This is a genomic window from Pseudomonas sp. NPDC096925 (assembly GCF_044762545.1).
Taxonomy (GTDB): Bacteria; Pseudomonadota; Gammaproteobacteria; order Pseudomonadales; family Pseudomonadaceae; genus Aquipseudomonas.
On the sequence record NZ_JBIWEM010000003.1, the window covers coordinates 230,687 to 286,690 of the forward strand.

Below are 56,004 nucleotides of genomic sequence, written 5' to 3' on the forward strand. Positions count from 1 at the left end.
AAGCAATCAGCGCTCAACGACTTCGATTTCGACTCCGACGATGCCATCGAAGACGAGTTTGACTTCGATGACATGGATGAAGAGTACTTTGACTCCGCTGTCCAGGGCGATGATGAGGAGGACGAGCCGGGGACGGCCGCGCGGCCAGCTGGCACCCAAGACCTGTTTGCAGCCGACGACTCCGATCCGAACGTAGTCTGGTAGGCAGGCGAGTAGGGCGCAACTGGCGGTGGGCAGGCAGGCTCGCCCCGTCGACGATCCTGGGCCGCCTCCGGCGATTTTGGGTACACCGTAGCTACCGACTGCGCCTTGACCTCGACATCCCACTGCTGGATTTACTGGCGTTACCGGGCGCGAGCTGGTCTAGCTGCACGGCAGCCCCAACCGAGCAAACGTCGTGTGCTGGAGGGCTGCGCAGGAGTCGCGGGCTACCTGTCGTATTTGGAAGGAAATGGACAATCGTAATTGACGTCAATCATGTCCAAGTTCTTCAGCTCGAAATTGGCGTCGCTTGTCCCATTCGATGTACGTACTGTGGGCTGTCCGTACAGGAACACGAATGCGGTCGGTTTAGGCTCCTGAGAGATCTTTGAAAGCCTGGTTGCCATGAGGTTCTTGAGCCTGTAGCGGTCGACGAGCGCATCCGGGACGAAGCTTGAGGTTGTGAGGCTTTCGGTTCCCCGCATCAAGCATTTCTTGAACTTGATCCGGTACGCATCGTCTTTTCTGGTGCGGTCAATGTAGGCCCAGCCGTAGTAGATGACGGGGTGGTCGGGAAGGTCGTTCAGATCCTGCTCCCAAATGCATTTGAAAATGCTGTCGTACGCTACGTCGTGGCCCGCGATGTTGAGGCGGCGAAACTCCAGGGTGTTGTCAGATCGATAGCGAATGTACCGACTTACCACCGAACGGATGGAGTAGATGGGGCCAACGATCCCAGACTCACCCAGCTTGGTGGTGTATGGCCTGGTGCTCTTAGCGCGCTTTTTCGCTAAATGCACATCGTCAGAGGGATCCTGGGTGGGTTCGTCGTAGTACGAGTCGGGACGCACGAGCTTGAAGACGTCAACAATGGATTGATCGACAGTTCTGCGCTCCTGCCCGGCAGGGCCGTTCGGCTCAACCTCCAGATCGACCGCCTTCCCGTTGACGACCCCGCTCGTCTCACTATGGTCGCCGTAGACCTTGAAGTGCGGCACTACTCGCATGCTCTGCACGTCCTAGTCCAGATTCGCACAGGTCACCTGGGCTATGCAGCCCGCGCCCGGACAAACGAAGAGACGTTTGTTGGTGATGACTCCTGCCCAGTACAGGTCATAGGCTCGATCGGGGTCGACAAAATCTCCAGCCTCAAGGCTAAACGCCACATCCAATGCCATGTCTCTAGTACAACCTCCTGTAATCATCATGATGGCGTCCAGCGCCACAGCAAGGAAATCAACGGCTCGATATCCTGAGTACCGTCTAGCACGCCCTTGAGCCATCACTCTGACCGAATCCTCGCATATAATCCGGAGCATGGCGATCTGCGAGGATGGCAAAGTGAAATCGTCGAATTTTTCCCCATCCGCCTGTCGAGCGGCACCGTGAGCGCGAGCTGGCGCTGGCGCGGTGAACCGGATCAGTAATCGGAACCTGAAGTCAGGGATTCAGCAGCTCGATGGCTGGACTCAGGGGTGGCCATCCGGTTCAAGGGGCTAAATTTGATGCGGTGGCCTCAAAGCGGGCAGGGCATTCCAGGCATACTGAGGGATGCGTAAGTGACGGTGGATGTCAGATCATCTGGGGAGGCGTCTGCGCGACTCCATGCACCCATCTTGGAGTAAAGATGAGACCAGACTGATCGTCTATGCCCCTCGAGCCAGGCTGGAATCCACATGCCCGAGGACGGCCCCCAATCCTCACTGAGCCTGCGTGCCAGCGATGCCCAAAGCGGGGCTTCATTCCACGTTGATAGCAAAAGGCCTACCTGAGGTTGCCATCGAGAGCGTGGGCCATCTCGTGATGGCCGGATGAGAGAAGCCCTGCAACGGCTAGCATTCTGCCTATAGAGGCGTGCCAAATAATGCCTCACCCATGCACAGTGGAGCAGAGGTGAAAGCTGTTTTGAACCTCGTAGGCGCGCTAGACGAAATATCTGGGGTATGCTTCTGGAACCTTGATTTTTTGATCGGCGTCCTGGGCTAATGGAGCAGTGAGAGACAATGAGTTTTCAATCGCACATGGATTGCCCAGACACCCAACCGTTCCCAGCCCATTCCCAGCGTGACCTCGCGGCCTCAATGCCAGCCAGACATCCACGCGCATGTCCAACTCTCATGTCCCGTCATCGCGACGCTCAAGCCGCTCCTCTGATTTTCTGCGTGTTGCATCATGCAAAGCGGACTCACCACTTTTGACTTATCGAGAAGGAAGCATTCATGAGTAAGCCTTTCGAGGACCGCATTCATGCCATGAATCAGATGTATAAGCTGCCGATCAACAGCGCTCCGACGCTTCTCGCCGATCCTGCGGACAAGCTCAGGAAGTTCAAGGCCACGCTGATGGCTGAAGTCCATGAGATCGACGAAATCGTCGAGATGATCGAGAAAGGTGAAGCCGAGATCGATGTCAAGGTTGCTATTGCCGACCTGCTGGGCGATGTGATGGTTTACTGCCGGTCTGAGGCCCTGAAATACGGGTTGCCATTGGAGGACGTCCTGGACGTCATCATGGACAGCAACGAAAGCAAACTGGGAGCAGATGGAAAGCCGATCTACGACGAGAACGGGAAGTTCCTCAAAGGCCCGAATTACTGGAAGCCAGAGCCCAGGATCAAAACCTTGCTTCTTGGCGCTGGGGACAAAGCGGACGCTTGATTGGAGAGACAGGCTTGAAACCTATCAACCTCGGCAAGACGCGTACGCTCAAAGACATCGAAGCGGCGATTCGCAAGATCTGCGACAGCCAGGGTGAGAGGTTTCTCATTCAGGCAGACATGCTCAGTGCGCGGCATGGCGCCATGCATGATGCCGCACGCCTGCAACTGATCGTTACCCTGGCCCGGCAGCAGTTGCAGAGCGACTACCTGGACTTCAACCCGCAAGCCGATGCTCAAGCCTTGCTGCACAACCTCGCTAACTGTTCGCCAGGTATTGCAGCCTTGCGCCTTTCCAAGGGTATCCGGTTGGGCGAGCAGACATTCAATCGGCGAGAGGTCTTTCAGGAGTCAGTCGAACGAATGCAGGCCATGGACGCCGGCAGGTACGAAGACGTCGTCAACGGCCGAGTCGTCGATTTGATCTGTGTTGCAGGATCGAAGGTTCAGCACCTGCGACCGCTGTTTAGCGCGGAGGGCAAGGTGAAGCCTGCGTCCGAAATGACCACTGAGATGCGCAGACTGATTGATTTCGTCAACAAGCAGAGCGGGCGTACCAGTGTTCCGGACTCTCTCCTCGAAAGCTTGGGCCTGCTCTGTTCTGAGCTTGTATCCAACACCCAGGAACACGCGACTTCAGACCATTTGGGCCACCCGTATTTCGCCCACGTAGAAGGCGTCATGGTCGGCTGGAAGCGACTTGAGGACGAGATTTTCGCTGAAGACTTTGACGGTAGTGAGGACTTGCGCCGTTACTGGCAGCGAGAGTCGTCCACCACCGACAACAACAAGACCAGCCTGCGCGCATTGCACATCAGCTTCTTCGACTCAGGCCCCGGATTCGCCTCCAGGCTTAGCGGCAGGAGGGTGCAAGAGATGTCGCTCCAGGAAGAGCGAGACTACCTACTCAAATGCCTGCAGCCACGCCAGTCTAGCAAGACTCTGGACGCTGCGGGCATCGGCCTGCCGGCCATCCTGAACGAGCTTCGCAAGGTGGGCGGATTGATCCGTATCCGTTCCGGTCGGCTGTGCATCTACAACCAGTTCGAAGAGAACGACCAGCACCGTCATCCTGACGATTTCAGGGATTGGGACACCACCGATTTGGCGCCCGTTGCAGGGGCTGTTGTCACCATCATGATTCCATTGAGGGGCATGTAATGGAGCGTTTCTATCAATGGATGTCCGCTGTCAGCGACCCCAGTGGCAGTCATGAAGCGTTGGTCGTCTGCTACAACGATTCCGAGCTCTCGGTTCAGCATGTCTTCACTGATATCGAGGTCGCTCTCAAGGCCCAACGGCATCTACCTGACTGCGTCTACATCCTGGGAACGTCTGATCAGCTATCCGTGTTCAGGAGCGGTTGGGCAGACGACCAAGACCGCCTGGCCAACCTCCTAAAGCGTGGCGAGAAAAACGCGCGTGTATGTGTCCATGAATACGTGTTCCTGGAGTGGAATGGCGCAAGCTTCAGCCCCCATGTGCTGGGCGGCAAAGAGCTTGTCTACCGTCATGATCCTAGCGCTCTCTTGAAGAATGGTTTGAGAACGCTGATCGAAAAGAACAACGTGATTCATGCAGCGCCATCCGCGCACTCCTTCAAGCACCCCTCCGGCACACTAAACAACGTGTTCATCCAAACCAGGGAACTGGCGAGCGATGAGGCCGAGGTGTGTGTGGTCGGGTATGCAATTGCACTCGAGTACGGTGCCAGGCTGCGCCAGGCTGGCAAGGTGTACATCGACACCATGGGCATCTATGCATTCGTGAAAAATGCGCTCGCTCGCCTAGACAGCAAAGCCGAAGTCATGAGCTTCCACTCCTACGAACGGCTCAAGACCATCTACCCGCCGGAAGGTGAGTATTTCTGCGTGGTATCAGCCTCCACATCTGGCGGTATGGCCAAGCAGATGGGGGAGCAGCGGTTCGCAGAGGAGTGCGTAGCCACACTGATCGATCGCACAGCGGATGGCCGATACGGAGGTGTGCTGGTCGCCCTGGACGACGTTGACTACCCACTGCCAGTCAAGGCGGAGGAAGGCTGCACGCTGATCGAGATCATAGGAGAGAACTTCTCGGCGAAATCCAAGCCACCCAAGTCGATCACGATATCCTTGAAGCACGACCCGAAGCGGCTGGCCAAATTCCACAAGTACTTCGGTATGGGAGGAATTGATGGATTCAACAAGTCGAGCAAGCCTCGCAAGCTGTTGACGCTCAATCCTGATGAGCTGCTGGCGGACGCAGCCTTCAGAAAATGGCTGGCCGCTGAAATTGACTGGTCGGTCTCCATGGCGACAAACCTGATCGTCTACGCCGACGATGACGGGTCGAAGAAACTCGGCGAGGTGGCCCATGAGATGCTCAGCGAGAAATGGGACGCAACCAAGTCAATCCGATGCGTGCCTTACAGCGAGCTCGATCAAGTCGATTTCGAAACCGTCTCCGGGGTGCTGGTCGCGACAGTGGTTGCGCGCGATGGCGGTATCCTGAGAGAGATCAGTCGTGATCTGCGGGCCTACATGGAAGCGACCGTGCCCCGCAGGTTCCTTGCACCGATCGGGATTCCACAGAGCGCGAGAGCCTGGACACTGCTCAAAACCTTCCTGATGAAGAACCCCACGCCCCGGGAATATGGCTTCTCTAACTGGCTGTGCCTGCCCATCGGAGATGACGGGAAAGAGAACGCCTGGAGTCGGTTGACCAAGGCTGTCTCTGCCGGGCAGGTCGATGACGTCGGTTTCACACCTGCAGTCGCGGACGAGGTTCGTCATCAGGCTCTTGATGAGGCCACCGAGCTGATTGAGGAGCACAGGCACAGCTTCCTGCCAAAACATAATGGCAACGCGCTCGCCCTATCCGATGGTTTTTTGTTCTTCGACCCCTCAAGTAATGTAGGCAAGGACTGCCAAAACGTACCGCAAAGCACGGTGTTCTTTACGATTGCTGCCGTCCTGCAGTTCGCTCGGGAGCACGAAAATCATGAGCTGCGCCTGCAACCGACGGGGTATGAATCCGTGGTGTTATCACCGGAGTGCTTCCTCCGGTTTAACGACAACGTCCTACAGGCGTCATTCCTCCGGGCGTGTCTCCCTTCAGAGCTTGATTACTCAGCAAGCCCGGAGCTGAGCAAGCTGATGAAGGAGTTCATCGCCAAGGTTTTCGCCCGCTGGGAGCGGACATACGGCGATGCCGCCTTGGAGTTTGCCGCTGCACTTGCTACCGGTACGCTGAAGCTCACGCAGGAAGACGCCCGGGCACTGCTCGAGGAGGCTATCGAAAACCGTAAGAACAAGGCCTCCAGCCTGCTGGGATTGCTCCTGCTCACCCAACGGGCGCTGTTCCCTGCCTCTTAAGGATAGAGCAGAGGCTGTAAACCAATTTTTTATACTGTTAACCGTAGTGGTTTACAGTGCAGAAAGTTGGTTTACAGCTATCTGTGTGAAGCGACAGTGACTGCAAGACGCCTTTGAAAACCAAGGTTCACCTTAGTTTTTGCAGATTTTTGGGCGATTGGGGTGAGAATCTAAGCTCTAGCTTAGTTTTTGCCCTAGCTGCGTAAACGGCTAGCGCTTGTCCGGAAAAGGGCAAGGGCAGGGTGCCTGGTGCGGGCGTGGCCGGCCGAACACTGTATATATTTACAGATTTATGTGTGCCCCCGAGAATCTGCCATCTGGATGACCTGATTAACAATGTCGAGCATGGCGGGTGGTCGCGAATGGAAAATGGCTACAGGCCCCGTGCCCCGGGCTTTTGAGGCTCATCAGGAATCCAGCACCGGGGCCAACATTGCACTTGGGGCCTAAGAGGTGCCGTATTTTCCAAAACTGTATAGATATACAGTTTTTAATTCCCGGCTGGGCCAAGCAATGCACTGCACAGATCGAACCGCGAAGCAGCGCATGACTGGCGGTGGCTCCAGGATGGCCAGGTGGGCTTATCATCGGCGCTGTTCCTGATCCTGAAGACTCAACAATCAGATGAGCAGAGCCGCGTTGCACCTCGATTCTATTGTGCGAACTGGAGGGGAGTTCGAGGCGGTTGGCCTACGAATCTCACGATTTCAAACTGTGCGTGATCAGGTTCGCCCGTCGGGAGATTAGCCAGCCACGCTTGAACACGGTCTTCCCAGCCGGCTTCGTAGAAGCGCGTGTCGGGCCAGAAGTTGTGGGCTCTGTCAGCAATCAGTTGCTTGGCAAGCTCTCGCTCGCGCGTACCGATCAAGCACCAAGCCACGAAGAATCTCTCATCCCAGTTAGCAGAGCATAGTAGATGTATTGGGGCGTCAGTTCCGATGCCCAGTTGATCAACTTCGCGGTCGAAACAAAACGTTCCGTTCAGTTGATCCAGCAAGGATCCTTCCGACATGATGTCGACGGCCTCGAAAAACCAACCAATTGCTTGAAATTGGCTAAGCCTTACAAGTTTCTTCTGGGCGACAGATAATGGGCGGGTGCCGAACCATTTTTGGGTTCGAGCGCGGGTGCATGAGGTGGTTTTTGTGCCGGGCATTTAAATGCCTCCATTACTGTTATTATATGCATACTGACATATTACGTATGGAGCAGCCGTACGCGCAACTTGAAGATTAAGATGCACTCAAAAGTACTGCATTACGAGTCTATCCACCAATGCGACACCAAGTAGCCCAGCTTACCCCTGAGCAACATGGCACTGATGCATTCTATTGTTGAAGGGTAGTTAGCACAGTCGCAACTGACTGTGTACGGCTGATTGAGATCCAATGCCGCCTGGTGAGATAAGTGCTATGGACGCGATGGGGCTGTTAACCCCTGTCGCGCATGCCCACGCCACGCACAGAGAGGCTACGTTCTTGATCGTGCGAGTGGTAATAGACGTTCTGAGTGGTGCTGAGACTGCTATGGCGCAAGTCCATCTGCAGATCCTTTGGACTCCGCAGCGGCGCGTCAAAAGTTGCAGAAGTATGCCGCAGCCAGTGCGCAGACGCTGCACGCAGGCTATTCATCTCGTGCTCTTCGCGCTCCTCCTCGCGCATTCGCGCGACCGCGTTATCGAACACTGATTGGAGGAGGGCGCGTACTTGTCGCCCCGACAGCCCTGAGCGACCTCGAAGAGTCATAAGCAGAGGCGTCTGCTCGTTCCATTCAGGCAACGGCGAAAGGCCAACAAACCGGCGGTAGCGTTTCAGGTACTTGGAGACATATTCATCCCTGACTGCGACCTTACCGGCCTTGTTGCCTTTCCCGATTACGTGGTACCACCAGTTTCCCTCTGGATCCTGGCGAAAATCACCCATGACCGGATGCCAGTTCGGTCGGCCAACGATGTCAGAGACCCGGAGATACATGGCAAACAGTGTGGCGACGATGAATAGAGTGCGCTCGTGTCGCTCAGGCTCATCCTGGGCCATCCGTTCTGCAGTCTCCAGCACATAGTCCCACTGCAAGGGCGTCAGGGCGCGATTCGAGCCTTCCTCTTGTGGCGTTCCACGGTTGAGGGTGCGCTTCTTTATCATCCGGAAAGGGTTCGCCGCAGCTGTCCCGTCTTCGATCATGTACTCAAAGAACCGGCTGCAGATCGTATAGATCTGGCTGAGGGTGCTCGGAGATGGCCTGTAACGCGTGACGTTCAGGGCCAGGCCAGGCTCTGCATCCCCGGAGGTGGCATCTGGCGCCGACTTCAGGTCATTCGATGAGTCCTTGGACTGCTTCAGGCTGAATGGCCTCCATTTCTCGTTGGGCATGACAGGGTCACCCCAAGCGGATTCGGTCTGATCGCTGGTCACGAAACGGCCGCGTACGACCGGGCCAATCCAGTCTGCAGGAGGATTCCGGCAGAACTCCAGGTAGTCTTCGGCATCCTGGCGTTTGAGCTGATCCAAAGGCTTCTGCTTGATGATAAGCGCCCATAGCAGCAGCCGCTCAACATGAGTTCTATAGGAAGTGAATGTCAGGCTGTTATCCGAGAAGGCCCTCAGAAAGTCACGGGCTGTAAGGTAGCCCTTGATGGCGTCTACTGAAGCTGGAAATTTCTCGATGTAATCACGGACGCATGCCATACAAGGTGTACGCAAGCTAAAGTCCAAATCAGTGAAGATTTCATAGGACTCGAATAGAGGCATTGGCTGCGTAGACATTGTGGCGCGTTACCGTGTGGTTTTGCTGTAGTAAGAAACTTCCAGTAATGGAAGTAATTGGAAGTTAGGGCAGGGTGGCTGCATCTGCTTCTGCATTTCTCATCCCCCCTGACCTAAACTGATTGACATTGATCGATGTTAGCCCTTGACGGTCTCCGCTGCAACTTTCCCTGCTCAGCGGCCTGAGTTCCAGTTATCGCTTGACAAATGATTTGAGCATGACTATTTGGGCGCATGGTTTTTCCACAAATTTTTCTGCAGGTGTGGTTTTCGTTTTCTGATTTTTTTGGCTTCTTGGGATTTTCGCCTTCTAGTTATTTTAGCTGTTAATTGTAAAACCTTGATCATCGGCCCACTGCGCTGTGGGGTTTTGCCCTATATAAGCATTTAAGTAAATATTGTCTGCTGTCAGATTTGGGCCGATGCCTCAGGCCTGGTGGGGGCTTCGGGTTTGCCCGGAGTTTCTGGGTGATACTGAGTGTTAGTGCTAGGTGGATGCGTTAAGGCCGCGAGGAAACGCCGGTTCGAGGCAGCCGTTCGGTGCTAATTTTTGGGTAACCCATCTAGTGGCTGAAGGCCTCAGTCGAGAACAACGGGCCAAACAATGAGTGGAAAATCACGAATGGTTTTTCCATTTAAAGATTTAAACGGAAAAACCATTTGGAATGTCCACTAATTTCTTTGAATTCTGAGGAATGCACGGATTTCAGGGGGTTCAGGGGATTTTGGGGCAAATGGGTGTATGGATTTTCCACTCATTGTTTTAAAGGATGGCCGCAGAATTTCAGGAAACGGCGATCGGGCTGTAGAGCGTCATTGTGGCGACTCGCGTACAGTTGAGCGTGTTGGCGGTGACCAGGAGCGCCGGCGGGCATCCGTGTGCGCATTTAGGTGGATATGGTGCAGGCCACGTATCACGGGAGGTTGAGGCGATTTAGCAGATTCAGATGACCTGGGCTTAGGGCGCTCAGCTTGGTTCAGACCAGGGCCGCTGAGTGCTGGTTAGAAGATGTTGAGCGGGTCGGTGTTCACGTGGAATGTCCACTCATTACGTCTCAGGAATTGGTAGGTCGGAATGTCCACTAAAATCTTCAAATGACGCTGGAGCCCTTGTCCTGCAAGGGGTTCAGGTCTTTCGGGGTTTCACCGCGTCAAAAATGATTCCACTAATTTCTCCTTGGCCGAGAGAGCTATTCCATTTGGAGCGCTTTTTGGAAAACCCATACAAATCAGTGCCTTGCGATTTTCAGCACAAAGAATTTTTCCACTTATTTCGTTAAAAATCCGGCCGAATCGGGGCGCCTGGTGTGCTTAAGGCTCCGGAACACAAGGGCTTGAGGGTGTTGGAGGGGGACTTTCCACTCAAAACGCGATTGGCGCATAAGCAGCAGGTTTGTCGATTCAGCGAGTTACGTGGCTCATGAACATTCGCAACATGACCTGTCGTTTAACATAATACTCATTATGCGCATCTTCGTATGAAGCTACCGGGGCCGAGGGTGGGCAGATTTGAAGCCAGGTCCCTGGCCTCGATCACTGTGCTACAGCTCTTGCTTGGACCTCTGCGATGTAACGCAGCACAAACGGGTCTTGCGAGCCTCGCTCCCTGTAGCAGCCAACCACACTGGTCAACGCCCACCGCAACAATCTCATCAGCACTGGATCGGAAAATTTCCAGCTGCTCGGCTCGTACTGATACCGGCTATTGATGAACACCTCCCGATACCGTTCGAATAAACCTTCCTGGCTGTCCAGGGTTTGGCGAATGGTTGCGGGCATGGCATGAAACAACGTCAACAAGTCGTGAGCGTCATGCTTTTGTTTTGGTGGAATCTTACCGATTGACTGCAGGTGCTGATGAGCCGCTTTGAGCGCTTCGACTTCGAGCTTGTAGGTTTCGCTGGACGTCCCTTGGTGCTGATCTGGCACCGAAATAAAAGCATTTCAGCAGGATTTCCATACCGATCGCTGCATTGACCATGGAAACATGTGGGAGGTTTTGGGCGTCTAGAAGCTCAGCAGCCTTGAGTTAGCTATGGGCGCTTTCAAGCATCCAGCCTGGACAGTGAGTCATTGTATGGTACTCCTTGATGGTGACTGCCGCCGAAGGTAGCTCATTCTTGAACGCTAGCGTGCAAACGTGGGCGTTAGCGATCACGCATGAGCTACCCCTGGTTCAACAGATGAGCTACCCTGCCCTTATAATATGACTCCAATGAATAACTACACTAAATATTCATTTTGTTTAGTTATATAAATTGCTTGTCCTATCTACCCTCCTGACACTCTCAATGCCATTGCAGAATCGGCCACCCCGTCGCGTCAGCATGCGCCCGCAACACGGGATCAGGATTGACTGTATGCGGCTTGGCGACCAGCGAAAGCAACGGCAGGTCATTGCGCGAATCCGAGTAGAAGTAGGCACCGTCCAACCCCTCGCCCTGCTCTTGCAGCCAGCTGTGAAGCCGCGTCACCTTGCCATCCCGGTAGGTCAATATCCCGCTGGTATTGCCGGTATAGGCGCCCTGCTGGTGTTCAAGGTCAATCGCCAGCACTTCTTCTACGCCAAGTTGTTTGGCGATACGGCTCACCAGGAAGTGCGCAGACGCTGAAATGATCAGCAGGCGGTCCCCCTCTTCGCGATGTCGCGCCAGGCAGGCAACAGCGTCTTTATGGATGCGCGGGGTGATGACATCTTCCACGAAGGGAGCCACCGCCTCGGCCACCTCCTCTATCGTACGGCCCACCAGGGGTGAGAGGCTGAAGGTCATGTACGCCTCCATGGCCAACTTGCCTTGCGCATAGAGCGCCATGAGTTCGCGGTCGCGCTCGATGAAGCTCGGCCCATCGACCCAACCGAGCGCGGCCATATGGCTGCTCCACAGGCTGGCACAGTCGCCATCGATAAGGGTGTCGTCCAGATCAAACAGTGCGAGGGCCATTGGCCACCTCCAAGGTACGGAATCAAGGGGCGACGGCCTTTTCAGCCATCGCCGGGTGAAATGACAATGGGATCAGCGAGTGGTTTGCGCGGATGTCGCGACACTGCCAGACGTCGTCTTGAATTCACTGACAGTCGCCTGACTTGCTGGGCGGCTGTTCCAGAACGGCACCAGCAGCAAACTGGCGAGCAACGCAGCGCCGGTGAAGACGAAGAACACAGTGAGGGTGTCGAAGTAGCCAGGCAGCAGCCCACCGAGGATCGCACCCACCGAGCCGCACCCGTTGACGAAGCCTGTGGCGGTGCCCGCGGACTCGCTGGTGCCGAAATCAATGGCGGCGGCGCCGCTGATCATCGAGTCTGGGCCATACAGCGTGACACCCATCATGAACAGCAAGCCGACCACCAGGTAGATGTTGCCGCTTTGCATTGTCGGCACGAACAGTATCAGCCACAGGGTCAGCGCCAGCAGGCTGATCACGCAGGCCGGCATGCGCCGAGCGCCGAACAGTCTGTCGGAGACGATGCCGATCAGAATCGGGCCGACCAGGCCCGCGACTTCGAACGCGGACGGCACAATGGCCGAAGCCACTTTGCCGATACTCGGCATGCGCTCGTAGACGATCACCGGCCCCCACATCAGGATTGCATAGCGAGCAGGCTTGAGCAGGAAATACGCTATTCCCAGCACCAGGACCGTACGATTGGCGAGCACCTTGCGCAGCGCCGTCCAGTAGTTCTCCCGTGGAACGTCGGTGCGCCCGGCCGACTGCGCCTCGTCTTCGACGGCGGGCAACCCTACATCCTGCGGGCGGTTGCGTTGCAGCAGGAAGAACAGCACGGCAACCACGAGCACGACGCCCGCCGAGGAGATGAACGCCATGCGCCAATCATGGGAGATCTGGTACGCCCACCACCCGGCGAACGGCGTTGCGACCAGGCCGCCGAACGCGTAGCAGGTGCTCCAATAGCCCAGCACGCGGCCGCGTTCACGGGTAGCGAAGAAGCATCCGATGTTCTTGCACAGCCCGGACCAGCCCGTGGATTGCGCCAACCCCTGAATCACCATGCAGCTGGCGAAGATCGGTAACGTCGCGAAGGTGCCCATGGCCAGCGCGGCCAGGGCCGATACCACCAGCCCGCCAAGCACGACGACGCGGGTACCGTAACGGTCAGCGAAGACACCCCATGCGAACTGGCCTACGGCATAGGCGGCCAGATACAGCGCGTCGAGGTTGGCCATGGCCGCTTTGTCGAGCATAAAGCTGGGGTCTTCGGCGATGCCCAGCTTGGCAACCGAAAAGGCCTTGCGGGTGAAATAGAACGCGGCATAGGCCAGCCACGTGATGATGAATATCTGAACGCGCCAGTGTCGAAGGGATTTCCAGTCATGGCGGGCGTTCTCAGGACTCTTGTACATGTTGTTGTCCTCTGTTGATTACCGCGACGTAGGCCTGGCACCCCTGCTCTGCTCGATCAAGGCGCCTGCCGGTAGGTATCCGGAACTTGCGAACCTGATCTTATATCCTGGTCTAGACCAAGACTTGACCCTGCACGGGCGTGTTCAACGTGCAAAGTCAATTTTCAGTTCAGCAGTCTTCGCTACGCCACTGCCGCGGGCTTACGCCAAACCAGCGGCGAAAAGCCCGGGAGAACGCACTGGTCTCGGAGTATCCGAGCAAACCCGCCAGGTCAGACACCGGCCGTTTGGGCTGTCGCAGGTAGTGCACCGCCAGATCCCGGCGGACCCTTTCGACCAACTGGCTGAAGCTCAAGCCTGCCTCGCGCAGGTGGCGCTGCAGCCCGGCCGGACTGAGCTCCAGTGCCTGCGCGATCCTCTCCAGGCAAGGCTCTCCACAGCTCAGGGCAAGGCGCACCTGAGTGTCCGCCTCATCCAGCAGGTTGCGCCGCTGATCGTGCGCGCCCAGGCGCTGGAGCACGTCCTGGACCAGAAACAGCAAATTGGCATCGCGCTCTGGCATCAGCTGATCTTTCAGGTCAGCCTTGGGGACGAGCATCGAGTTGCAACCGCGACCAAAATAGACAGGCGCGCCGAACGCCTGCTGATGCACTTGCCAGTCCTGTGGGCGAGCGTGCTCGAAGCTGACCGCGAACGGCGCCCAGTCCTTGCCCAGCACGTGGCGTATCAGGTTAAGCGCCATGCCCATGGTCAGTTCGGCATCCTGTCGACGCACCAGAATGGCGCTGTGCCGCACCTGGTAATCGAAGCGATAACACTCGCCGCAGTCGACCAGCCGTACCAAGGTATCGTGCTGGTGGTAAGGAAACGCCGCCGCGAAATTGCGCAGGGCGTCCTCCAGCACATTGGACAACAACCCGACATAGCCCAGCAGCCCGAGGGCTTGGGGCTGAAACTGCAGACCGTAGTGCAAACCGAAGTTATCGCAGTGCGACTGGCGGGCCGCCTCTTCCAGCACCTGGCAGTAATTGGTGAGCGGCAGGCTCAGCGTGGGTTGGCGCAGGCTTTCGGGATTGACCCCGGCCCGTCCGAGTATCAGGTCAATATCGCCTCCGACGCCTGTGACGAACCCCTCCAGCCCACTGGCAGCAGCCGACAGGACGCCGAGGTTGCCCGCAACTGGCGGGACGGTGCAGCAGAGCAGTGGGGAATGCATGGTCTAGTCCAGTTGAGGTTCGGTGCCTGAGTAATGCAAACACCATGCCCTGCCTTCACCCCTCAAAAAAGGCACTTTGCAGCCAGAGCTGCGGCAACGGAACTGGGGAAATGGGTAACATCGCGTAACAATCAGCCACGCGACTGCAAAGAACGCCAGAATACCTGCGACGGGCAGGCATGGCCGGTCTTTGGACAGCAGCCTGCCTGCGGATCCCTTGCCCCTGGATCCGCATAATCAACTGGGCTTGCTTTGAACACTTGCGTGCTACTGGTCTAGACCTGTTGGCGAGCTTTCATGCTTGTATGGCTGCCATATGAATGCCCGCCTCTGAACCCAATCCTCAAACAAGGCCGCCAAAACGCTTGTAGAAGCCTTCATTCACATCAGGTAAAGGCCCATCAGCCGTCTCCAGCGCGGTATTCAGCCATTCTTCTGCCTTGGCAAACACCAGGCGATAGAGGTTACGGCACAACTGTCGCGCAGCCCTTCCCTCCCAATCCCCTGGCAGCAGCTCGTCTGGCAGCTGCGGATCGCGCAGCAGCAGCCGGCGGTATTCGTGAATCAGCAGCGTGCGTGCCAGGAAGCAATCCTGGGCATCGAGCTGTTGCTGCTCTTTCAAGCCTTGCCATAGCGGCCTGAACAGCTGGATGAACTCGCTGTACTGCTGCCCCAGTTCGTCGATACGCCAGCTTTCCCGCACCTGGGCGCGCATGGCCTTGGAGGCGAGCACCTCCTGGGTGTGGGTTTCAAAGACGATGCTGTCGTCGCTGGCCTCCAGGTCACGCAAGGTGGCGGCCAGGTCGGCGCGGTCTGCCCGTGGGCAGCCCAGCAGGTTCGGCGCCATGGCCCCAAACCCCTGCCACTCCAGCTCCTCACGCAAAGCCTTGCGCTTGCCGGCCTCCAGTTGCGAGAGCAACACCAGCGTCCAGGCACCGTCCCAGGCAGGCTGGCTGGGGCTGTAGACCCGTTTGAAGGCTTTCTCGAACCGCCGGCGGCCCGTACCGGTCAGGCTGTAGTAGCTGCGCCGGCCAACCTTTTCGGCGGTGAGCCAGCCTTCCTTGGTAAGGCGGAAGATCGACGTGCGAATCAGGCGCTCGTTGATGCCGATCGGCTCCAGCAGGTTGATCAGGCTACCCAGCCAGACGGTTCCGCCGTGGGGCTCGATGGCATCGCCGTACAGGGTGATGATCAGCGAACTGGCGCGGATCGGCGTCTGTTCCTGGAAGCGGGTGATCAGGTGATTCAGTGGGGCGAGATTGCTCATGGGCGAACTGTGCGCGGATAAAGCACCGACTATACCTGCGCGGCGGGCCGCCTGGCCATTGCGTGAGGTAGCCAGGCTCATGCCGATGCCTGGCCTTTGGGCCTGACGCCAGTGTCTTCCATGCGTGGGCGCTCGGGCTCGACCTCGGCCAATGGCGGGCATTCGACCATGCTGTTCATGCAGCGTTGCGCCAGGTGCTGGTACTCCGCCGTGCCGCGCTGCTTCCAGGCCAGTTCCTGTTCGGTCAGCGGGCGCTTGACCTGGGCTGGCGAACCCATCACCAGGCTTTGCGCTGCACATTCGAAGCCCGCCTTGACGAATGCCGTGGCTGCGACGATGCAGCGTGGTGCCACATGGGCGCCATCCATCACCACCGCGTTCATGCCGATCAAGGCGTCTTCGCCCACCCGGCAGCCGTGCAGCACGGCACCATGCCCGACATGCCCGTTGCGTTCGACCACCGTGTCGCCACCCGGGAAGCCATGCATCACGCAGGTGTCCTGCAGGTTGGCGCCCTCCTCCAGCACGATACGGCCGAAATCCCCCCGCAGCGATGCCAGTGGGCCGACGTAGCAACGAGGGCCGACGATGACATCACCGATCAGCACGGCACTGGGGTGCACGTAGGCTGTCGGGTGAACCACCGGCGTCAGGCCGTCCAGTCGATAGCAAGGCATGGCAAAGCTCCTGAAATGATTTGAGATACACATCGATCTTGTATCACAAAGTAATTGAGCGTCAATTGCCAGGCTTGTGTATCGCTTTTGCTGGCGTGATTGCACTCGCGCAAATTCACCGAAATTCGCTGAAAAGCAGATGAATAAGCGATTCATCTGAAGTAAAAGCCAATCTGCCTAAACCGCAATCAACTCAAAAAGGGATACATGAAACAATTTTCAATGTTGCATTGATGTATCGCGTGATGCATATACTGGTTCCACCTGGACGTGATCCCGCATCACGCCCCTGCAAACAATTCCAAGAAATGCCGGCCCCACGATGTGCCGTGCGTGCAGCCAGAGGAACCCGACATGCCGCAATATCTCGATGTGCAGGCGTCTGAATACGGCGTCCAGCTCATTACCCTGCAACGGCCCGAGGCACTCAACGCCCTGTGCACCGAGTTACTGGCAGAGCTGGCCGCTGCACTGGAAGCGGCCGGGCAAGACGAGCAGACCCGCGCGGTGGTCATCACCGGCAGCCGCAAGGCATTCGCCGCAGGCGCCGATATCCGCGAGATGGCCGAGCGCGACCTGGTCGGAATCCTCAACGACCCCCGTGTGGCCCACTGGCAAAGCATCGCCGCTTTCGCCAAGCCGCTGATCGCCGCCGTCAATGGCTACGCCTTGGGTGGCGGCTGCGAACTGGTGATGTGCGCCGACATCGTCATCGCCGGCAGCGACGCTCGTTTCGGCCAGCCGGAAATCAACCTCGGCATTATCCCCGGCGCCGGTGGCACCCAGCGCCTGCTGCGGGCCGTAGGCAAGCCGTTGGCCATGCAAATGGTGCTGACCGGCGAGGCCATCAGCGCCCGGCATGCCTTGCAGGCCGGCCTGGTCAGCGAAATCACCCAGCCGGAACTCACCGTAGAGCGCGCCCTGCACATCGCCCGCAGCATTGCCGCCAAGGCCCCGCTGGCGGTGCGCCTGGCCAAGGAAGCGCTGCTCAAGGCCGGCGATACCGACCTGGCCAGCGGGCTGCGCTTCGAACGCCATGCCTTCACCTTGCTGGCCGGCACTACCGACCGCGACGAGGGCATTCGTGCCTTCCAGGAAAAACGCCAGGCCCGCTTCCAAGGCCGCTGATCATCTTTCCCTCGACTGACGGAGCGAGTCTGTCATGACTTTCCAGCACATCCTGTTTTCCATCGAGGACGGCGTCGCCCTCCTTTCGTTGAATCGCCCCGAACAGCTGAACAGCTTCAATACCGCCATGCACCTGGAAGTGCGCGAAGCGCTCAAACAAGTGCGCCAGAGCAGCGAAGCGCGGGTGTTGTTGCTGACTGCCGAAGGCCGAGGTTTCTGCGCCGGCCAGGACCTGTCCGATCGCAACGTCGCGCCAGGCGCCGAGATGCCGGACCTGGGCGAATCGATCGACACGTTCTACAACCCGCTGGTGCGCACCCTGCGCGACCTGCCGCTGCCGGTGATCTGCGCGGTCAACGGCGTGGCTGCCGGCGCCGGTGCCAACATCCCGCTGGCCTGCGACCTGGTGCTGGCCGCCCGCTCGGCCAGCTTCATCCAGGCCTTCTGCAAGATCGGCCTGGTGCCCGACTCTGGCGGTACCTGGCTGCTGCCGCGCCTGGTAGGCATGGCGCGGGCCAAGGCCCTGGCCATGCTGGGCGAGCGCCTGGGCGCCGAACAGGCCCAGCAATGGGGGCTGATCCACCGCGTGGTGGACGATGCCGCACTGCGCGACGAGGCCCTCACCCTCGCCCGCCAGCTCGCCACCCAGCCCACTTACGGCCTGGCCCTGATCAAGCGCAGCCTCAACGCCAGTTTCGACAACGGTTTCGATGAGCAACTGGAGCTGGAGCGCGACCTGCAGCGCCTGGCCGGGCGCAGCGAGGACTACCGCGAAGGCGTGAGTGCCTTCATGAACAAGCGCACACCGGCATTCAAGGGGCGTTGATCATGAGCGCACTCGCAAGCAATGCGCAGGTGGCGGTGATCGGTGCGGGCGCCATGGGCGCAGGCATCGCCCAGGTCGCGGCCCAGGCTGGCCACCCGGTAAAGCTCTACGACAACCGCCCGGGCGCTGCAGCCCAGGCGGTGGCCGGTATTGACCGGCAACTTGCTCGCCTGGTGGAAAAAGGCAAGTTGCAGGCCACCGAACGGGACGCAATCAGCGCCCGGCTGTGCCCGGTGGACGCCCTGGATGCCTTGGCCGATGCCCGCCTGGTGGTCGAGGCCATCGTCGAGAACCTGCAGGTCAAGCAGGCGCTGTTCAGCCAGCTGGAAGCCTTGTGCTGCGCTGACTGCATCCTCGCCAGCAACACCTCGTCGTTGTCCATCACCAGCCTGGCTGCCGGGCTGCAACGCCCGCAGCAGGTGGTCGGCATGCACTTCTTCAACCCGGCACCGCTGATGGCCCTGGTCGAAGTGGTCTCAGGCCTGGCCACCGCCCCGGCCATTGCCGCGTGCATTCACGCCACCGCCCAGGCCTGGGGCAAGCAGCCGGTGCACGCGCGCTCCACGCCGGGCTTCATCGTCAACCGCGTGGCCCGGCCATTCTATGCTGAAAGCCTGCGCCTGCTGCAGGAAGGCGCAGCCGATTGCGCCAGCCTCGATGCGCTGCTGCGTGATGCCGGTGGTTTCCGCATGGGCGCGTTCGAGCTCACCGACCTGATCGGCCACGACGTCAATTACGCCGTCACCTGCTCGGTCTTCGATGCTTTCTATGGTGACTTCCGCTTCCAGCCTTCGCTGGTGCAAAAAGAGCTGGTGGACGCGGGCCGTCTCGGGCGCAAGACCGGCCAAGGTTTCTATAGCTATGCCGAAGGCGCCGAACGCCCGCAACCAGCCGAACTGCATGGCGCCGCCATCGTGGATGCCTGCGTCGTCGAAGGCGACCTGGGGGTGATGCAGCCGCTGGTCCAGCGCCTGCGCCAAAGCGGCGTCGCCGTCACCCAGCGCGCCGGCAGCGGCCTGATCCAGGTGGGCGATGCCACCCTGGCCCTGTCCGATGGCCGCCTGGCCAGCCAGCGCGCCCGGGAAGATGGCCTGCGCAACCTGGTGCTGCTCGACCTGGCCCTGGACTACGGCACCGCCACCCGCCTCGCCATCAGCTGGTCGGCCGACACCAGCGACAATGCCCGCGACCAGGCGGTGGCCTTGCTGCGGCGTGCCGGCCTGAAGGTAACCGCAGTCGCCGACCTGCCCGGCCTGGTGGTGCTGCGTACCGTGGCGATGCTCGCCAACGAGGCCGCCGATGCGGTGCTGCACGGCGTCGCCAGCGCCGCCGACATCGACCTGGCCATGCGCGCCGGCGTCAATTACCCCCGCGGCCCGCTGGCCTGGGCCGCGAACATCGGCATCCCCCACACCCTGCGCGTGCTCGACAACCTGCAGCGCAGCTACGGCGAGAGCCGCTACCGCCCTTCCCTGCTGTTACGCCGCTGCGAAGCCAAAGGAGGCACCCTGCATGACTGAAGTCGAACTGGCACAAGCCTGTGCCGAGGCCATGTACGCCCGCGACCAGGCCACCCAGGGCCTGGGCATCCGCCTGCTGGAAGCCGGCCCGGGCCAGGCATGCCTGCGCATGCCGGTACGCGCCGACATGATCCAGGGCCATGGCACCTGCCATGGCGGCTTCCTGTTCGCCCTGGCCGACTCGGCGTTTGCCTTTGCCTGCAACAGTTACGACCAGGCCACCGTCGCCCTGGGCTGCAGCATCGACTACCTGGCCCCGGCGCTGCGCGATGACGTGCTTACCGCCCGCGCCAGCGAGGTCAGCCGCAAGGGCCGCACCGGCCTGTACGAGGTCCGCATCGAGAACCAGCGCGGTGAGCTGGTGGCGATGTTCCATGGCAAATCCTACAAAGTGCGCGGCACTGTGCTGGCGCAGGAGACGCAAGATGACTGAACACACCCTGGCCGATGCCTTAATCATCGACGCCGTGCGCACACCCATTGGCCGTTATGCCGGGGCCTTGAGCGGCGTGCGCGCCGATGACCTGGCCGCCATCCCGCTCAAGGCCCTGATCCAGCGCCACCCCGAACTGGACTGGAAAGCCATCGACGACGTCATCCTCGGCTGTGCCAACCAGGCTGGCGAGGACAACCGCAACGTGGCGCACATGGCCAGCTTGCTGGCCGGGCTGCCGATCGAAGTGCCGGGCACCACCATCAACCGCCTGTGCGGCTCCGGCCTGGATGCCATCGGCAATGCGGCCCGCGCCCTGCGCTGCGGCGAGGCCGGGCTGATGCTGGCCGGTGGCGTGGAGTCGATGTCACGCGCGCCGTTCGTCATGGGCAAGTCGGAGCAGGCATTCGGCCGCGCAGCCGAGCTGTTCGACACCACCATCGGCTGGCGTTTCGTCAACCCGCTGATGAAGGCGGCCTTCGGTACCGATTCGATGCCGGAAACGGCCGAGAACGTTGCCGAACAGTTCGGTATTTCCCGCGCCGACCAGGACGCCTTCGCCCTGCGCAGCCAGCACAAGGCCGCTGCCGCCCAGGCCCGCGGGCGCCTGGCACGGGAAATCGTGCCGGTCGAGATCCCGCAGCGCAAAGGCCCGGCCAAAGTGGTCGAGCACGACGAACATCCCCGCGGCGACACCACCCTGGAGCAACTGGCCAGGCTCGGCACCCCGTTCCGCGAGGGCGGCAGCGTCACCGCCGGCAATGCTTCCGGGGTCAACGACGGTGCCTGTGCCCTGCTGCTGGCCAGCAGCGCCGCCGCCCACCGCCATGGCCTGAAGGCCCGCGGCCGCATCGTCGGCATGGCGGTGGCCGGGGTCGAACCACGGCTGATGGGCATCGGCCCGGTGCCGGCTACCCGCAAGGTGCTGGCGCTTATCGGGCTGTCGCTGGCCGACATGGACGTCATCGAGCTCAACGAGGCCTTTGCCGCCCAGGGCCTCGCGGTACTGCGCGAGTTAGGCCTGGCCGACGACGACGAGCGGGTCAACCGCAACGGCGGTGCCATCGCCCTCGGCCACCCGCTGGGCATGAGCGGTGCACGCCTGGTCACCACCGCGTTGCACGAGCTGGAAGAAACTGCCGGACGCTACGCCCTGTGCACCATGTGCATCGGCGTTGGCCAGGGCATCGCGATGGTCATCGAACGCCTCTGAGCGGTTCAGACCATCGGCTTGTTACCGAACCGAACGCAGCCGTATATGCTGCGCTCATGACACTCACCACGCGGCCTGCAACCGGGACCGCGCGGCGTACAAGAACAATTCGAGTGAAGCCATGAACATGTACCATGATGCCGATCGTGCCCTGTTGGACCCGATGGAAACCGCCAGTGTCGACGCCCTGCGCCAGCACCAGCTGGAGCGCCTGCGCTGGAGCCTGAAGCACGCCTATGACAACGTGCCGCTGTATCGCCAGCGCTTTGCCGAGTGTGGCGCCCACCCCGACGACCTCAAGTGCCTCGAAGACCTGGCGAAGTTCCCTTTCACCGGCAAGAACGACCTGCGCGACAACTACCCCTACGGCATGTTCGCCGTGCCCCAGCAGGAGGTGGTGCGCCTGCACGCCTCCAGCGGCACCACCGGCAAGCCGACGGTGGTCGGCTACACCCAGAACGACATCGACACCTGGGCCAATGTGGTCGCCCGCTCGATCCGCGCCGCGGGTGGGCGCAAGGGTGACAAGGTGCATGTTTCCTACGGCTACGGCCTGTTCACCGGCGGGCTTGGCGCGCATTACGGTGCCGAGCGCCTGGGCTGCACGGTGATCCCCATGTCCGGTGGCCAGACCGAGAAGCAGGTGCAGCTGATTCGCGACTTCCAGCCCGACATCATCATGGTCACCCCCTCCTACATGCTCAACCTGGCCGACGAGATCGAGCGCCAGGGCATCGACCCGCACGACCTCAAGCTGCGCCTGGGCATATTCGGCGCCGAGCCATGGACCGACGAGTTGCGCCGCTCGATCGAGCAACGGCTGGGTATCGATGCCCTCGACATTTATGGCCTGTCGGAAATCATGGGGCCTGGGGTGGCGATGGAGTGCATCGAAACCAAGGATGGCCCGACCATCTGGGAGGATCATTTCTACCCCGAGATCATCGACCCGGTCACCGGCGAGGTGCTGCCGGACGGCCAGCTGGGCGAACTGGTGTTCACCTCGCTGAGCAAGGAAGCGCTGCCAATGGTGCGCTACCGCACCCGCGACCTCACTCGTCTGCTACCCGGTACCGCACGGCCGATGCGCCGGATCGGCAAGATCACTGGCCGCAGCGATGACATGCTGATCATTCGCGGGGTCAACGTGTTCCCGACCCAGATCGAGGAGCAGGTGCTAAAAATAAAACAGCTTTCAGAAATGTATGAGATTCATCTGTATCGCAATGGAAACCTGGACAGCGTCGAGGTGCATGTGGAATTGCGCGCAGAGTGCCAGCACCTCGATGAAGGCCAGCGCAAGCTGTTGACCGCGGAACTGACCAGGCAGATCAAGACCTATATCGGCATCAGCACCCAGGTGCGCCTGCAGCCCTGCGGCACGCTCAAGCGTTCCGAGGGCAAGGCTTGCCACGTGTTCGACAAACGGTTGGCCAGCTGATTCATTCGGCTGCCTTTTCGGCCCCGGCATCGTCCGGGGCTTTTTTTTTGCGTTTTTTCGGCTGGCCTCTTCGCCGGTAAACCCGCTCCCACAGGAGTCGCATCATGCCTGGGGCTGCACATGACCTGTGGGAGCGGGTTTACCCGCGAAAGGGCCACCAATGTGATACACAAATCTTATTTGATACACACAAATGTGTTTGACGTTATGTTTTGTATCGCTTACAAATGACTCATGCCTTAGCAGGAGTCGGAACACATGTACGCACAGCTAGTGGAAACCGGAGTAAAGCGCGTCAAGTCGCTGGAAGAGATGTCGCCCGAGGAGCGCAACTTCCAGGAAAAGATCGACGCCGAAATCAAGATCGAAGCCAAGAACTGGATGCCCGAGGCCTATCGCCAGACCCTGATCCGGCAGATCTCCCAGCACGCCCACTCGGAAATCGTCGGCATGCTGCCCGAAGGCAACTGGGTCACCCGCGCCCCAAGCCTCAAGCGCAAACTGCAGCTGATGGCCAAGATCCAGGACGAAGCCGGCCACGGCCTGTACCTGTACAGCGCCATGGAAACCCTGGGCGCCGACCGTGACGAAGAAATTGCCAAGCTGCACAGCGGCAAGGCCAAGTATTCGAGCATCTTCAACTACCCCACCCTCAGCTGGGCCGACATGGGCGCAGTAGGCTGGCTGGTGGATGGCGCTGCCATCGTCAACCAGGTGGTGCTGCAGCGCACCTCCTACGGCCCCTACTCACGCGCGATGATCCGCATCTGCAAGGAAGAGAGCTTCCACCAGCGCCAGGGCTACGAAATCCTCCTGACCATGATGCGCCACGGCACCCAGGCCCAGCGGGACATGGTCCAGGACGCGATCAACCGCCTGTGGTGGCCGGCGCTGATGATGTTCGGCCCCAGCGACGAGCATTCCCCGAACAGCGCCCAGTCCATGGCCTGGAAGATCAAGCGCCAGACCAACGATGAACTGCGCCAGCGCTTCATCGACCAGACCGTGCCGCAGCTCGAACTGCTCGGCTGCACCGCCCCCGACCCCGAACTGAAGTGGAACGCCGAGCGCGGCCACTACGACTTCGGCGAAATCCAGTGGGACGAGTTCTACGAAGTGATCAAGGGCAATGGCCCGTGCAACCAGGAACGTGTCGCCACCCGGCGCAAGGCCATCGAGGACGGCGCCTGGGTACGCGAGGCCGCCGTGGCCTACGCGCGCAAGCAACAGAACAAGAACGCCGCCTGAGCGGCGAATGATGCGGAGATCGAAAATGTCTGTCTGGACCCTCTACGAAGTGTTCGTGCGCAGCAAGCACGGCCTTAACCACAAGCATGTCGGCAGCGTGCACGCCGCCGATGCCGCCATGGCCATCGAAAACGCCCGTGAGCTGTACACCCGCCGCAGCGAAGGCGTCAGCCTTTGGGTGGTGCCCTCGGCACTGATCACCGCCTCTTCCCCCGACGAGAAAGACCCGCTGTTCGCCCCGGCGGACGACAAGGTCTACCGCCATGCCAGCTTCTACGAACTGCCCGACGAAGTCGGACACATGTGAGGTTGGCCATGCACAACGAAACCCTTATCCCCTACCTGCTGCTGCTCGGCGACAGTGCCCTGGTGCAGGGCCAGCGCCTTTGCGAATGGTGTGGCCGCGCACCGGCCATCGAAGAAGAGCTGGCCCTGATGAACGTCGGCCTCGACCTGGTCGGCCAGGCGCGCAACTGGCTGGAGTACGCCGCCGAGCTGCTCGATGACGGCCGTGACGCCGACGCCCTGGCCTTCCGTCGTGACGAGCGGGCCTATCGCAACCTGCTGCTGGTCGAGCAGCCCAACGGCGATTTCGCCGTGACCATGACCAAGCAGTTTTTCTATGACGCCTGGCATTACGCCGTGCTTCAGGGCCTGGTCAGCTCGAACGACGAACGTATCGCCGGTATCGCCGCCAAGGCCCTGAAGGAAGTCACCTACCACCTGCGCCGCTCCAGCGAGTGGGTGCAACGCCTGGGCGGTGGCACCGAAGAAAGCCGCCAACGCATGCTCGCGGCCATCCCTGCACTGTGGCGCTTCACCGTCGAGTTGGCCGCCGGCAGCGACAATGAAGTGCACCTGGCGCAAGCGGGTGTTGCCGCCGACCCGGCTGCCGTCGGCGCTGCCTGGCTCAAGCAGGTTGGCGAGACGTTCTCTTCGGTCGAGCTGCCGCTGCCCAAGGCCGCCGGCCACTTTTACCTGGACGGTCGCAAAGGCCTGCACACCGAGCACCTCGGCCTGCTGCTGGCCGAAATGCAGTTCCTGCCAAGGGCGTACCCCGATGCAACCTGGTGAGCTGATTGCCGGCGACCGTGGCGCCCGCGCACAGCAAAGCGACGACCTGGCCCGGGCCTGGGCGGTACTGGCCCAGGTCATGGACCCGGAAGTGCCCGTGGTCAGCGTGGTCGACCTGGGAATCGTGCGTGACCTCGACTGGCACGCCGGCCACCTGCACCTGGTGGTCACGCCGACCTACTCCGGCTGCCCGGCCACCGAGGTGATCGAGGGTGATATCCGCCAGGCGCTGGAACAGGCCGGTTTTCCCGCGCCAGCCCTGGAGCGCCGGCTGACCCCGGCCTGGAGCACTGACTGGATCAGCGAACTGGGCCGCGAGCGCCTGCGCGCCTATGGCATCGCCCCGCCACAGGGCAGCACCAGCAAGCGCAGCCTGCTCGGCGAGGCGCCCCAGGTGTGCTGCCCGCAGTGCGGCAGCGCCCATACCGAATTGCTCAGCCAGTTCGGCTCCACCGCCTGCAAGGCGCTGTACCGCTGCCGCGAGTGCCTGGAGCCGTTCGACTATTTCAAATGCATTTGAGCCGTGGAGAACGCCATGAGCCAGTTTCACAGCCTGACCATCAAGCAAGTGCGCAACGAGACCCGCGATGCGGTGTCGATTGCCTTCGACGTGCCCGAGCACCTGCAGGCGCAGTTCCGTTTCACCCAGGGCCAGTACCTGGTCATGCGTACCCGGCTGGACAACGAAGAAGTCCGCCGTTCCTACTCCATCTGCAGCGCCGTGCAGGACGGCGAGCTGCGTGTGGCGGTAAAGCGGGTGCCTGGCGGGCGCTTCTCGGCATTTGCCAATGACATGCTCAAGGCCGGCCAGCAGCTGGAAGTGATGCCGCCATCGGGCAGCTTCTTCGTGCCGTTGGACCCGGCCCGCCAGGGCAACTATCTGGGCGTGGCTGCCGGCAGCGGCATTACCCCGATCCTGTCGATCATCGCCACTACCCTGGCCAGCGAGCCACACAGCCGCTTCACCCTGCTGTACGGCAACCGCTCAAGCTCCGGCGCACTGTTCCGCGACAAGCTGGAAGACCTGAAGAACCGTTACCTCGACCGCCTGAACCTGATTTTCGTGTTCAGCCGCGAGCAGCAGGATGTCGACCTGTACAACGGCCGCATCGACGCCGACAAGTGCGGCCAGTTGTTCTCCCGCTGGATGGACGTTGCCAGCCTGGATGCCGCGTTCATCTGTGGGCCGCAGGCGATGACCGAGACGGTGCGCGACAGCCTGCGGGCCAATGGTATGGCCAAGGAACGCATCCATTTCGAGTTGTTTGCCGCCGCCGGCAGCGAAACCCGTCGTGAAGCCCGCGAGGCGGCGCGCCAGGTGGACTCGGCGCTCAGCCACATCACCGTGATCAGCGACGGCCGCGCCCTCACCTTCGACCTGCCACGCAACACCCGGAACGTGCTGGACGCCGGCAATGCCATCGGCGCCGAGCTGCCTTATTCGTGCAAGGCCGGCGTGTGCTCGACCTGCAAGTGCCGGGTAATCGAGGGCGAAGTGGAGATGGACAGCAACCATGCCCTGGAGGACTACGAAGTGGCGGCCGGGTATGTGCTGTCGTGCCAGACCTACCCGGTGAGCGACAAGGTAGTGCTCGATTTCGACCAGCTCTGAGACCGAGTCGCCTGCTTCGCGGGCGCGCCCGCTCCCACAGGGATAGCACAAGTCTCAAGCACACCGCCGCACCTGTGGGAGCGGGCATGCCCGCGAAGAGGCCCTAAGCAACACCGCAACACCCGCGTGACCTCAACAAAACAATTACAACACCCAGAGATCGCAACCCATGACACCCGAACGCATCGAAAGCATCGTCAACCACCCCGACTTCCAGCACCTGGTGCAGCGCAAACGCCGCCTCAACGGCAGCCTGACCCTGGCCATGCTGGTGATCTACTACGGCTTCGTCCTGCTGGTGGCGTTTTCCCCCAGCACCCTCGGCCAGTCCCTCAGCGGTGGCGTCACCACCGTAGGCATGCTGGTGGGCGTGCTGATGGTACTGCTGTCCTTCGCCCTGACCGGCATCTATGTGCACCGCGCCAACAACGTGCTCGACCCGCTCAACGACAAGGTCAAGCAGGAGTGCGCACAATGAACTGGACCGCCATCTCGATGTTCATGGTGTTCGTCTGCTTCACCCTGCTGGTCACCCGCTGGGCTGCCATGCGCACCCGCTCGGCCAGCGACTTCTACACCGCCGGCGGGGGCCTGACCGGCATGCAGAACGGCCTGGCGATCGCCGGCGACATGATCAGCGCCGCCTCGTTCCTGGGCATTTCGGCAATGATGTTCATGAACGGTTACGACGGCCTGCTGTATGCCCTTGGCGTACTGGCCGGCTGGCCGATCATCCTGTTCCTGATCGCCGAACGCCTGCGCAACCTGGGCAAGTACACCTTTGCCGACGTGGTCAGCTACCGCCTGGCGCAAACCCCGGTGCGCCTGACCTCGGCCTTCGGCACCCTGGTGGTGGCGCTGATGTACCTGGTGGCGCAGATGGTCGGTGCCGGCAAGCTGATCGAACTGCTGTTCGGCATCAGCTACCTGTACGCGGTGATGCTGGTGGGCGTGCTGATGGTCGCCTACGTCACCTTCGGCGGCATGCTTGCCACCACCTGGGTGCAGATCATCAAGGCGGTGATGCTGCTGTCGGGTACCAGCTTCATGGCCTTCATGGTGCTCAAGCATTTCGGCTTCAGCACCGAGGCGATGTTCGCCAGCGCCGTGGCCGTACATGCCAAGGGCCAGGCGATCATGGCCCCCGGCGGCCTGCTGTCCAACCCGGTGGACGCTATTTCCCTGGGCCTGGGCATGATGTTCGGTACCGCCGGCCTGCCGCATATCCTGATGCGCTTCTTCACCGTCAGCGATGCCAAGGAAGCGCGCAAGAGCGTGTTCTATGCCACCGGGTTCATCGGCTACTTCTACCTGCTGCTGATCGTCATCGGCTTTGGTGCCATCGTCATGGTCGGTACCGAACCGTCCTACCGTGACGCCACCGGCGCGATCATCGGCGGCGGCAACATGGTCGCCGTGCACCTGGCCCAGGCGGTAGGTGGCAATCTGTTCCTCGGCTTCATCTCCGCCGTGGCCTTCGCCACCATCCTGGCGGTGGTCGCCGGCCTGGCGCTGTCCGGCGCTTCGGCGGTTTCCCACGACCTGTATGCCTGCGTGGTGCGCCAGGGCAAGGCCAGCGAACAGGAAGAAATGCGCGTGTCGCGTATCGCCACCCTGCTGATCGGCCTGCTGGCGGTCATCCTCGGCCTGATGTTCGAATCGCAGAACATCGCCTTCCTCTCCGGCCTGGTGCTGGCTGTGGCCGCCTCGGTCAACTTCCCGGTGCTGCTGCTCTCGATGTTCTGGAAAGGCCTGACCACCCGCGGCGCGGTGTGCGGCAGCATGGCTGGCCTGGTCTCGGCGGTGCTGCTGGTGGTACTGGGCCCGGCGGTGTGGGTCAACGTGCTGCATAACGAAAAGGCGCTGTTCCCCTACAGCAACCCGGCGCTGTTCTCCATGAGCCTGGCCTTCCTCGGCGCCTGGGTGTTCTCCGTCACCGACAGTTCCGAACGCGCCAATCAGGAACGTGGCCGCTACCTGGCCCAGTTCATCCGCTCCATGACCGGAATCGGCGCTGCCGGCGCCAGCAAGCACTGACTACCAGGGAAGAACAACCATGTCGGGTAAAACAACAACAATGAACCGCACGCACTTCATTTCGGCCGCCTGGCTGGCCACCCTCGCCCTGCCGATGCCGGCCATGGCGGATTTCATCGGCGACAGCCACGCCCGGCTGGAGCTGCGCAACCACTACCTCAATCGCGACTTCCGTCAGAGCAATGCACCGCAGGCCAAGGCCGAGGAATGGGGCCAGGGCTTTACCGCCAAGCTGGAGTCGGGCTTCACCGAAGGCCCGGTCGGTTTTGGTGTCGACGCCATGGGCCAACTGGGCATCAAGCTCGACTCCAGCCGCGACCGCCGCAATACCGGCCTGCTGCCCTTCGGCCCGAACAGCCATGAACCGGTCGATGACTACAGCGAACTGGGCCTGACCGGCAAGGTGCGGGTGTCCAAGAGCACCCTGCGCCTGGGCACCTTGCAACCGATCCTGCCGGTGGTGGTGTACAACGACACCCGCCTGCTCGCCTCCACCTTCCAGGGCGGCCTGCTCACCAGCCAGGACCTGGCCGGCCTGACCTTCAACGCCGGCCGCCTGACCAAGGCCAACCTGCGTGATTCCTCGGGCCGCGACGACATCGGCTATGGCGCCGCCAGCAGCGACCACCTGGACTTCGGCGGCGGCAGCTACGCCCTCACCCCGCAAACCAGCGTCAGCTACTACTACGCCAAGCTCGAGGACATCTACCGCCAGCAGTTCGTCGGCCTGATCGATACCCGCCCGCTGGGTGAAGGCCTGAGCCTGCGCACCGACCTGCGCTACTTCGACAGCCGCAACGACGGTGCCGAACGCGCTGGCAACATCGACAACCGCAACTTCAACGCCATGTTCACCCTCGGCGTACGGGCCCACAAGTTCACCGCCACCTGGCAGCAGATGTCCGGCGACAGTGCCTTCCCGTTCGTGAACGGCGGCGACCCGTTCACCGTCAACCTGGTCACCTACAACACCTTTACCCGCGCCGGGCTGGACTCCTGGCAGGTGCGCTACGACTACGACTTCGTCGCCATGGGCATCCCCGGCCTGAGCTTCATGACCCGCTACACCGATGGCCGCCACGCCGAAACCGCCACCGTCAGCAATGGCCGTGAGCGCGAGCGCGACACCGACATCACCTATGTCATCCAGAGCGGCCCGTTCAAGGACGTCAGCCTGCGCTGGCGCAACGTCACCTTCCGTTCCGGCAATGGCCTGACCAACGCCGTGGACGAAAACCGCCTGATCATCGGCTATACCGTGGCGCTGTGGTAACAGCGCCCCTCTACATTGGAGAACAGCATGTCTGCCGCCCCTACCCTGCAAAGCTTCATCGCTGGCCGCTGGCTTGGCCAGCAAGGCGCCCAGGCCCTGCGCAGCGCCCTGGACGGCCACGTCCTGGCCTACAGCCACGAAGAACGTCCGGATTTCGCCGAGGCCGTGGACTTTGCCCGCGGCCGTGGCCTGGCCGCGCTGATGGCCATGGACTTCCAGCAACGCGCTGCCCGCCTGAAGGCGCTGGCCCTGTACCTGGCCGAGCGCAAGGAACAGCTCTACGCCCTGTCCCACCACAGCGGCGCCACCCGTGCCGACAGCTGGATCGACATCGAAGGCGGCAACGCCACGCTGTTCTCCTATGCAGGTATTGGCAGCCGTGAGTTGCCGTCGGGCAACCTGGTGCACGAAGGCCCGGCGATCCCGCTGGGCAAGCAAGGCCATTTTGCCGGCAGCCACATCCTGGTGCCGCGCGCCGGCGTGGCGGTGCACATCAACGCCTTCAACTTCCCCATCTGGGGCATGCTGGAGAAGTTCGCCCCGACCTTCCTGGCGGGCATGCCGTGCATCGTCAAGCCTGCGACCTCGACCAGCTACCTGACCGAGGCCGTGGTGCGGCTGATGAACGCATCCGGCCTGTTGCCCGAAGGCAGCCTGCAACTGGTGATCGGCAGCACCGGCGACCTGCTCGACCGCCTGCAAGGCCAGGACGTGGTGACCTTCACCGGTTCAGCCGACACCGCCGCCAGGTTGCGTGTCACACCGAACCTGGTCCGCAACTCGGTGCCGTTCACCGCCGAAGCCGATTCGCTGAACTGCGCCATCCTCGGCCCGGACGTGACCCCGGACAGCGAAGAATTCGACCTGTACATCAAGGAGGTGGTCCGCGAAATGACCACCAAGGCCGGGCAGAAATGCACCGCCATCCGCCGCGCCATCGTACCGGCCAGGCACATCGACGCCGTTGCCACACGCCTGCGCGAGCGGCTGAGCAAGGTGGTGGTCGGTGACCCGTCGCTGGAGGGTGTGCGCATGGGCGCCCTGGCTTCCCACGACCAGCAACACGATGTGGCCGAGCGGGTGCGCAGCCTGCTGCAGAGCTGCGACCAACTGTTCGGCGCCAGCGACGGTTTCGCACCGCGTGGCGAGGGTGTGGCCGAGGGCGCGTTCTTCGCCCCGACCCTGCTGCAGGCCCGTGACCCGCATGCCGAAGGCGGTGCCCATGATATCGAAGCGTTCGGCCCGGTCAGCACGCTGATGGCCTATGACGACCTCGATGAAGCCCTGGCGCTGGCCGCGCGTGGCAAAGGCAGCCTGGTGGCGACCCTGGTCACCGCCGACCGTAGCGTAGCGGCCAAGGCCATCCCGGTGGCCGCTGCCTGGCATGGCCGGCTGCTGGTACTCGACAGCGAGGCGGCCAAGGAATCCACGGGGCATGGCTCGCCATTGCCACAACTCAAGCACGGCGGCCCGGGCCGCGCTGGTGGTGGTGAAGAGTTGGGTGGCCTGCGTGCGGTCAAGCATTACCTGCAACGCGCTGCGGTACAGGGTTCGCCGAGCATGCTCACGGCGGTAACCGGCGAATACGTGCGCGGTGGCGAAGTGATCGAAACCGAAGTACACCCGTTCCGCCGCTATTTCGAGCAACTGCGCATCGGCGAGTCGCTGCTCACCCACCGCCGTACCGTGACCGAAGCCGACCTGGTCAACTTCGGCTGCCTGTCGGGCGACCATTTCTACATGCACTTCGACGAGATCGCCGCCAAGCAATCGCAGTTCGGCAAGCGCATCGCCCACGGCTACTTCGTGTTGTCGGCAGCGGCCGGGCTGTTCGTCTCGCCAGGTGGAGGCCCGGTACTGGCCAACTACGGCCTGGATACCCTGCGCTTCATTAACCCGGTGGGCATCGGCGACACCATCCAGGCACGCCTGACCTGCAAGCGCAAGATCGACCAGGGCAAGACCAGCCCGCTGGGCCAGCCCCAGGGCGTGGTGGCGTGGGATGTGGAGGTGACCAACCAGTTGGGTGAACTGGTCGCCAGCTACGACATCCTCACCCTGGTGCTGAAAAAGCCCTGACGCGGCCGTTGGTCAGGGGCGGTCGGCATTCAACCGACCTCACCTGGCCGTTGCCACTCTCATTCAATGAGCACCAAGCATTCCTGTGGGAGCGGCTTTAGCCGCGAAGAATCCAACGCGGTGCATGGCACCGGCTACGCCGGTGTTCGCGGCTAAAGCCGCTCCAACAGGGGCCGCGCAAGGTCGTGCAGCTCGGGGAATCACATTGTCGCCGCCGGCCCCCCCGCCGACGGGTTCGGCTTGCTCCCCGACACCCGCCAGCTCACTGCGGTAATCCCGTAGCGCTCTGCCATTGGCCTGCTGACTTTCCTTATCTTCTCCCGGCCGAACCTGGGAATGATGCCGATGCCCGCATCGCAACTTGCCCAATGCCAGGCCTCGACATTGTCCAGCTGCTCCAGGCGGATGATGAAACTGCGCGGCTGGCCATGCAGCTGGTAATCGATGATGTAGAGCTGTGGGCTAGGCATCGCAGGGGCCTCCTCTTCTCCATGGATGACACCCTGATTGATCGGGGTATGCGCCGAAAATTCAAAAAATCACTGATGGCGACCTTTGCCGTGGCTGTTTTGCCCACCCTTGCGGCCGGCGTCCGAAGCCCGCTGGCGGTCATTGGCAAAATTGCCGCCAGAAACCTGACCACCCTTGTGCCCGGCGCGGGAAGCCCGTTCCCGGTCGTTGGCGAAGTTGCCTGGGTTGGTTTCCTTGTTGCCGCCACGGTGGCTGGTGCGGTCTTGGTCCTGCGCCATGTCGTTTCTCCTTGCGATGGTTTGGCGGGATGCATGGATCTGCGCCTTACCTTGGTTCCGAACACTCGAACGCTGGCTCTGCTCAATGGTTTTGCCCTCAGCCGACGTGTGGCGCGAAACACATGCGGGCACAATATTGGTGCCACGGCGACCGTTCGCGGGCTTGCGCGCGAAGAGGCCAGCACAGGCAACCGCTAGGCATGCACACTCCAATGACACGCCTCCAGCTCGATCGGCATCTCGTCAATGGCCTGGATCATGCCGCTCTCCAGGGCTTCCCGTGGCCCGAGTATGCGCGGGTAGGCCATCAGGTAGCGCGGCACATCCAGTACCTCGGCCGCGCCCTTGGTCCGCTCGGCGACGATCTGTGCATACAGCCGCAGGTCATAGTCCAGGCTCATCGCATATTCGGCCATGCGTGAATGGTCCACCGAGCCGTGCAAGGTCCAGTGGAAAGGATGGAACAGGAACTTGCTGCAACTGCACGCCGTGCGCCGGTCCCCGGCCAGGAACAGGATGTTGCCCATGGATTCCACCGTGCCCAGGTTGTGGGTATGCACCTCGACCGGTAATGCCCGCAGAAAGTTGTACAAGGTAAACCCGTAACTGCACTCGCCGCCCATGGTGGCGATGTTCAGCTGCAGGACCTCGGCGCCCTGCTGCAACGCCCGCGAACAGGTGTTGATCAGGTTGCCACAGGTGGACGAATTGATCGGCCCGGTGAAGTGGACGATATGTCTGGCCATGCTTGCCTCCAGGGTGGCAGGTCATTCCTTGGTCTTCTGCGCATCGTCACCCTGCCCGGCCATCTGCCGGTACTGCTTGCGCAAGGCATGCAACTCGGCCGGGTCCATGTCTTCAAGGTCCAGCAGCGCTTTGTGCGCCCGTTGCGTGGTGCGCAGCAGTTCGTCGATCTTGATGTGCAGTTCGTCGTTGTCGCGGTTCTGGGTGTTCTGGATGAGGAACACCATGAGGAAGGTGATGATGGTGGTCGAGGTGTTGATCACCAGTTGCCAGGTGTCGTTGAAGCCGAACAACGGCCCGGTCAATGCCCAGCTCAGGATCAGCAGGCAGGCGATGCCGAAGGTCAGCGGGCGGCCGGACCAATTGGCCAGCCACTGGGCAAAACGGTCGAATTTCATCCTGGCGCCCTTCCTCCGCAGCAGATATGCGGTGGAAACGTCGCGCGCTGCAAAGTTCAACGCGGTATGGCCTTTTCCGTTGGTCAACCGTGCTGAACCCTGGCCGCTGTTCACCAGTCGCACCTTCAGAGTGACCGAACAAGGACCCGGTAATGAGGAAGGCAGCGTGAGCGATATCCGCATCGGCATCTCCGGTTGGCGCTACGGTCCGTGGCGCAAGGATTTCTACCCGAAGGGCCTGCCCCAGGACGACGAACTGGCGTTCGCTTCGCGGGCGGTCAACAGCATCGAGATCAACGGCTCGTTCTACAGCCTGCAAACGCCCGAACGCTACCAGGGCTGGCGTGACGACACCCCGCCCGGCTTCGTGTTCGCGGTCAAGGCCCCGCGTTACATCACCCATGTGCGTCGGCTAAGGGATATCGAAGAACCCATGGCCAATTTCTTCGCTTCCGGGCCGCTGCTGCTCGGCAAGAAGCTAGGGCCATTCCTCTGGCAGTTTCCACCGAACATGAAGTTCGACGAGGCCCGCTTCAGCCGTTTTCTCGAGCTGCTGCCACACAGCCGCAAGGCCGCCCGCGACTGCGCGCTGGGGTGTGCGCAACGCCTGAGGGACAACGGCAGTACCGATATCAAGGGCAACGCACGGCTACGCCACGCCGTGGAAATTCGTAATGAGAGTTTTTTGTGCGAAGCCTTCATCAAGCTGCTGCGCAAACACCGGGTGGCGCTGGTGGTGGCCGACAGCGCCGGGAAATGGCCTTACGTTGAAGATGTCACCGCCGACTTCGTGTACATGCGCCTGCATGGCGATGTCGAGCTGTACAGCAGTGGCTATACCGCCCAGGCGCTGCGGCGCTGGAAGCAGCGCATCCAGCACTGGAGCCAGGGGCGGCAGGCCGACGATGCCCAGCTGGTCGTGCCGGGGCCGCCACCACGGCGCGCGACCCGTGACGTCTACTGCTATTTCGACAACGACCAGAAAGTCCATGCACCCTATGACGCCCGGCGCCTGCTGCAGAAGCTGTCGCTGGACCATGAGCTGATGACCGAGCCTGGCGTGGTGCCGGAGGTGGCGCTGTGAACAGGACCCTGCCTGCCCCGCACTGCATCTTCGACAAGGTTACCGCCGTGCATCGGCTGAATGTACTGACGCTGAACGTGCACAAGGGCTTCACCTTCTTCAATCGGCGCTTCATCCTGCCCGAGTTGCGCGAAGCCGTGCGCGCCACCGGCGCCGACCTGGTGTTCCTGCAGGAGGTGCACGGTAGCCACCAGCAACACGCCTTGCGCCACCCGGCCTGGCCGGATACGCCCCAGTACGAGTTCCTGGCCGACAGCATGTGGCCACAGTACGCTTACGGCCGCAATGCCGTGTACCCCCACGGTGACCACGGCAATGCCCTGCTGTCGAAATTCCCCATCAGATGCTTCGACAACCTGGACGTTTCGGTACAGGGCAACGAGCAGCGCGGCCTGCTGCATTGCCAACTGGAGGTGCCAGGCCATGACCAGGTGCATGCGGTGTGCGTGCACCTGGGCCTGCGCGAGGCGCACCGGCAACGCCAGGTGAGGCTGCTGCTGGACCTGCTCGACAGCCTGCCGCCCAAGGCGCCGGTGATCGTTGCCGGCGATTTCAATGATTGGCGGCTGAAGGCCGATACGGTGCTGAGCGAACACCTGGTAGAAGCCTTCGGCGAGCATTTCGGCACCCCGGCTCGCAGCTTTCCGGCGCGTCTGCCACTGCTGCGCCTGGACCGCATCTACCTGCGCAACGCCATGCCCGGCACTGCCCGGGTGCTGTCGAAGTACCCGTGGTCGCACCTCTCCGACCACGCCCCTTTGGCTGCGGAGATCAACCTGTGAACCGACCCTGGGTAGACGGCAACAGCGTGCAGTTGCTGATCAATGGCGAGCAATACTACCCCCGTGTGTTCGAGGCCATGGCCCACGCTCGGGAGGAAATCCTGCTGGAGACCTTCATCATCTTCGATGACAAGGTCGGCCAGCAGTTGCAGCAGGTACTGATCGATGCCGCCCGGCGCGGCGTGCGTGTCGAAGTGGCCGTGGATGGCTACGGTACGGCCGACCTGCCTGCGCCGTTCATTGCCGCCATGACCGATGCCGGGGTCAGTTTCCACGCCTTCGACCCGCAGCCGCGGCTGGTGGGCATGCGCACCAACCTGTTCCGGCGCCTGCACCGCAAGATCGTGGTGGTCGACGGTGAGCGGGCATTCATCGGCGGCATCAACTACAGCGCCGACCACCTGGGCGACTTTGGTGCCATGGCCAAGCAGGACTATGCCGTCGAAGTCACCGGCCCGGTGGTGGCGCAAGTGCATGCCGCCAGCAAGCGCCTGATGTCGCCGGTGCTGCAGCCGCCCAGCGCGGTGCGGCCGCTGACCGAGCCTGCCGGTGCCAGCAGCGCCGTGCTCATCGAGCGCGACAACGGGCTGCGCAGTACCGATATAGAAGCCCACTACCTGCAGGCGTTCCGCAGTGCCCGGCAGCGCATCGTGGTGGCCAACGCCTATTTCTTCCCGGGCTACCGGCTGATGCGCGAACTGCGCAATGCGTCCCGGCGTGGCGTGGAGGTGCAACTGATCCTGCAGGGTCAGCCGGACATGCGCTGGGTACGGGCGCTGTCGCGGCTGCTGTACAACTACCTGCTGCGCGACGGTGTGGCCATTCACGAGTACTGCCAGCGGCCCTTGCACGGCAAGGTGGCGCTGGTGGACGACCAGTGGGCCACCGTCGGCTCCAGCAACCTGGACCCGTTGAGCCTGTCGTTCAATCTGGAAGCCAACCTGTTCATCCGTGATCGTGCCTTCAACCATCAACTCAACCAGCACCTGCAGGCGCTGGCCCGCGATCAATGCAAGCCGGTCACCCTGGAGCGCATGGTCCGTGGCTACTGGTGGCGGGCGCCGCTGATCTTCGTGTGTTTCCACGTGATCCGCCATTTCCCGCGGATTGCCGGCTGGTTCCCGGCGCACCGCCAGCGCTTGCGCTCGGTGCAGCCGGAGGCCGAGGTACAGGGTGACTATCACGAGGGCAAGACCTGATGGCGCGAAAACACTGGCAAACCTGGGGCAAACGGCTGTTCACCCTGGCATTCCTGATCCTGATCCCTGCGCTGCTGTACCTGCTGGCGCGCAACCTGGACTGGAACGAGGTGCGCCAGTCGTTGCTGGCCTACAAGCCTGGCAACCTGGCCATCGGCCTGGCGCTGGCCGGGTGCAGCTACCTGACGTTCGCGAGTTACGATCTGCTGGCGCGGGCCTACACCGGCCACCACCTGCCGGCTCGCCAGGTTTTGCCGGTGGCCTTCGTGTGCTACGCCTTCAACCTCAATTTCACCACCTGGGTGGGTGGCGTTGCCTTGCGCTACCGGCTATACAGCCGCCTGGGCCTGGACACACCGACCATCACCCGCATCCTCACCCTGGGCCTGCTGACCAACTGGATGGGCTACATGCTGCTGGCTGGCACGGTGTTCGCCTTGCGCCTGGTCGAGCTACCCGCCAACTGGGCGGTGGGCGCCACCGGCCTGCAACTGATCGGCCTGGTATTGCTGGCGATTTCCGCAGGCTACCTGCTGGCCTGTGGTTTCGCCAAAAAGCGCACCTGGCGCTGGCGCGACCATGAGGTAACGCTACCGTCGCTGCGCCTGGCGCTGTGCCAGGTCGTGCTGGGTGCCAGCAACTGGGCGCTGATGGCACTGCTGATCTTCTGGCTGCTGCCTGGCGAAGCCTTCTACCCGTCGATACTTGGCATCCTGCTGATCAGCTGCGTGGCAGGTGTGGTCGCGCATATCCCGGCCGGGCTGAGTGTGCTGGAAACGGTATTCCTGGCCCTGCTGCACGGGCAGCTGGCCCAGGGTTCGCTGGTGGCGGCCCTGCTGGGCTACCGTACGCTGTACTACCTGGTGCCGCTGTTGCTGGCGGTGCTTGTCTACCTGGTCCTGGAGAAACGCGCCAAAGCCATGCGCCGGCGCGACAAGCCCGCCTGAACCTGACAAGGGCCTGTGGCCCCGGAGGTGGCAAATGCGTGTCGCTGTCCTGATATTGATGGGGGCCAGCCTGGTCAGTGGCCAGGCCCTGGCCGAAGCCTGCAACGTGCTGACGCGGTCCTCCAGCGAGGCGGTCAAGCCGGTGGAGCGACACAGCTGTTACAGCTACAGCAACCTGCCCGCCGAAGCGATCAACTGGTCGTGCAGCAACGAGAGCAAGGACATGCTCAACAGCGAAAAGCACAAGGTCCCCCGTTGCGCGGACGGCAGCGTTGGCAGTTGCATCGCACCGTTGACCCGGGAGGCATTGGCCAACCCCAAGGCAGCTGGCGGTGACAAGCCGGCGTTGCCCAAGGATGCGCGGGTAATCACCTATTACTACGACACCCCAAGCCTGGGCCAGGCCCGCACCGATTGCGAGCGTAGCAACGGCATCTGGCAGACTCACTGATTCTGCAGGCCTGCGCGCTGCTTTGTGAGGGAGCGGCCTTTCGCGACGCAAGGCCGCTCCCACAGGACCATCACCGCCCCATAAACCTATGCAGAAGCTATGGGACGGCGTTGTTTCAGGGTGAAATCGGGTCACTCGCCGGGAAAGTCTCGTCCAGCGCATTGTCCACCGCGCTCTCCCCGGTCTTTTCGCCACAGTGGCAATCCGGCATCCGGCACGGCTCGCCATTGCGATGCCCGCTGGCACAGGCCTCGCAGCAATACACCTTGCCTTCGAGCTGCAAGGCGTTGGCATCCACGGTGCAGGAACAATGCGCACAGGCACAACGCAGTTCGTTCATGGCTTGCTCTCCTCGTCATCGATTACATCATCAGTCCACGGTTCGCCATCCAGCGGTGCGGAGCGGGCCAGTTCGGCTTCGTCCAGGCCTATGCCGCCGCCGATTTCATGGGCCTCCACCCGGCGCAGGGTCTTGTCTGCCGGTCCGCCGGTGCTGCCAGGCTCATGCGGGTCGCGGGCGCCGGTCTCATCCAGCAGGGTGTCCGGGCTCAGGTCGTCGTAGGTAACGTTGTCTTCGTGCAAACTGTCGCTCAGCGCTTCGCCGCCGGTCATGCCGCTTTCGGCCACGCGCCGGGGCGGGAACTCGCGGGCCACGTCCGCGGCCGGGCGCTCGTCGCCCACACGCCCCTCGCGCTCATCCAGGCGCTCGTCGAAGTCCAGTTCATGCACGCTGCCCATGCGGTCTTCGGTGTCGTCGATTTCGATCGGGGTATACGGCTTCGGTTCATCTGCTCGGGCCATGTGTGTTCTCCGTCAAGTGGCTTCATTCGGTCGACTGCACCTGATCGTTGAAGATTCAGAGTTTTTTGAACTACCGCCCGGGCCGCTGGCTCCCACCATAGAGACTCAGAACCGCCCGGAGCCGTCATGGCCAAGCCCCTAGAGGAATACGCGCGCAAGCGCGACTTCAACGCCACGCCCGAGCCCAGCGGCAAGCGCAGCCATGGCAAGCGGGCCCATGCGCTGCAGTTCTGCATCCAGAAGCATGACGCCAGTCACCTGCACTACGACTTCCGCCTGGAGCTCGATGGCACGCTGAAAAGCTGGGCAATCCCCAAAGGGCCCTCGCTGGACCCGAAGGTGCGCCGCCTGGCCGTGCACGTAGAGGACCACCCGCTGGACTACGCCGATTTCGAAGGCCATATCCCCGAGGGCCATTACGGCGCGGGCGACGTGATCGTCTGGGACCGGGGCATCTGGGAGCCCGAAGGCGATGCGCACGAAGCCTATGCCAAGGGCAAGTTGCGCTTCCGCCTGCAAGGCGAAAAGCTTGGCGGCGTGTGGAATCTGTTTCGCACCCACCTGGCCGGCAAGAAGGAACAGTGGATGCTGGTCAAGTCGCAAGACAGCCAGGCGCGTAGCGAAGCCGACTACAGCATCGTCGACGCCCAGCCCGACAGCGTCCTCAGCGACCGCACGCTGGTGCCGCGCAAGCCAGCAGCAAAAAAAGCCGCTGCACCACGTCGCAAACCGGCCAGCAAAGGCCGGAAGGTGCCGTTGCCGACGCAACTGCAGCCACAATTGGCGACCTTGGTCGACTCCCCGCCCGGCGGCGACTGGCGCTACGAAGTCAAGTTCGACGGTTATCGCATCCTTGCCCGCATCGACGGCGATGACGTCCGCCTGTTCACCCGCAATGGCCACGACTGGAGCAGCAAGCTGCCCAGGCAGGCTGCCGCCTTGCGTGCGCTGGGCATCGACGCGGCCTGGCTCGATGGCGAGGTGGTGGTGGCCGGCGAGAACGGCGCGGCGGACTTCCAGGCGCTGCAGAACGCCTTCGACACCGAACATGACGAGCACATCACCTATTACCTGTTCGACCTGCCCTTCCTCGGCGGCCAGGACCTGCGCCAGTTACCGCTGCAGGACCGGCGCAGCACCTTGCAGCACTTGCTGGAACACAATGAATCGGACGTACTCCGGTACTCCGCCGACTTTGACCAGCCCGTCGAATCCCTGCTCGACAGCGCCTGCCAGCTGCAACTCGAAGGCCTGATCGGCAAGCGCGTCGACAGCCCCTACAGCGGCCGTCGCAGCCCCGACTGGATCAAGCTCAAGTGCAAGCAGCGCCAGGAGTTCGTGATCGTCGGCTACACCGACCCGAAAGGCAGCCGCAGCGGTTTCGGCGCACTGCTGCTGGCCTTGCACGACAACGACAGCGGCGAGTTGCGCTATGCCGGCAAGGTCGGTACCGGCTTCAGTGCCACCACCCTGGCAAGCATCCATGCCCGGCTGGAACCGTTGGAAATCGACACGCCGGCTCTGCCCAAGCCGCCCGCGGGAGCCGAAGCCCGCGGCGTGCACTGGCTGAAACCGCAGCTGCTGGCCGAAGTCGCCTATGCCCAGATGACCCGTGACGGCTTCGTGCGCCATTCGGTGTTCCACGGCCTGCGTGATGACAAACCGGCTACCGCCATCGACCTGGAGCGCAGCATGCCCGCCAAGACCCTGCCCAAGCGCAAGCAGGCCAAGGCCCCAGAGGCCTTGGGCGAGCTGCGCCTGACCCACCCCGAGCGGATAATCGACGCCACCCGCGGCGTGACCAAGCGCGAGGTCGCCGAGTACTACGCCGCCGTCAGCCAGTGGATCCTGCCCCAGCTCAAGGATCGCCCGGTGGCACTGGTGCGCGCGCCGGACGGCCTGACCGGCGAGCTGTTCTTCCAGAAGAACGCAGGCCAGCTGCATATACCCCACGTGCTCAGCTACGACAAGGCCGAGGCCGGCCAGGCAGCGATGGTCATCAACCGCGCCGATACCCTGCTGGGAGCGGTGCAGATGAACATGCTCGAGCTGCACACCTGGAACGCCACCGACAAGGATTTCGACAAGCCCGACCGCTTCGTCCTCGACCTCGATCCGGACCCGGCACTGCCGTGGAAGGCCATGCTCGAAGCCACCCAACTGGCCCTGACGTTGCTGGATGAACTGGGCTTGAAGGTGTTCCTCAAGACCAGTGGCGGCAAAGGCATGCACCTGGTCGTGCCCCTGACCCGGCGGGCCAGCTGGGATGAAGTCAAGGCGTTCAGCCATGCCATCGTCGATTACCTGGCCAGGCTCTTCCCCGACAGGCTGAGTGCCGTTTCCGGGCCCAAGAACCGCGTCGGGCGCATCTTCATCGACTACCTGCGCAACGGCAAGGGCGCGACCACCGCCTGCGCCTACACCCTGCGCGCGCGTGAAGGCCTGCCGGTATCCGTGCCGATCTGGCGCGAGGAACTGCCGCAACTCAAGGGCGCCAACCAGTGGAACATCGACAATGTGCTTGAGCGTCTGGACGATGTGGACGACCCCTGGGCCGATTATGGCAAGACAAGGCAATCGATCACCGTGGGCATGCGCAAGCAGCTGGGGCTGGCCTGATGAGGGCTTGCCTGAAACGCTGCGCCCGCAGTGCCTGAACAAGGAGCCAGGCCCATGGTTCTGGCATGGCGGCGCTGGCATTGCGACCTGCTGGTACGGCGCCGCCGAAGCCCTGGCCGATATCTGGCGGGCCTGCGCACCCTGTGGGAGCGGGTTCACCCGCGAAACATCCAGCGCGGTGCATGGCACCGGCTTCGCCGGTGTTCGCGGGTAAACCCGCTCCCACAAGGTCCCTGCCAGCGCAACAAGTCCTGTGCAGCGCCCTGCGTTGCTGGCTTGCGTCAAGCGCCAGGGTTCACGACGCTTTGCGTGTCTTCTTCGCCGGCTTTTTGCCACCCAGGCTGCGCTTGAGCAGTTCGGTGAGGTCGAGGATATCTGCACCTTTGCCCGCTTCCGTCGCCTCGCCCTTCTCCACCGTCTCGATCTTGCCCTTGCTGGCCTTCTCCTCCACCAGGTCCAGGATGGTCTGGCGGAACACATCCTGGTAATCCGCCGGTTTCCACGGCCCGCTCATGTCTTCCACCAGTCGCTTGGCCATGTCCAGTTCGCGCTTGTCTACCTTGGCCTCGGTCACACTGCTGTCCAGCTCCAGCGTTTCCAGCCCGCGCACTTCCTCCGGCCAGCGCAGGGTAATCATCACCAGTGCGTCATCCAGCGGTCGCAGCAGCGCCAGGTGCTGGCGGGTGTGCAGCACCACCGTGGCCAGCGCCACCTTGCCGGTCTTGGCCAGGGTTTCGCGCAGCAAGGCATACACCTTGCCGCCACGACGGTCCGGGGTAAGGTAGTACGGCGTATCAAAGTACTGCAGCGGGATCTCGCCGGCCTCGACGAAGGAAAAGATATCGATCGTCTGGGTCGCCTCGGGCCGGGCCTTGCGGATTTCCTCCTCGCTGATCACCACGTAGCGGCCCTTCTCGAACTCAACGCCCTTGACGATGTTGTCCTTGTCGATCTCCTTGCCGGTGACCTTGTTCACCCGCTTGTAGCCCACCGGTTCCATGCTGCGCTTGTCGAGCCAGTCGAAATCGACCCGCTCGGTGCGCACTGCGGTATTGAGGGCCACGGGGATGTGCACGAGGCCGAAACTGATGGCGCCTTTCCAGATTGCCCGAGCCATTAGCGGTGCTCCCAAGGTTGCCTGCCAATACCTGAATCGACTGCAACGGGCGGCGAAGGTTTAGCTGCCCTGCCCTATGGCAGCGGGTTGCCACCCGTCACACCGTATACCTCGCCGGTGATATAGCTGGACTCCTGGCTGGCCAGCAACACATACACCGGCGCACATTCGGCGGGCTGCCCTGGGCGCTTCATGGGCGTGTGCGCACCAAAGTCGGGGATTTTCTCCGGTGGTTGGCCACCACTGGGTTGCAGCACTGTCCAGATAGGCCCCGGGGCCACGGCGTTGACCCGGATACCGCGCTCGATCACCTGTTTGGCCAGGGCCTTGGTGAAGGCGACGATCGCCGCCTTGGTGGTGGCATAGTCGAGCAAGGTGGCTGAAGGCTGGTAAGACTGGATCGAAGCGGTGTTGATGATGGTCGCCCCCGCCGGCATCAGCGGCACGGCCGCCTGGCACAACCAGAACAGCGCGTAGACATTGGTCTTCAGAGTGTGGTCGAACTGTTCGTGACTGATCTGGCTGATGTCCTTGCGCGCTTCCTGCTTGCCGGCGACGTTGACCAGGATGTCCAGGCCGCCGAGTTGCTCGTGGGCCTGGTCGACCAGTTCCTTGCAGAACTGCTCCTCCTTCAGGTCACCGGCAATGGCCACCACCTTGCGGCCTTCGGCTTCGATCAGTTTGATGACTTTGCGCGCGTCAGGTTGTTCGATGGGCAGATAGTTGAGGGCTATGTCGGCACCCTCGCGGGCGAAGGCGATGGCCACGGCCCGGCCGATGCCCGAGTCCGCACCGGTGATCAGCGCCTTGCGCCCTGCCAGGCGGCCAAAGCCCTTGTAGGTGGTTTCGCCGTGGTCTGGCTCGGGCTGCATGTTGGCGTCCAGCCCCGGTGCCGGCTGGCCTTGGGCAGGGAATGGCGGGTGCGGGTACTGGGTCAGCGGGTTCTGCATGCTGAACTGGTCGTGGGGTTTGCTGGACATGGGGCCACTCCTCTGGTGAAACCGGTATTGGCCCAATCGCGGGCTTGCCCGCTCCTACAGGTATTGAAGCTGGTGGTAGTCCTGTGGGAGCGGGCAAGCCCGCGAAGGCCGCTCTACCGATTTCGAGGTAAACCGCCATCGATGGTTTTTTCCAACTGGCCCATACACCGACCAGCGGTCGATACGTCACTCAAAGCGACTAGTTCCGTACCTCAACTGCGTCCACATCCGGTGCATCTGGCGCGTCTGGCGCGTCGTCCACATCAGCCCTTGCAGCGTCTCTGGCTGCATTGGCAGCGACTTTGGCTTCGTCCCTGGCGGCATCTGCCGTAGCCCTGGCAGCATCTCTGGCTGCATCAGCTTGGTCTCTGGCTGCGTCGCGGGCAGCATCTGCCGCGTCCCTGGCAGCTTCTCTGGCGTCATCTGCGCCGGCTACACCAGCAGCTTTTGCGGCGTCGCGGGCGGCATCCGCCTCGGCTCTGGCAGCGTCTCTGGCTGCATCTGCAGTAGCTTTTGCCGCATCCCGGGCGGCATCGGCCTCAGCCCTTGCAGCGTCTCTGGCCGCATCAGCATCGTCTCGGGCTGCGTCCCTGGCGGCATCCGCCGCATCGTTGTCGTTGTCATGCGCATCGCCTGGGCCTTTGCCGGCCATGCCACCATGGTCACCATCGCCGGCCCCCGGGCCGCCATGACCGCCATGACCGCCATGACCGCCACCGCCATCACCACCGTGACCACTGCCTCCGCTACCACCACCGTGACCGCCGCCTCCAGAGCCACCGCTGCCACCACCGTGACCGCCACCGCCTCCAGAGCCACCGCCGCCATTACCGTGGCCGCCACCGCCTCCAGAACCACCGCCACCGCCGTGACCACCACCGCCGCCGCTGCCACCGTCTTTGGCATACACGCTGGAGAAACTACCGATGTAGTCGGGCACCAGAACGGTCGATGCAGACAGGACGCCACCAATTGCCAATGCCAACAAACATTTCTTGAGCAACATGATGCACCTCCGCTTGGCGTTGCGTCGTCATCTCCGTAACAAACGCAATGACCAATGAGTTCGCAACCGCCCATGGAGCGGCCAGCCAACCGGCGCGGCCATAGATCTGCAGTGTCAGCGAGCAACTGCGGTTTTCGCACGATCCCTCAGAGCCAGTCAGCCTCTTTGCGTGGGAAATATTCCCACATATTAAGACTAGTACTGTATGCCTGAGTTCCAGATACCGAATGTCAGGCCAAGGCACGTTTCAGACTTGCCAGCAGTCACGACTGGCTGAACAGCACCCGCCGGAAAGCCTCGGCCGCCAGGTGCACCTGCACCGCCCAGTCCTGCGCCGCGTCACTGCCGGCATCATCGGAAATGTACTTCAGGCACACGAACGGGATGCCTTCGCCGCGTGCGATCAGCGCCAGCACGTAGGCTTCCATGTCGACCACGTCATAAGGTGCATTGCCATGGTTGATCTCGAAGCTGTCGCCACTGCCGCAGGTTTCCAGGGCCAGGCCGGGGATCTGCGCACCATGCTCCAACACCACCGGGATGTCCGACAAAGGCGTCTGGTAGCGGTCGAAGCCCAGCGGGGTCACGTCCATGTCGCGCTGCACGAAGCGGGTGCAGCACACCACCTCGCCCTTGCCATGGCGCTGGCTGCCGGCCGAGCCGAGGTTGACGATCAGCCTGGGCCGGCGCGTGGCAATGGCCTTGGTCAGCGCGATGGCGGCATTGACCTTGCCGATGCCGGTGAACACGGTGTTGACGTCAGCGAATACCTCGCCGGCCTCGGCTTCGAGGGCGAAGACAAACAGCGTGTCATCCAGGGAAATGTCGGGGAATTGCTTGATCAGCATCATGGCGCAGGTGGTTCCGAGTGGCTGCGAAAGGCGCGGCCATTTTCGGCCAACCCCGGCTAATTGCAAGCCCCGGCGGCCACCACGGCCCGTAACGCCTGCGCCCTGCCCAGGCCAGCAGCGCGGGCCTGGGCCAGGCACTGCAGTTGCTGGTCGGCATGGGTGCCGTCGCGCAGCAGGTGGTGTGCATGGTGGAAGGCGCGTTCGGCGTCTGCGGTGTCGACCGGCAAATGCTCCTGCAACTGGGCCAGCCAGCCTTCGGCCGTAACCGGCTGTTGCCCGTGCAGGCCGATGAACTCACCGTGGCGCCCATGGCGCATGGCACGCCAGTAGTTTTCCTGGGTCATCCAGCGCTGCTCGCGGTTGCAGGCCGCGGGGTCATGCCGGTACACGATGCTGTGCTCGATCAGGTGGCGAAACAGTGCAGCGATGCACAGCGCGTCCTCCAGCCGCGGGCAGCCATCGCAGATGCGCAGTTCGACCGTCGGGAAGCGTCGCGAAGGCCGGATCGCCCACCAGAAGTCGCCGTCCGCGGCCAGCGAGCCGGTGCGCTGCAGCAAGGCACGGTAGCGCTCGTAGGCGGCCCAGTCCGGCAAAGGCTCGGGCAGCCCCATGTGTGGCCACTCCCCGCAAATCACTCGCCGGTAGCTCATGTAGCCGGTGCACTGGCCTGCCCACAGCGGGGATGACGTACTCAGTACCAGCAACAAGGGCAGCCAGCCCAGTACGCGGTTGATCAGTTGCATGCGGTCGCAGCCTGGCGGAACGCCCACGTGAACGTGCAGGCCGTTGAGCAGGCTGCGCCGCGCCACATGCCGGTAGTCCGCGAACAGTTGCCGGTAGTGCGCCGGGGTGGCGGGTTGCTGCCGCAGCCAGGCGGCATTGGGGTGGCTTGCCGCGCCGTACAGGCCCATGCCCTCTTCGGCCAGCGCGGTGCCCAGCCGCTGGCGGCTGTGCTGGAAGAACTCGCGTGCCTCGAACAGGTTGGCAAACACCGGCGAGGCCACTTCGATCTGGCTGCGGAACATTTCCTGGGCAAAATGCTGGCCCAGCGCCTCGCGACAACGCCCGACCACGGCTGGCGAAGGCGTGGCTGGCACCCGCCCCGAGTCCAGGTTCACCAGCAGGTATTCTTCCTCGATGCCGAACGTGCAGGGTCGTGCCATGCTGCCTCAGCTGTTGCGGGTGACTGTAAGCACCACGGCGGCGATGCGTTCGACCTGCTCGTAACCGGGTTCGCTCAGTTGTTCGCCAAACACATCCGGATCGATTTCCCGATACACCCAGGACCACGCCGGGCCCGCCAGGCGCAGGCGGACCGCGTCGAGCAAGGCGTCCCGGCCGTCGATGATCGCCACGCCGGTATACAACAGTAGCGAGCCGCCTGAACCCAGCCGCTCGCAGGCCTGTTCGACGATCCGCAGCGACAGCTGCGCGCCGAGCGAACCACCGCCATGCCGATAGGTACGTTCGCTGGCATCCAGCATGTACGGCGGGTTGGCAACGATAAGGTCGAACAGCCCGGTAATGCCGTCGAGGATATCACTTGGTTCCACGGACACATTGCTCAGGCCCGCCAGTGCCGCGTTGATCGCGGTGTAACGCAGCGCGAGCGGGTTGATGTCCACGGCGCTGACTTGGGCATGGGGCGCCGCCCGGGCAATCAGCAAGGCGCCGACACCAGTGCCGCAACCAATATCCACGGCATGCTCGACGCGCTTCGGAGTGCGTTGCAGATGATCATGGATGACCTGGGCGAAACGGTAACTGTCCGGGCCGAAAAATACCGCGTCGGCTTCCTGGGTGGGGTACGCGGAGTGCACCAGCAGCAGGTCGTCGATTGTGGACCAGCGCACGGTGCTGAGTAGCAACTCCCCGTGCGCCTTCAGCACCTGGGCACGCCGCATCTGATCCAGCTCATCGGCAGAAACCAATGACGAACGGAACGGACGGTTCCAGCCGAACACGTCGCGTGCGGTCCTGGCCTGCTCGGCTTCCGGGCGCGCATTCACCCGAGCATGAGTTGCCGGGGTGACACTGGTGAAGCGGTAGCCGTCGGCACGCAGGCGCTTGCCCAATTGCAGCATTGCCTGGTCAGCCTGGATCTGTAGTGGATCGAGCAGCATCAGCGGGTTGCCTCCTGAATCAGGCCGGTAGCCTGCAGGTAGCGCCGGGTGGCCAGCAGTCCTTCCGGTGTCGCATGGCGGTTACCGGACAGCGTGTCGATCAAGGTCTCGATATCGGCGTCCGGGGCAGGAATCGTAAGCGCATCATCCAATTGCACATGCACCTCCCAGCTGCCAGGCAGCACGCGGCGACCCCGGGCTTGCCAGCCTGCCGCGATCCAGTCGTGCCACAGTTGTTTTTCATAGGCGGTGAACACGCCATACATCGGTGCCGAGGGGCCGTCGATCAGCGCCCACCAGCGGCTGTTGGCAGGCTCCTCACCGCGGCGGATCCAGCCCTGCGCCTGCAGGGCCAGCAAAAACGCGGGCATGGCACCGGGCTCGGCCAGCCATTGGTTGACGGTGCGCTTTTGCACGCGGCAATGGTCGGCGTGCATGAATTGGCCAAAGGAGCGCTTATGCTCCAGTGCCGACAGCAGTTCGGTTTCAAGATCGAAGCTGCTGATCAGGCTGGGTGTATCAAGCCCCAGGCCATTCAAGCGGTAGCCACTGCGCACCCGCTGGTAGAACTGGCCAGCGTCGTCGACCGGGCAGAGTTGGCGTAGCGCCTGGATGGACAGATGCGCATGCCCGCTGGCCGCGTTGTCGATGGTCACGTGAAGCTGAAAGTAATGACCATCGATGCCCAGCTCCGCCAGTTCGTAGGTGGTGATCAACAGATGCAGCGGCGGTTGTTCGTAGCCCAGGTTGTAGCCGATCACCTCGGCAAGAAAATCATCGCCGTAGCGCCCCAGTACCAGCTGCAAGGCGCCTTGCAGGTAACGCTGGTCGTCCAGCTCAGGCAGCACCAGGCAACCCAGCCGGCTCAACAGCCGTTGGTAGATCAGCACGTGGTTGCAACGCGGATCGCCGCCGCCCAGCTCTTCCATGTAGGTGCGGATAAGCCCGTGATAGCGGGGATCGCCCCAATGTCGCAAGGTGCTGTGCAGCCATGCCCCGTCCACTGCCTTGGTGGGCGCCACCTGTTGCAGGAACCACAGCGCCTGGGCGCGGTTGGCAAAATAGCGCCTTGGTGCACCTTGGCGGCGTTGCTCAAGGTAACACGCATAGGCTTCAGCCACCTGGCTGGCATGGCGAGCGCTCCAGGCGTCCAGTTGAGCAGGATCGGCAGGCAGGTCATCCGGCAAATGTTGCGCACGTGCCAACTGTTCGCTGAGCCACGCGGCGCTCGTGGTGTCGGGGCCTTCGAGCAACGTCTTGTAACGCTCGGTCAGGCTTGGCCCATTTGCCGAAGCCGGTACCACCGCGTCGGTCTTGCGGGTCATTGCCGTCATGCGGTAGTCCTTGTCCACGTTTTATTGGCTGGGTTTCTGACCGGGCATCGGTTCAGGGTCTGGAGCAGGTTGTGGAGCAGGTTTGTCGCCGGGTTGCTGCATCTGCAGCGAGGGTTTGCTTTGGTCGGCATCCTTTGCCGGGTGGTCGTTATCCCGGTCGAAACAGCCAGCCAGCAAGCCAAGGGTGCCCACCAGGGCTATCAGAGGGATCAATCGCATGGGGTTCTCCTTCTGTGCAAGATCGCAGCGCCCGGTCGCCCGGGCACTGCGTAGCCTCATTTACGAACGACCGCCCTTGCGGCCCGATTCGCTGGTACGGTCGCCACCGGATTGCTGGCCGCCCTTGCGCCCAGCTTCGGAGGCTTTTTCGCGGTCATTGGCAAAGTTGCCCGGGTTCTTGTTGCCACCTTGGCTGCCCTGCTGGTTGCCGGTGCGGCTGTTCTCTTTGTTGGCCATGGTCTTAAACCTCGTATGACTTCGGAATGCACGGCATTACCTGCCGTACACCTGTTGGGAGTTCGGTCATTCCGGCGGATTCGGTTTAATGCGAAGCGTTCGGACCAGCGGCATTAAATAAGCGGCACCAGCATATTTGGCGCGCCTGTCAGTCGCGCGGCGTGCTATCCAGGCGCGCCTGGCGCCGTCCCAGCCAACCTCCGGTCGTCGCCCAACCCAAGGCAAGCAGCGTACCGATCAGCATCGCCAGTTGCGGATGCTCACCCATCACGTCCAGCGCCCGTTTGAGCCAGCCACTCAAGGCGTCGCCGCCACGATAGACCACGGTGTCGATGAAGTTCTTGGCCTTGTACTTGTCCTCGGCGGGCAGCACGGTGAACAGCATCTCCCGCCCCGGCCGCACCAACGCGTACTCACCGGCCCGGCGCACCACCATCACCACCGCGAAAACGGCGAACACCGGGGCCAGTGCCAGCCACAGGAAGCCCGCTGCCATCACCAGCGGCACCGCCACCAGCAGCACGCCCACCCCCATACGGCGAGCCAGGCGACCGGTAAGGAACACTTGAGTGAGGATCGCCAGGGCCTGAACCACCGTGTCGATCAGGCCGAACACCTGGGTTTGTCGGGTACGCTCGGTGAAGGTTTCGCTGACAATGCGCGCCTGTTCGAAATACAGGAAGGTGCTGACACTGGCGAGCAATACCACGAACAGCGCAATGCCCAGCAGGTAGGGCGAGCGCAGTACGGCAGTGGCACCGGCAAACGGGTTGCCGCCCAGTGGTCGGGAGTCCGGCCGCTCGGCTTGTACCGGCAGTGGATGGCGCGTTCGCCAGCGTTGCAGGAACAACGTCGCGCCGATGCTGCCCAGCAGAAGCGCCCCGGCCAGCACCAGCAAACCGGCATGGCCCAGCGGTACCACCAGCAGCGTACCCAGGATGGGACCACTGAGCCCGCCCAGGCTGGCCCCGGCCGCCAGCAGGCCGAACAGGCGCTTGCCCTGGGCGGTGGAAAACAGGTCGGCGAGTACGCTCCAGGCCAGCGAGATGCTCAGCAGATTGAACACCGACAACCAGATGTAGAAGGCCCGGGCCGTCCATGGCGCTTCCGGGTCGCGGGCGAACAGCACGGCAAAAAGCAACAGGTTGCTGGCGAAGAAGCCGTAGGTCCAGGGCAGGATGTGCCGGCGCTGCACCCTGGAGGCCAGCCAGCCAAACAACGGCAGACACGCCAGGGTGGCGATGAAGGTGCCGGTAAACAGCCATTGCAGGTTGTCCACGCCACCGGCAACGCCCATGGTTTCACGCACCGGGCGCAGCATGAAGTAGCCAGTGAACAACTGGTAGAACAGCAGCACACCGGCGATCACCGCCGGCCCCTCGCCGGGCTGGATGTTCAGCCCCTGGTCCAGGCGCCGCCGCCAGCCTGCCATGGTGTCAGGCAAACAGCTCGATCAGCGCCTGTTGCTGAGGCTGGGTCAGCAACGGCCCGTGTCCGGCCTTGAGCTGGTCAAGTTGGCGCTCGGGCCGGCTGGTCGCAGGGATGACCGTGGTCACCGCCGGGTGGCTGATGGCGAATTTGAGAAACAACTGTGCCCAGCTGCCGATACCCGCCTCTGCGGCCCAGCCGGGCAAGGCCTGGTCCTTGACCCGGGCAAACAGGCGGCCGTCGTCGAAAGCCCGGTTGATCAGCACGCCAACGCCCTTGTCCTGGCACAGGGGCAGCAGTTCGCGGGCGGCGCCGGGGGCATTGACCGAGTAATTGATCTGGATGAAATCCAGCGGTTCGCTGCGCACGATGCGGGCGACCTCGTCCTGGCCACTGTTCAGGTAATGGGTGATGCCGACATAGCGGACTTTGCCCTGCTGCTTCAATTCGCGGGCATAGGGCAGCTGGGTCTGCCAGTGGCGCAGGTTGTGGATTTGCAGCAAGTCGACCTTGTCGGTGCGCAGGCTCTTGAGGCTACCGGCCCATTGCGCTTCGGCGTCTGCCCGGCTGTCGGCGGCGATCTTGGTGGCGATGAAGCACTGCCGGTGCCAACCACCCTCTTCCAGTAGCTGGCCGAGAATGCTGTCGGCACCGCCGTAGTTGGGCGAGGTGTCGATGACCCGGGCACCGCCTTCGAAGAACGCCTTCAGTACGACTTTCAGCTGCTGGTATTGGACCGAGCCGGCTTCCACTTCGAAACTGCCGGAGGTACCGGCACCGATCACCGGCAGCGCTTCACCGGTGGACGGCACCTTGCGGGTCAGCAAACCTGCCGGGGCGGCGGCGTGCAACCACGGGCTGGCGGCCAGCAAGCCCAGGGTTGCACCCGCGCGTAGGACATCGCGACGTGCGTACATGGAAAGCTCCGTCATGGCGCGGAAACTTTCAAGGCTAGCCGCTGTACCCCGCTGCAGCCGGTGTTTCTGTATCTGGATGTGTAGCGATCAGGCCTGCATCAGCAGGCTCAGGTCGACACCCGCCTCGCTCATGGGTGGGCACCAGTAGTAACCACCGGTCAGTGGCCGGCTGAAGCGGTACAGGCCGTCGATGATGCCGTCCTCCAGGCCGCTCATGCGCCGCAGCTGCACTTCGAATGCCTCGAAGCTGTGGCCCAGGGCCACGAAGGCCAGGCCAGCGCCACGTTGGTCAGCCCAGGCCACCGAACGACGGACGATGAACGCTTCTGGCTCGAAGCTTTCCTGGGCCGTGCGCTTGACATGGGCCGACTCGGGGGCGTCGTCGAGCTCTTCGTTGTCGCTCAGGCGGCGGCCGATGATGTTGTCCTGGTCGGCCTGGGGCAGCGACTTGAAGTACTCCAGGTCGTGCTTCCACAGCTGGAACGCGGCAAAGCTGGAGCCGTCGGCGGCAATGGCCGCCTGCACGGCCTCTTCGTCCACCGGGTTTTCGGTGCCGTCTTCATAACCGGTCAGGTCATGGCCGCCACGGTGCAGGAAGCCGTCGACGCTGTCGGCCAGGCGCAGGGCTGGTGCCAACGCCAGCTCCAGGGCCTGGGCACGCAGCAGCAGGTCGCCGCGCTCGTTACCGCGCAGCCACAGCCACAGGGCGTGTTGGGTGCTGGGGTTCTCCACGGCGGCATCCAGCTGCGGGAAGGCGCGCAAGCCAGGTACTTCACGGCCCAGGGCCCTGGCCAGCGGGGCGCCGACACCCAGGATCAGCTGTTCGCCATCAACCTGCGACAGCAGGGCATCCAGGGCGGCAGGCAGGGCCTCGGGCGACTGCAGGGTGAAGAACAGGTGACGGGCGTGAGCCGGCACCGGGGTGGCAAGCAGACCTTGCTGGAAAGGCATGACAGGCTAATCCTCGGCTAAAACAGGAATGCTACTGCGCCCGCAAGCCTACTGCAACGCGGCATGCAGCCTCACTGGCCGCAGCGCTTGGTAACAACCGGTTACCAAGCGCTGGCGCTTTGCAATTAGCTATCAATCAGGGCCGGCCTACACTCTTCGGGATCCTTCGCCCGAGAGACCGCCCATGACTGCCTCACCTTTGCTCACCGCGTTTCTGCCGCTGGCCCTGGGTATCATCATGCTCGGCCTCGGGTTATCGCTGACCTTGGCCGACTTCGCCCGCGTGGTGAAGTACCCCAAGCCGGTAGTGGTAGGCCTGGTTTGCCAGATCCTGCTACTGCCGCTGGTGTGCTTCCTGATTGCCAACGGGTTTGGCCTGGAGTCGGCCCTGGCGGTGGGGCTGATGCTGCTGGCCGCCTCGCCTGGCGGCACCACGGCCAACCTGTTCAGCCACCTGGCCCATGGCGATGTGGCGTTGAATATCACCCTGACGGCGGTCAACTCGTTGATCGCGATCCTGACCATGCCGCTGCTGGTGAACCTGTCGCTGAGCTGGTTCATGGCATCGGACCAGGCCATCCCGCTGCAGTTTGCCAAGGTGATGCAGGTGTTCGCCATCGTCCTGCTGCCGGTGGCGCTGGGCATGCTGATTCGCCGCTTCGCCCCCGCTTTCGCCGCACGCATGGAGAAGCCGATGAAGCTGGTGGCCGCGTTGTTCCTGGCGTTCACCATCGTCCTGGCCCTGGCCAAGGACTGGCAGACCGTGGTTGCGTACGCGCCGGTGGTGGGCCTGGCCGCGCTGCTGTTCAACCTGCTGAGCCTGGGCGTGGGCTACTGGGTGCCGCGCCTGCTGAGCATCCCCAAGCGCCAGGCGATTGCCATCGGCATGGAGATCGGCATTCACAACGGGACCTTGGCGATTGCCCTGGCGTTGAGCCCTTCACTGCTGAACAACGCCACCATGGCGGTGCCGGCGGCGCTGTACAGCCTGATCATGTTCTTCACGGCGGCGGGGTTTGGCTGGTGGGTGAGCCGCGGGCATGTGGCGGTGCAAGCCAAGGGTGAAACAGTGAACTGAGGCGAGTTCCCTGTGGGAGCCCCTGTCACAACTGGCTGCGCTTACGCCGCAACTGCTGCTTCAGTACCTTCAACGGCGGAGCATAGAAGAACCCGAACGACACACTCCCCGTGCGCCCCTTCACCGCATGATGCAACCGGTGCGCGCGATGCAAACGCTTGAGGTAGCGGTTGACCGGCCGTGGCTTGCGCGGCCAGTGCCGGTGAAAGAACCCGTCGTGGGCCACGACATACAGCACGCCGTACCCCGCCACCCCGCCGCCCACCCACTGCAAGGGCGCATGACCACCTTTGCCCAGGGCTACCAGCACCGTGGCGATCAGCCCCAGGGCCACCAGGTACAGGTCATTGGTTTCGAGCATGCCCAGTTGCGGCTCATGGTGCGAGCGGTGCAGCCACCAGCCCCAGCCATGCATGATGTACTTGTGAGCCAGCGTGCCAACGCCCTCCATGGCCACCAGGGTGCCGAACAGCACGGCGAGATTGAACAGCATGGAAGGGTCCGGGTGATGGCAAGGGAAGGCGCAAGGGTACCGATTGCCCGTGTTTTTTTCCATGCAGGCGTGACCGGTAGCAAGCCCGGTGCGGATGAAGCCCGTTGTCATGTTTTCACCCTTGACCTGGCCTGCCACGGGGCGTAAGGTCCGCGACGCAATTTTGCATCCCTGAACAGGAGACCTGCATTGGACAGTAGCCCCAGTCGCATGCGACAGGCCCACGTGGCGCGCTAGTCCGGCAGTGTCCTGCACTGTCTGGCCGGCCTGGCAAGACGGTGGTTTCTTGTAACCCCCTCTTCTTCCTTCCCCTTCGTGGTCCTGCGCATTTTCTGGTTTTTCAACCGCGCCAGTTGATGGCGTTCATGCGGGCGTGTGCCCGTGGAAGAGGTTTGCTATGGATTGGAAAGTATTTCTGCTGCGTGTCAGCATCGCCCTGCTGCTGGGGGCGCTGATTGGCGCCGAACGTCAACTGCGCCAGCGCCTGACCGGGCTGCGCACCAATGCACTGGTCAGCACCGGTGCCTGCCTGTTCGTGCTGATGACCCAGGCAGTGCCGGGCATGGCACCCACCGATGCGTCGCGCATCGCCGCGTATGTGGTGTCGGGCATCGGCTTTCTTGGTGGCGGTGTGATCATGCGTGACGGGTTCAACGTACGTGGCCTGAACACCGCCGCCACGCTGTGGTGCACGGCTGCGGTGGGCGTACTCTGCAGCCTCGGGCTGCTGCTGGAGGCGACGCTGGGTAGCCTGGTGGTGCTGTGCGCCAATATCCTGCTGCGCGACATTGCCCAGCGCCTGGACCGCCAGGAAGTGGTGCCGGCCAGCGAGGCGGAGCAGCACTTCGAAGTGCGCATCGTCTGCCGCGCCGAGGACGAGATCCAGGTTCGCAGCCTGATGTTGCACAGCCTGGGCGACCCGCAACTGCGCCTGCAATCACTGCACAGCGAAGATTTGGCCAACCCTGCACGCCTGGAAGTGCGCGCCGAACTGCTGGGCACCGCGCAGGCACCAGCGCAACTGGAGCGGTTGGTCAGCCGGGTCAGCCTGGAGAAAGGTGTAAGCTCGGTGCGCTGGCAATTGCAGCCACAAGTGCTGGCGGCAGATTAGGATCG

Annotated in this window: 54 protein-coding genes and 2 pseudogenes (1 of these 56 running past the window's edge); 28 read left to right on the forward strand and 28 right to left on the reverse strand. The window is 62.4% G+C overall.

What is annotated here, in order from left to right; translation table 11 throughout:
- Positions 1-204 carry the 3' portion of a hypothetical protein gene (locus ACIQYU_RS11545; RefSeq protein WP_402799877.1) on the forward strand. 156 nt of this gene lie to the left of the window's left edge, so only the last 204 of its 360 coding nucleotides appear in the window; its start codon lies off the left edge, out of view; its stop codon occupies positions 202-204.
- Between the two features lie 224 nt (positions 205-428).
- On the opposite strand, the gene ACIQYU_RS11550 is transcribed toward ACIQYU_RS11545, so the two are convergent.
- Positions 429-1,208, reverse strand: a complete 780-nt coding sequence (locus tag ACIQYU_RS11550) for a hypothetical protein (protein WP_402799880.1) — start codon at positions 1,206-1,208, stop codon at positions 429-431.
- 1,212 nt (positions 1,209-2,420) lie between these two features.
- Between ACIQYU_RS11550 and ACIQYU_RS11555 the strand changes: the two genes are divergently transcribed.
- Genes ACIQYU_RS11555 through ACIQYU_RS11565 form a run of 3 tightly spaced genes read left to right on the forward strand, consistent with a single transcriptional unit; the run spans position 2,421 to position 6,213 of the window.
- Entirely contained in the window at positions 2,421-2,858 is a 438-nt protein-coding gene (locus ACIQYU_RS11555) for a pyrophosphatase (protein WP_402799883.1), read from the forward strand.
- Positions 2,855-4,018: a hypothetical protein gene (locus ACIQYU_RS11560; RefSeq protein WP_402799885.1), complete on the forward strand. Its 1,164-nt coding sequence runs from the start codon at positions 2,855-2,857 to the stop codon at positions 4,016-4,018. Before ACIQYU_RS11555 ends, ACIQYU_RS11560 begins: the two co-directional genes overlap by 4 nt.
- Positions 4,018-6,213 (forward strand): hypothetical protein, encoded by a 2,196-nt coding sequence (locus ACIQYU_RS11565; protein WP_402799888.1) that lies wholly within the window; start codon positions 4,018-4,020, stop codon positions 6,211-6,213. Before ACIQYU_RS11560 ends, ACIQYU_RS11565 begins: the two co-directional genes overlap by 1 nt.
- A gap of 652 nt (positions 6,214-6,865) precedes the next feature.
- Here the strand turns inward: ACIQYU_RS11565 and ACIQYU_RS11570 are convergent.
- The 8 genes from ACIQYU_RS11570 to paaY form a co-directional block, all read right to left on the reverse strand.
- Complete coding sequence (locus ACIQYU_RS11570; RefSeq protein WP_402799891.1) at positions 6,866-7,369, reverse strand: hypothetical protein; 504 nt, start codon at positions 7,367-7,369, stop codon at positions 6,866-6,868.
- Positions 7,370-7,643: 274 nt separating this feature from the next.
- Positions 7,644-8,975, reverse strand: coding sequence for a tyrosine-type recombinase/integrase (locus ACIQYU_RS11575; RefSeq protein WP_402799895.1), 1,332 nt, complete (start codon positions 8,973-8,975; stop codon positions 7,644-7,646).
- A gap of 1,533 nt (positions 8,976-10,508) precedes the next feature.
- Positions 10,509-10,904 carry a hypothetical protein gene (locus tag ACIQYU_RS11580; RefSeq protein WP_402799898.1) on the reverse strand — a complete coding sequence of 132 codons (396 nt, stop codon included), beginning with the start codon at positions 10,902-10,904 and terminating at the stop codon, positions 10,509-10,511.
- Between the two features lie 359 nt (positions 10,905-11,263).
- Positions 11,264-11,917 carry an HAD family phosphatase gene (locus tag ACIQYU_RS11585; protein WP_241105551.1) on the reverse strand — a complete coding sequence of 218 codons (654 nt, stop codon included), beginning with the start codon at positions 11,915-11,917 and terminating at the stop codon, positions 11,264-11,266.
- Positions 11,918-11,989: 72 nt separating this feature from the next.
- A complete protein-coding gene (locus ACIQYU_RS11590) occupies positions 11,990-13,336 on the reverse strand; it encodes an MFS transporter (protein ID WP_063914656.1) in 1,347 nt (448 codons plus the stop codon).
- Between the two features lie 169 nt (positions 13,337-13,505).
- Positions 13,506-14,552, reverse strand: coding sequence for an AraC family transcriptional regulator (locus ACIQYU_RS11595; RefSeq protein WP_241105553.1), 1,047 nt, complete (start codon positions 14,550-14,552; stop codon positions 13,506-13,508).
- Between the two features lie 343 nt (positions 14,553-14,895).
- Complete coding sequence (gene paaX / locus ACIQYU_RS11600) at positions 14,896-15,819, reverse strand: phenylacetic acid degradation operon negative regulatory protein PaaX (protein WP_207832016.1); 924 nt, start codon at positions 15,817-15,819, stop codon at positions 14,896-14,898.
- A 77-nt stretch (positions 15,820-15,896) separates the two neighbouring features.
- Complete coding sequence (paaY, locus tag ACIQYU_RS11605; protein ID WP_207832014.1) at positions 15,897-16,496, reverse strand: phenylacetic acid degradation protein PaaY; 600 nt, start codon at positions 16,494-16,496, stop codon at positions 15,897-15,899.
- A 354-nt stretch (positions 16,497-16,850) separates the two neighbouring features.
- Between paaY and paaF the strand changes: the two genes are divergently transcribed.
- The 15 genes and pseudogenes from paaF to paaZ all read left to right on the forward strand — a co-directional run bounded on the left by paaF (position 16,851) and on the right by paaZ (position 32,380).
- Complete coding sequence (gene paaF / locus ACIQYU_RS11610) at positions 16,851-17,624, forward strand: 2,3-dehydroadipyl-CoA hydratase PaaF (RefSeq protein WP_402799906.1); 774 nt, start codon at positions 16,851-16,853, stop codon at positions 17,622-17,624.
- A gap of 34 nt (positions 17,625-17,658) precedes the next feature.
- Positions 17,659-18,450 (forward strand): 2-(1,2-epoxy-1,2-dihydrophenyl)acetyl-CoA isomerase PaaG, encoded by a 792-nt coding sequence (gene paaG, locus ACIQYU_RS11615; protein ID WP_233687810.1) that lies wholly within the window; start codon positions 17,659-17,661, stop codon positions 18,448-18,450.
- 2 nt (positions 18,451-18,452) lie between these two features.
- Positions 18,453-19,970: a 3-hydroxyacyl-CoA dehydrogenase PaaH gene (gene paaH / locus ACIQYU_RS11620; protein ID WP_402799909.1), complete on the forward strand. Its 1,518-nt coding sequence runs from the start codon at positions 18,453-18,455 to the stop codon at positions 19,968-19,970.
- Complete coding sequence (gene paaI, locus ACIQYU_RS11625) at positions 19,963-20,403, forward strand: hydroxyphenylacetyl-CoA thioesterase PaaI (protein ID WP_207832005.1); 441 nt, start codon at positions 19,963-19,965, stop codon at positions 20,401-20,403. The genes paaH and paaI overlap by 8 nt, the downstream gene beginning before the upstream one ends.
- Positions 20,396-21,616 (forward strand): 3-oxoadipyl-CoA thiolase, encoded by a 1,221-nt coding sequence (gene pcaF / locus ACIQYU_RS11630; protein WP_333957561.1) that lies wholly within the window; start codon positions 20,396-20,398, stop codon positions 21,614-21,616. The genes paaI and pcaF overlap by 8 nt, the downstream gene beginning before the upstream one ends.
- Positions 21,617-21,737: 121 nt before the next feature.
- The gene (gene paaK / locus ACIQYU_RS11635; RefSeq protein ID WP_241105558.1) at positions 21,738-23,057 is read left to right on the forward strand and encodes a phenylacetate--CoA ligase PaaK; all 1,320 of its coding nucleotides are present in this window, start codon (positions 21,738-21,740) and stop codon (positions 23,055-23,057) included.
- Between the two features lie 258 nt (positions 23,058-23,315).
- A complete protein-coding gene (gene paaA / locus ACIQYU_RS11640; protein ID WP_015270325.1) occupies positions 23,316-24,305 on the forward strand; it encodes a 1,2-phenylacetyl-CoA epoxidase subunit PaaA in 990 nt (329 codons plus the stop codon).
- 25 nt (positions 24,306-24,330) lie between these two features.
- The gene (paaB, locus tag ACIQYU_RS11645; RefSeq protein ID WP_013972614.1) at positions 24,331-24,612 is read left to right on the forward strand and encodes a 1,2-phenylacetyl-CoA epoxidase subunit PaaB; all 282 of its coding nucleotides are present in this window, start codon (positions 24,331-24,333) and stop codon (positions 24,610-24,612) included.
- Positions 24,613-24,620: 8 nt separating this feature from the next.
- On the forward strand, positions 24,621-25,379 hold the full coding sequence (gene paaC / locus ACIQYU_RS11650; protein ID WP_333957564.1) for a 1,2-phenylacetyl-CoA epoxidase subunit PaaC: 759 nt from the start codon (positions 24,621-24,623) through the stop codon (positions 25,377-25,379).
- Positions 25,366-25,899, forward strand: coding sequence for a 1,2-phenylacetyl-CoA epoxidase subunit PaaD (gene paaD / locus ACIQYU_RS11655; protein ID WP_207831996.1), 534 nt, complete (start codon positions 25,366-25,368; stop codon positions 25,897-25,899). Before paaC ends, paaD begins: the two co-directional genes overlap by 14 nt.
- A 15-nt stretch (positions 25,900-25,914) precedes the next feature.
- A complete protein-coding gene (gene paaE, locus ACIQYU_RS11660) occupies positions 25,915-26,991 on the forward strand; it encodes a 1,2-phenylacetyl-CoA epoxidase subunit PaaE (RefSeq protein ID WP_207831994.1) in 1,077 nt (358 codons plus the stop codon).
- Positions 26,992-27,160: 169 nt separating this feature from the next.
- On the forward strand, positions 27,161-27,469 hold the full coding sequence (locus ACIQYU_RS11665) for a DUF485 domain-containing protein (protein WP_046614155.1): 309 nt from the start codon (positions 27,161-27,163) through the stop codon (positions 27,467-27,469).
- Positions 27,460-29,028, forward strand: a pseudogene (locus ACIQYU_RS11670) (cation acetate symporter); the annotation flags it as partial. The gene ACIQYU_RS11665 and the pseudogene ACIQYU_RS11670, both read left to right, overlap by 10 nt.
- Positions 29,029-29,068: 40 nt before the next feature.
- Positions 29,069-30,301: an OprD family porin gene (locus ACIQYU_RS11675; protein ID WP_087502177.1), complete on the forward strand. Its 1,233-nt coding sequence runs from the start codon at positions 29,069-29,071 to the stop codon at positions 30,299-30,301.
- 27 nt (positions 30,302-30,328) lie between these two features.
- Positions 30,329-32,380, forward strand: coding sequence for a phenylacetic acid degradation bifunctional protein PaaZ (gene paaZ / locus ACIQYU_RS11680; protein WP_402799923.1), 2,052 nt, complete (start codon positions 30,329-30,331; stop codon positions 32,378-32,380).
- Between the two features lie 200 nt (positions 32,381-32,580).
- On the opposite strand, the gene ACIQYU_RS11685 is transcribed toward paaZ, so the two are convergent.
- The 4 genes and pseudogenes from ACIQYU_RS11685 to ACIQYU_RS11700 form a co-directional block, all read right to left on the reverse strand.
- Positions 32,581-32,850 (reverse strand): DUF6555 family protein, encoded by a 270-nt coding sequence (locus ACIQYU_RS11685; protein ID WP_207831988.1) that lies wholly within the window; start codon positions 32,848-32,850, stop codon positions 32,581-32,583.
- Between the two features lie 69 nt (positions 32,851-32,919).
- Positions 32,920-33,072, reverse strand: a pseudogene (locus ACIQYU_RS11690) (general stress protein); the annotation flags it as partial.
- A 251-nt stretch (positions 33,073-33,323) separates the two neighbouring features.
- Positions 33,324-33,875: an ATP-dependent Clp protease proteolytic subunit gene (locus ACIQYU_RS11695; RefSeq protein WP_233687805.1), complete on the reverse strand. Its 552-nt coding sequence runs from the start codon at positions 33,873-33,875 to the stop codon at positions 33,324-33,326.
- A 21-nt stretch (positions 33,876-33,896) separates the two neighbouring features.
- A complete protein-coding gene (locus ACIQYU_RS11700) occupies positions 33,897-34,271 on the reverse strand; it encodes a low affinity iron permease family protein (protein WP_207831983.1) in 375 nt (124 codons plus the stop codon).
- Between the two features lie 31 nt (positions 34,272-34,302).
- Between ACIQYU_RS11700 and ACIQYU_RS11705 the strand changes: the two genes are divergently transcribed.
- From ACIQYU_RS11705 to ACIQYU_RS11725, 5 genes are read left to right on the forward strand one after another with little or no spacing between them, the layout of a single operon-like run.
- Positions 34,303-35,355 carry a DUF72 domain-containing protein gene (locus ACIQYU_RS11705; protein WP_207831981.1) on the forward strand — a complete coding sequence of 351 codons (1,053 nt, stop codon included), beginning with the start codon at positions 34,303-34,305 and terminating at the stop codon, positions 35,353-35,355.
- Positions 35,352-36,137: an endonuclease/exonuclease/phosphatase family protein gene (locus tag ACIQYU_RS11710; protein ID WP_207831979.1), complete on the forward strand. Its 786-nt coding sequence runs from the start codon at positions 35,352-35,354 to the stop codon at positions 36,135-36,137. Before ACIQYU_RS11705 ends, ACIQYU_RS11710 begins: the two co-directional genes overlap by 4 nt.
- Complete coding sequence (clsB, locus tag ACIQYU_RS11715) at positions 36,134-37,336, forward strand: cardiolipin synthase ClsB (RefSeq protein WP_207831977.1); 1,203 nt, start codon at positions 36,134-36,136, stop codon at positions 37,334-37,336. Before ACIQYU_RS11710 ends, clsB begins: the two co-directional genes overlap by 4 nt.
- Complete coding sequence (locus tag ACIQYU_RS11720) at positions 37,336-38,283, forward strand: YbhN family protein (protein ID WP_402799930.1); 948 nt, start codon at positions 37,336-37,338, stop codon at positions 38,281-38,283. The genes clsB and ACIQYU_RS11720 overlap by 1 nt, the downstream gene beginning before the upstream one ends.
- 34 nt (positions 38,284-38,317) lie before the next feature.
- On the forward strand, positions 38,318-38,734 hold the full coding sequence (locus tag ACIQYU_RS11725) for a hypothetical protein (protein ID WP_063914631.1): 417 nt from the start codon (positions 38,318-38,320) through the stop codon (positions 38,732-38,734).
- Positions 38,735-38,849: 115 nt separating this feature from the next.
- On the opposite strand, the gene ACIQYU_RS11730 is transcribed toward ACIQYU_RS11725, so the two are convergent.
- Both ACIQYU_RS11730 and ACIQYU_RS11735 read right to left on the reverse strand, forming a co-directional pair.
- Positions 38,850-39,074, reverse strand: coding sequence for a metallothionein (locus ACIQYU_RS11730; RefSeq protein ID WP_207831973.1), 225 nt, complete (start codon positions 39,072-39,074; stop codon positions 38,850-38,852).
- Positions 39,071-39,535, reverse strand: a complete 465-nt coding sequence (locus tag ACIQYU_RS11735; RefSeq protein WP_207831971.1) for a phosphotransferase system, HPr-related protein — start codon at positions 39,533-39,535, stop codon at positions 39,071-39,073. The genes ACIQYU_RS11730 and ACIQYU_RS11735 overlap by 4 nt, the downstream gene beginning before the upstream one ends.
- A 126-nt stretch (positions 39,536-39,661) precedes the next feature.
- Between ACIQYU_RS11735 and ligD the strand changes: the two genes are divergently transcribed.
- Positions 39,662-42,154 carry a DNA ligase D gene (gene ligD / locus ACIQYU_RS11740; protein ID WP_402799933.1) on the forward strand — a complete coding sequence of 831 codons (2,493 nt, stop codon included), beginning with the start codon at positions 39,662-39,664 and terminating at the stop codon, positions 42,152-42,154.
- A 7-nt stretch (positions 42,155-42,161) separates the two neighbouring features.
- Complete coding sequence (locus ACIQYU_RS11745) at positions 42,162-42,368, forward strand: hypothetical protein (RefSeq protein ID WP_402800383.1); 207 nt, start codon at positions 42,162-42,164, stop codon at positions 42,366-42,368.
- A gap of 81 nt (positions 42,369-42,449) precedes the next feature.
- Here ACIQYU_RS11745 and ACIQYU_RS11750 read toward each other — a convergent pair whose 3' ends face one another.
- The 12 genes from ACIQYU_RS11750 to ACIQYU_RS11805 form a co-directional block, all read right to left on the reverse strand.
- Positions 42,450-43,271 (reverse strand): Ku protein, encoded by an 822-nt coding sequence (locus ACIQYU_RS11750; protein ID WP_207831967.1) that lies wholly within the window; start codon positions 43,269-43,271, stop codon positions 42,450-42,452.
- A gap of 74 nt (positions 43,272-43,345) precedes the next feature.
- Positions 43,346-44,251 carry an SDR family oxidoreductase gene (locus ACIQYU_RS11755; RefSeq protein ID WP_402799936.1) on the reverse strand — a complete coding sequence of 302 codons (906 nt, stop codon included), beginning with the start codon at positions 44,249-44,251 and terminating at the stop codon, positions 43,346-43,348.
- Between the two features lie 432 nt (positions 44,252-44,683).
- Positions 44,684-45,157, reverse strand: a complete 474-nt coding sequence (locus tag ACIQYU_RS11760) for a hypothetical protein (protein WP_402799939.1) — start codon at positions 45,155-45,157, stop codon at positions 44,684-44,686.
- A 363-nt stretch (positions 45,158-45,520) separates the two neighbouring features.
- Positions 45,521-46,108, reverse strand: a complete 588-nt coding sequence (locus tag ACIQYU_RS11765) for a nucleosidase (protein ID WP_207831963.1) — start codon at positions 46,106-46,108, stop codon at positions 45,521-45,523.
- Positions 46,109-46,164: 56 nt separating this feature from the next.
- Positions 46,165-47,271, reverse strand: a complete 1,107-nt coding sequence (locus ACIQYU_RS11770; protein ID WP_402799943.1) for a carboxylate-amine ligase — start codon at positions 47,269-47,271, stop codon at positions 46,165-46,167.
- A gap of 6 nt (positions 47,272-47,277) precedes the next feature.
- The gene (locus ACIQYU_RS11775; protein ID WP_233694579.1) at positions 47,278-48,231 is read right to left on the reverse strand and encodes a class I SAM-dependent methyltransferase; all 954 of its coding nucleotides are present in this window, start codon (positions 48,229-48,231) and stop codon (positions 47,278-47,280) included.
- Positions 48,231-49,565 carry an iron-containing redox enzyme family protein gene (locus ACIQYU_RS11780; RefSeq protein WP_402799946.1) on the reverse strand — a complete coding sequence of 445 codons (1,335 nt, stop codon included), beginning with the start codon at positions 49,563-49,565 and terminating at the stop codon, positions 48,231-48,233. Before ACIQYU_RS11780 ends, ACIQYU_RS11775 begins: the two co-directional genes overlap by 1 nt.
- A gap of 21 nt (positions 49,566-49,586) precedes the next feature.
- Entirely contained in the window at positions 49,587-49,784 is a 198-nt protein-coding gene (locus tag ACIQYU_RS11785; protein WP_063914623.1) for a hypothetical protein, read from the reverse strand.
- A 60-nt stretch (positions 49,785-49,844) separates the two neighbouring features.
- The gene (locus tag ACIQYU_RS11790; RefSeq protein ID WP_063914622.1) at positions 49,845-50,021 is read right to left on the reverse strand and encodes a general stress protein; all 177 of its coding nucleotides are present in this window, start codon (positions 50,019-50,021) and stop codon (positions 49,845-49,847) included.
- A 148-nt stretch (positions 50,022-50,169) separates the two neighbouring features.
- Positions 50,170-51,453 carry an NTP/NDP exchange transporter gene (locus tag ACIQYU_RS11795; RefSeq protein ID WP_402800374.1) on the reverse strand — a complete coding sequence of 428 codons (1,284 nt, stop codon included), beginning with the start codon at positions 51,451-51,453 and terminating at the stop codon, positions 50,170-50,172.
- Between the two features lie 4 nt (positions 51,454-51,457).
- Entirely contained in the window at positions 51,458-52,366 is a 909-nt protein-coding gene (locus ACIQYU_RS11800) for an aldo/keto reductase (protein WP_402799951.1), read from the reverse strand.
- Positions 52,367-52,453: 87 nt separating this feature from the next.
- Complete coding sequence (locus ACIQYU_RS11805; protein ID WP_207831953.1) at positions 52,454-53,317, reverse strand: Dyp-type peroxidase; 864 nt, start codon at positions 53,315-53,317, stop codon at positions 52,454-52,456.
- Between the two features lie 184 nt (positions 53,318-53,501).
- Here ACIQYU_RS11805 and ACIQYU_RS11810 point away from each other — a divergent pair, with 184 nt between their 5' ends.
- Positions 53,502-54,395: a bile acid:sodium symporter family protein gene (locus ACIQYU_RS11810; protein WP_233687799.1), complete on the forward strand. Its 894-nt coding sequence runs from the start codon at positions 53,502-53,504 to the stop codon at positions 54,393-54,395.
- Positions 54,396-54,420: 25 nt separating this feature from the next.
- Here the strand turns inward: ACIQYU_RS11810 and ACIQYU_RS11815 are convergent, their stop codons facing one another.
- The gene (locus ACIQYU_RS11815) at positions 54,421-54,888 is read right to left on the reverse strand and encodes a sterol desaturase family protein (protein WP_063914617.1); all 468 of its coding nucleotides are present in this window, start codon (positions 54,886-54,888) and stop codon (positions 54,421-54,423) included.
- Between the two features lie 397 nt (positions 54,889-55,285).
- Between ACIQYU_RS11815 and ACIQYU_RS11820 the strand changes: the two genes are divergently transcribed.
- Positions 55,286-55,999, forward strand: coding sequence for an MgtC/SapB family protein (locus tag ACIQYU_RS11820; protein WP_207831947.1), 714 nt, complete (start codon positions 55,286-55,288; stop codon positions 55,997-55,999).
- Positions 56,000-56,004 lie beyond the last annotated feature (5 nt).

Coding starts and splice junctions, on each gene's coding strand:
- paaA (WP_015270325.1), top strand. CDS start 23,316: ATGTACGCACAGCTAGTGGAAACCGGAGTAAAGCGCGTCAAGTCGCTG.
- ACIQYU_RS11760 (WP_402799939.1), bottom strand. CDS start 45,157: ATGCCAAAGACGGTGGCAGCGGCGGCGGTGGTGGTCACGGCGGTGGCG.
- ACIQYU_RS11765 (WP_207831963.1), bottom strand. CDS start 46,108: ATGATGCTGATCAAGCAATTCCCCGACATTTCCCTGGATGACACGCTG.
- ACIQYU_RS11775 (WP_233694579.1), bottom strand. CDS start 48,231: ATGCTGCTCGATCCACTACAGATCCAGGCTGACCAGGCAATGCTGCAA.
- ACIQYU_RS11780 (WP_402799946.1), bottom strand. CDS start 49,565: ATGACGGCAATGACCCGCAAGACCGACGCGGTGGTACCGGCTTCGGCA.
- paaK (WP_241105558.1), top strand. CDS start 21,738: ATGAACATGTACCATGATGCCGATCGTGCCCTGTTGGACCCGATGGAA.
- ACIQYU_RS11750 (WP_207831967.1), bottom strand. CDS start 43,271: ATGGCTCGGGCAATCTGGAAAGGCGCCATCAGTTTCGGCCTCGTGCAC.
- ACIQYU_RS11575 (WP_402799895.1), bottom strand. CDS start 8,975: ATGTCTACGCAGCCAATGCCTCTATTCGAGTCCTATGAAATCTTCACT.
- ACIQYU_RS11820 (WP_207831947.1), top strand. CDS start 55,286: ATGGATTGGAAAGTATTTCTGCTGCGTGTCAGCATCGCCCTGCTGCTG.
- ACIQYU_RS11720 (WP_402799930.1), top strand. CDS start 37,336: ATGGCGCGAAAACACTGGCAAACCTGGGGCAAACGGCTGTTCACCCTG.
- paaB (WP_013972614.1), top strand. CDS start 24,331: ATGTCTGTCTGGACCCTCTACGAAGTGTTCGTGCGCAGCAAGCACGGC.
- paaI (WP_207832005.1), top strand. CDS start 19,963: ATGACTGAAGTCGAACTGGCACAAGCCTGTGCCGAGGCCATGTACGCC.
- paaF (WP_402799906.1), top strand. CDS start 16,851: ATGCCGCAATATCTCGATGTGCAGGCGTCTGAATACGGCGTCCAGCTC.
- paaD (WP_207831996.1), top strand. CDS start 25,366: ATGCAACCTGGTGAGCTGATTGCCGGCGACCGTGGCGCCCGCGCACAG.
- ACIQYU_RS11800 (WP_402799951.1), bottom strand. CDS start 52,366: ATGTACGCACGTCGCGATGTCCTACGCGCGGGTGCAACCCTGGGCTTG.
- paaG (WP_233687810.1), top strand. CDS start 17,659: ATGACTTTCCAGCACATCCTGTTTTCCATCGAGGACGGCGTCGCCCTC.
- ACIQYU_RS11810 (WP_233687799.1), top strand. CDS start 53,502: ATGACTGCCTCACCTTTGCTCACCGCGTTTCTGCCGCTGGCCCTGGGT.
- ACIQYU_RS11555 (WP_402799883.1), top strand. CDS start 2,421: ATGAGTAAGCCTTTCGAGGACCGCATTCATGCCATGAATCAGATGTAT.
- ACIQYU_RS11565 (WP_402799888.1), top strand. CDS start 4,018: ATGGAGCGTTTCTATCAATGGATGTCCGCTGTCAGCGACCCCAGTGGC.
- ACIQYU_RS11795 (WP_402800374.1), bottom strand. CDS start 51,453: ATGGCAGGCTGGCGGCGGCGCCTGGACCAGGGGCTGAACATCCAGCCC.
- ACIQYU_RS11665 (WP_046614155.1), top strand. CDS start 27,161: ATGACACCCGAACGCATCGAAAGCATCGTCAACCACCCCGACTTCCAG.
- ligD (WP_402799933.1), top strand. CDS start 39,662: ATGGCCAAGCCCCTAGAGGAATACGCGCGCAAGCGCGACTTCAACGCC.
- ACIQYU_RS11790 (WP_063914622.1), bottom strand. CDS start 50,021: ATGGCCAACAAAGAGAACAGCCGCACCGGCAACCAGCAGGGCAGCCAA.
- paaC (WP_333957564.1), top strand. CDS start 24,621: ATGCACAACGAAACCCTTATCCCCTACCTGCTGCTGCTCGGCGACAGT.
- ACIQYU_RS11725 (WP_063914631.1), top strand. CDS start 38,318: ATGCGTGTCGCTGTCCTGATATTGATGGGGGCCAGCCTGGTCAGTGGC.
- paaY (WP_207832014.1), bottom strand. CDS start 16,496: ATGCCTTGCTATCGACTGGACGGCCTGACGCCGGTGGTTCACCCGACA.
- paaX (WP_207832016.1), bottom strand. CDS start 15,819: ATGAGCAATCTCGCCCCACTGAATCACCTGATCACCCGCTTCCAGGAA.
- ACIQYU_RS11570 (WP_402799891.1), bottom strand. CDS start 7,369: ATGCCCGGCACAAAAACCACCTCATGCACCCGCGCTCGAACCCAAAAA.
- ACIQYU_RS11590 (WP_063914656.1), bottom strand. CDS start 13,336: ATGTACAAGAGTCCTGAGAACGCCCGCCATGACTGGAAATCCCTTCGA.
- ACIQYU_RS11700 (WP_207831983.1), bottom strand. CDS start 34,271: ATGAAATTCGACCGTTTTGCCCAGTGGCTGGCCAATTGGTCCGGCCGC.
- ACIQYU_RS11685 (WP_207831988.1), bottom strand. CDS start 32,850: ATGCCTAGCCCACAGCTCTACATCATCGATTACCAGCTGCATGGCCAG.
- ACIQYU_RS11695 (WP_233687805.1), bottom strand. CDS start 33,875: ATGGCCAGACATATCGTCCACTTCACCGGGCCGATCAATTCGTCCACC.
- ACIQYU_RS11550 (WP_402799880.1), bottom strand. CDS start 1,208: ATGCGAGTAGTGCCGCACTTCAAGGTCTACGGCGACCATAGTGAGACG.
- pcaF (WP_333957561.1), top strand. CDS start 20,396: ATGACTGAACACACCCTGGCCGATGCCTTAATCATCGACGCCGTGCGC.
- paaE (WP_207831994.1), top strand. CDS start 25,915: ATGAGCCAGTTTCACAGCCTGACCATCAAGCAAGTGCGCAACGAGACC.
- ACIQYU_RS11675 (WP_087502177.1), top strand. CDS start 29,069: ATGAACCGCACGCACTTCATTTCGGCCGCCTGGCTGGCCACCCTCGCC.
- ACIQYU_RS11595 (WP_241105553.1), bottom strand. CDS start 14,552: ATGCATTCCCCACTGCTCTGCTGCACCGTCCCGCCAGTTGCGGGCAAC.
- ACIQYU_RS11805 (WP_207831953.1), bottom strand. CDS start 53,317: ATGCCTTTCCAGCAAGGTCTGCTTGCCACCCCGGTGCCGGCTCACGCC.
- ACIQYU_RS11785 (WP_063914623.1), bottom strand. CDS start 49,784: ATGCGATTGATCCCTCTGATAGCCCTGGTGGGCACCCTTGGCTTGCTG.
- ACIQYU_RS11770 (WP_402799943.1), bottom strand. CDS start 47,271: ATGGCACGACCCTGCACGTTCGGCATCGAGGAAGAATACCTGCTGGTG.
- ACIQYU_RS11755 (WP_402799936.1), bottom strand. CDS start 44,251: ATGTCCAGCAAACCCCACGACCAGTTCAGCATGCAGAACCCGCTGACC.
- paaH (WP_402799909.1), top strand. CDS start 18,453: ATGAGCGCACTCGCAAGCAATGCGCAGGTGGCGGTGATCGGTGCGGGC.
- ACIQYU_RS11815 (WP_063914617.1), bottom strand. CDS start 54,888: ATGCTGTTCAATCTCGCCGTGCTGTTCGGCACCCTGGTGGCCATGGAG.
- paaZ (WP_402799923.1), top strand. CDS start 30,329: ATGTCTGCCGCCCCTACCCTGCAAAGCTTCATCGCTGGCCGCTGGCTT.
- ACIQYU_RS11735 (WP_207831971.1), bottom strand. CDS start 39,535: ATGGCCCGAGCAGATGAACCGAAGCCGTATACCCCGATCGAAATCGAC.
- ACIQYU_RS11585 (WP_241105551.1), bottom strand. CDS start 11,917: ATGGCCCTCGCACTGTTTGATCTGGACGACACCCTTATCGATGGCGAC.
- ACIQYU_RS11730 (WP_207831973.1), bottom strand. CDS start 39,074: ATGAACGAACTGCGTTGTGCCTGTGCGCATTGTTCCTGCACCGTGGAT.